The organism is Salinisphaera sp. G21_0 (assembly GCF_017744115.1).
Taxonomy (GTDB): Bacteria; Pseudomonadota; Gammaproteobacteria; order Pseudomonadales; family Endozoicomonadaceae; genus Endozoicomonas.
Genome location: NZ_JAGHQW010000010.1, coordinates 57,672 through 115,342, shown reverse-complemented (window position 1 = coordinate 115,342; position 57,671 = coordinate 57,672). Strand labels below are relative to the sequence as shown.

Genomic DNA, 57,671 nt, shown 5'->3' with positions numbered 1-57,671 from the left:
ATTACGGATTCAGACGGTGATACCACGGAAAAACAGATTCCGGTTCAGATCAATGATGTCAGTAGCAATCTTGAACTGAAGCTGGCGATAAATGACCTGGAAATGACCGAGCCCCTGTATCAAAGGACACCGGCCAGCGAGCGGATCAACGTCGACATCCGTGCCGATACCGATGCCGTGATCAAAGTCTGGTTTCTGCCCCCTGACGTCGACAGCAGCGGCTTTGCCCTTGATGACCTGGGCAACCGGTTGACAGCCGATGGCCTGCCCATTCGGTACTTCGGACCCTCGGCAGGAGTCCGCTACCCTGAAACCTGGGAAGCCTGGTCCATTCAGGATGGCAAACAAAAGGATCATATTTTCAGTCTGACCACGATACAGCATGATGGAACGGTGATTTATGTGCCCCCGGGCACCTCAGTAACCGCCACCATTGGCATCACCTGGTATCATTACCTTGATCACCTGACGGCGACCAGACTGAACACCCCGATGCTGCCCGTCAGCTATACCCTGCAGGCCATAGATGCCGATGGCACTAAAACCAGTGACATCCTGACCCTGTCACTGCTGGACGGTGAATATCCGACACCGGGCAAAATCACCCAGCCACCGGCGACCACGGACATTAACAAAAGCAACGATACTTCCGTAACCGGTACCCTCGACTATACCCCGGGTTCTGACCGCCCCATCCCCGTGTTTGATCGATTCACCATTGCACAGGAGGTGGCCGGGTTAAGTTCCGATGGTAAGCCACTGACCGGTATTACTGTGTCTGGTCCGGACCAGTCAGTGCTGACCATCAGCCGGGCCAATGATAACCTGCCGGTTTTCCGTTTTTCAGTGAATGATCCACAACCGACCGCTGCCACCATTCAGTTTGAACAGCTGGACAACCTTGATCACCCACCGTCGCTTGCCAGCCAGAGCAACTCGATTATCCTGACCATACCTGTATTGATGAGCGACAGTGACAATAGCCTCAACAGCACACCGGCAAATTTTCTCTACACCGTCGTGGATACCGTACCGGTGGCCAACGGCAACTATTACCGGAAAAATAACCAGCCCATTGGGGAAGAAGGCAAGACTTTCAGTGGTAATCTGCTAACAAACGACACCCTGAATGCCGATGCCGATAATGCCAGGCTCACCGCCATCACCTACCAGAATATGGTCTATCCAGTCAGCCCAACCGATACAACCACCATCACCACGGATGTAGGCATACTGATCGTCCAGAGCAATGGCAGATGGTGGTTCCTTTCCTATCCGCATATTAATCACAGTGCGGGACAGAACTTCACCCTGAAGATGTTCCACACCATTGTCGATGGCGATGGTGATAACAGTTCGGCACCTTTCCAGATCACTATTGCTGACCGGGCTGCAACGTTCACCAGCGTCATCAATACCGAAGGCCCTGAAGACACGCAAACGCCTATTGCTCTCTCCTTTTCCATTGATCTTGGGGACCCGGACCGGCAGGAAACCCTGACCAACCTATCGGTCAGCACCCGCGATCTTCAGGGAGGAACGCTTATCTGGAATGGCAAACTTCTCAGCGCCACGGGTGATACCGTACATATCCCCCTTGCCGCCATGAGCCGGAGCATGGTTTCCGGCAGCATCATCCTGAGCGCTGTCAATCTTGGTTATCTGCCCGCAGCCGATGCGTCGGACTTTACCCTCCACAACCACCAGGTCACGCTCAACCTGAATGCCACCATCAGCAACAACCCGGGGTCGGTTCAAAGCCTTAGCACTCCGGTGGTTATTCATGTTAAAGGCGTAGCGGATCCCCCCACCTGGCCCGAACAGATACCTGTGGTCACCGGCGAGGAGGATCAAAGCATTCCCCTTGGCAACAGCATAAAAGCCAGTCTTAAGGATAAGGATGGATCAGAAGTCCTCTCATACCAGATAATGCAATTACCAGACAGCATGAAACTGTTGTGTCATGGGCAGGAAATTAACGCCGGGACCACGCTTACGCCAGAGCAGTTTGGGCAGCTGATTGTTCAGTCTGATGAACATTGGAGCGGCAGACTGGCAATAAAGGTGGATGCCATCGCAACCGAACAAGGTTATTTTGCGGTTGAAACCGCACGATCACCGGCAACAATTACTGTCAATGTTCAACCTGTGGCAGACCCGCCCACACTGGTGGTTATGCCTGCGGGTGCGGACCCTGACACCGTTAAGATAACGGGACATGAAGATGAGCGCATTGCCATTGGCAACCACATCAAGGCAGCACTGGTGGATACGGACGGGTCTGAAAGCCTCTTCCTGACAGTCACACCATTGGTTAAGCCCGGAGAAGCTACAGGCCGTCTGTGGATTCGGCAGGGAAGCGCCTGGACAGAAATAAAGCTCGGCTCAACGAATCATTTTGAAGTCACTGGTCCGGATATTGACCACCTCTATTATCAACCGGGAAAAGATCGAAGTTCGGCAAACTTTGACGATGTTCGTTTGCAAATAAACGCCATCAGTCGTGAGTCTACTCAGGATGGGCTCACACCGGTGGCTGGCAAAGAAGAAGCCATATCACCGGACCGGTTTATGCAAATAAGCATCAAAGGGGTTCCAGATTCGCCGGAAGTGACCCCGAATGATACCTGGACCGTGAATCCGGATAAAGTCAATGAGTTGACAGGCCGTGGCCAGGAAGACCAAAGACTGCCCCTGGTGTTTGATCTGCACTCAACAGATATGGATGGCTCCGAAAGCCTGAACTCAGTCGTTACCCTGAAAGACAGCCAGTTTCGTCTGGAAGATAATCACGGACGGCAGCCGCCCATCGCTTTTCTCGTTAATGACAAACCGTTTTTCCAAATAACGGCAGCTGATCTTATCTCCGGCAAATACCGGTTAACACCACCCCCGGACTATGCCGGTGAGACACTGGTACCCATGAAGGTTCTGGTGACAGAACTGGACGGAGCCCATACTATTTTTGACTACCAGCTGCGAGCTGTCTTTGCCCCGGTGGTGGATACCCGGGATCAGGCCATCGCCCCCATCCGGGGTAATGAAGTTGAACTGGACATAGCCGGCAAATTTCTCTCGGGCGGAGCGCCACTGGCCCTTACCGGGTTCACCCCGGGCGACAGTGATGGCAGCGAAGCCATGACCGATATTACCGGATTCAATTTGCCCGATGGTTTCCAACTGATGGTAAATGGCGCATTGCTGGCCAACCAGTGCGGGTCCCTGGTTGATCACACGGGCGGTCTGGATGCACTGAAAAGGGCGCTTGCTGCAGGTGATATCCGCATAGTACCGATCCATTCAGATGGAACGATTGATCATGATTACCCGACACCCACCCATCAGCGCAACGACTTCAGTTTTACCGTGGAAATCTCGGATCAGCAAAATGGTTTAACTGCGAAAAAAGAGGTAATCATCAGTGGGCATATTGACTGGCAGGGCGAAGTTGATGGTGAACAGCCTCCAGCCACACCGTTCAATCCTGATGAAAACACCCGGGTCGTTATCGATAACCCCGGGCCTTTTACAGGAAATGATTTTCCACTTAGGGCATTACAACTTGTTGCCACCGATAAAGATGGCAGTGAGCGGATAAAAGACGACAAGCGACCTCAATATGAAATCGAGGTTTATGACCCTGCCGGAAACAAGGTGACAGGAGGCTGGCATCTGCAAACCTCCGGAGGGCAGGAGCTGATCTTTGATAACGATAAATGGCTGATTCAAAGTGGTAAACTTGATGGCGTCTCAGTCCATTTTACCGAGAAAGGCACGTACTTTATCCATACGAAAGTCATTGTTGAAGACGCTGGGGATGAGGAAGCACGCTATGCCCGGATGCAGGTCATTGTCGAAGAGAATACCGGTGGCCCGGATCAACCGATACCACCGGAGAGCCTGTTTGTCTGCTCAGAACCGGTAGAGGGTAAAGAGGATTACTACTTCACCATTCCAGACCATTGCATCGACCTCGACCAGACCCACACCTCTTCAGAGGAAGAAACCACATTCCGTATGACGGTGACTGATCTTCACGGGTGGAGCCTTAAAGGTTTCACAACGGTGTACTGGAATAACGATGGTGAGGTCACCGAGTACATCACCAGGCCGGAAGACGTCGGAAACCTTCAATTTCGCCCCCCCAGGGACTTTTCCGGAGAGGACAGTATTACCTATCACATATTGAAGAGAAATACCGATTCCGACCAGACCAGCAAAACAGACTTCAAGATCCCGTTCAAGGTACTGCCGGTGGTGGAAAACTCACCGGATGAACCACCGGAAGATTCGGTATATGACTTGAGAGCCTGGACAAAACCGGCAGCGGAGGCCGATGAGTGGAAGGATGCGGATCAACCCGAACCCATGCACCTGCAGTTAAGAACCACGGATATTGATGGTTCGGAAACCATCGAAAAAGTTGTCTTTAAACCACCGGACAATATCGTTATCCGTGGTGATGGGCTGCAACCGGACAACTCAGTAGTTCGACAAACATCCGAAACAGAAGCGCAGTTTGAGCAACGGATAGCAAGCTTCACCTTCACGCCCGGACCGGGACTACCGGCGGGAACCTATACCATGCCGCTTGCTGTAGAAGTACTGGATACCGCTCCAGGAACCGGAGATACCGACAGCAAAGTATTTAGCAAAGCGATTGATCTGATGGTTAAACCGGTCAATCACTGCGCCACCCTTACTGCACCCAATCAGGAAGGCCATGAAGACTCAGATATCCCTATTAAAGGGCTGATTGCTGCCCTGAACGATAGTGATGGCTCTGAAGTCATCTCTGTTGCGCTCTCTGGCCTACCTGATGGCAAGGTGGTCAAGGACAGCTCCGGCAAGCCCCTGCCCTTTAACGGGAGCGGGAAGTGGCAGATTCCAGCACACTTAATGGATAACAACGGCCATGTACAGCCACTGTTCCTAAGGCCGGTGAAAGACTTCAGCGGTGTGGTGCAACTGACGCTGAACAGTCACAGCCACGAACAGAGCCTGAGTACGGTTTGCAGTGACGAGCAGGCATTTCAGATTACGGTACAGCCTGTGGGTGACCCCATCACACTGGATCAGATTCCCGGGGCAATGACTGGGGATGAAAACACTCCCATCGTCTTTCGTCTGAATGCCAAAACCACAGACACCCATTCAGACAAACATGACCATCCGGAAGAACTTCAGGCAACATTGACGATTTTACCGGGCAACGCCCCCACATTGATGCCTCCTGAGCCAGAGGCCATCAAACCCAGCCTGACCATTCCTGGCCAAACGACAACCATATTCTCGGCAAATGCCTCAGGCGGTTACACCGCAACCATAGCAACAGCGGATACCACATTACCCGAGCTGGAATTTAATCCGGGCGATGGTCATGGAACACTACTGATGTCGTTAGCCGTCCGGTCTGTGGATAAAACCGATGGACTGACAACAGCCTATGGCCCTGAAGTTGTGATGGATAGCACCATTACCATTGCGCCAAAGTCTGATAAGCCCTCACTGCAGATTGATCGCAAAAGCATCATTACCACCGTAGAAACACCCGTACCTGTTTTTCTCCGGGCTTCAGTGATCAACCCTGCTTTGACTGTCAGCAATCTGGTGGGCACTGAGCTCTACACCCTTGTTCAGGGACTACCAGGCAGTGCATCGCTGGTTAACCATGCCGGAACACCAACAGGTACCCCTTCCTCCAGCCCCGCAGGTATTGCACTGGTCAGCAATGAGCTGCAAAACCTGTACCTTAAAGATCATCAAACCGGAAGTTATACCCTGAATGTTGAGGCCATCTCCGATGTTGGTGATGGGAATAACCAGAGCAGTGATGTCATTGAACTGAACATTGTGGTGTTTGAAAAAAGTAAAGACATCAGCGGCACCCCAAACAGCGATATTATCGTTTCCGATGGCACAACGCCGAAGATCTCCGCTGGTAATGGAGATGATCTTATTGCCGGGGGTAACGGTGAAAACCAGATACTTCCCGGGTCAGGAAACAATACAGTTTGGGGGGGAGCGTACTCAGGCTCAGGTGATGGTCGCCGTGATACGTTCCTCTTTGAAGCTGGCGATACAGGCACAACCGCTATCCAGGACTTCGAGCCCGGCGTGGATGTTATTGATTTGAGCCAGCTGCTGAACCTTGACGATGTGTGGTCCGGTAGTGATCTGGCAAACCAGGTCACTATTGATGAAGTGGATGGTAAAGCGCGGATCACTGCACTATCCGAGGTGATTACCCTGGATACCATACCGCTGGAAACGCTACTGCCAGGAGGAAACACCATGGATACCGCAGAACGTTTAAGTTCGCTGGTTGAACAGGGTCACCTGATTGTCTCCCATCAGTTTGGTCACCAGGGAAAAGATACCCTGTATGCACCACCAGCCGCTGAATTAAAGGGCGATGGCATTGTAAATGCCGGTGCCGGAGATGATCACCTGTATGCCAACAATGAAGGCAGCAAACTGAGAGGCGGATCTGGCAACGATATTCTGGAGCTGAGCCCAACCAGCCATGCAATAGACAGGCTCTACTGGCGGAAAGAAGACGCTGGCAGTGAAGCTGCACCCGCTTATGACCGGGTATTCAATTTTCACAGTGCAGAAGATGTTATCGATATCTCAGGCTTCCTGCCTGCAGAAGCCAGAGCCCAGCCTTATGATTACATGGCGCTGAACACCAACGGCAGCAGCACCCACCTGAACCTTGCCAGTACCAGCGCCCACCAATGGACCAATACCATTGAACTCGCAGATGTTGACTGGTTACAGGGCAGCAGTTCGGAAGATGCGCTGAAATACCAGCTGGAACAAGGTTACCTGATTGCCACTATATAAGCGTTCCGATAGGGATAGTTACGGTTATTCTTTCATCTATTCAGACTTGCCAAAACACGGTTCAGGGCACGAAACCATGCAGTTTTGATCAGCCACAGCAGCCCTCAATGACCACATCCATAAATCAAGAAAGAGCCAACACCAAAGAGAAAACGTCTATGCCGATATCCGGAGAGACCGCAAGATACGGGAAAAATTGCAGGATTCACTCAGCAAACAGGCCGACAAGAGTATGTTAGAAGTATGTCGCGACGGGGCATCGCCGTCTTGTAGAAGGAATCCCACAACTTTAGTTGTGGGAGGATGTCAAAGCGCCGTTTCCCCAGTGCCCGGCATTAAGGAGACAGCCTCTTCCATCACCATTATTTCTGGTCGTTTGACGGCCATCCTTCTTTCTTGAAGGATGCATTCCAGGCGGCGTTTCGTCACTAAATGGCCGCTCTTGCCTGCAGCTTCCAAAGGCGACCTGGTGAAGAACCATTGAAAGACCCGGTATTTCCCGAGAAAGCAAATAGTCCATTTCTGTTCCGGGTCCGCGCCTTGTTCAAGCAAAAAATTCAGAACCGCGCCGTGCCCGTTCTGGGCAGCGATGAAAGGCGCGGTCGCTCCGTCCTTGCAAGCGGCCGACAGGAACTGCCTGACGGCCGTGGACTTATCCGCCTCCGGCAGGGTTTTCACGACCTCGCTGAAAGCTCCGACCAGGTACTTCACCACGCCGAGATGCCCGTTCTGGGCAGCGATGTAGAGGGCGGTCTCTCCGCCTTTGCAAGCGGCCGACAGGAACGACCTGACGGCCGTGGACTTGTCCGCCTCCGGCAGGTTTTTCACGACCTCGCTGAAAGCTCCGATCAGGTATTTCACGACCTCGAGATGCCCTTTCTGGGCAGCGATGAAGAAGGCGGTCTCTTCGACCCCGTAAGTGGTCGACAGGAACGCACTGAGGGCCGTGGGCTTGTCCGCCTCCGGCAGGGTTTTCACGGCCTCGTTGAGAGCCTCGACCAGGCATTTCACCACGCCGAGATGCCCTTTCTGGGCGGCGATGAAGAGGGGGAGCGCTCCATCCCTGCAAGCGGTCGACAGGAACGTGCTGACGGCCGTGAACTTGTCCTCCTCCGGCAGGGTTTTCACGGCCTCGTTGAGAGCCTCGATCAGGTATTTCGCCACGCCGGGATGCCCGTTCTGGGCGGCGATGTAGAGGGCGGTTGCCCCGTTTTTGCAAGCAGTCAACAGGAACGCCCTGACCGCCGTGACCTTGTCCGCCTCCGGCAGGGTTTTCACGGCCTCGTTGAGAGCCTCGATCAGGTATTTCACCACACCGAGATGCCCTTTCTGGGCGGCGATGAAGAGGGGGGTCGCTCCGTCCTTGCAAGCGGTCAACAGAAACGCCCTGACGGCCGTGGACTTGTCCTCCTCCGGCAGGGTTTTCACGGCCTCGTTGAGAGCCTCGATCAGGCATTTCACCACGCCGAGATGCCCGTACCGGGCAGCGATGAAGAGGGGGGTCGCTCCGCCTTTGCAAGCAGCCGACAGGAACGCCCTGACCGCCGTAACCTTGTCCGCCTCCGGCAGGTTTTCCACGGCCTCGTTGAGAGCCTCGATCAGGCATTTCGCGAAATCAGGATGCCCGTTCTGGGCAGCGATAAAGAGGGCAGTTGATCCATCCTTGCAAGCGGCCGACAGGAACCGCCCGGCGGCCGCAGACTTGTCCGCCTCTGGCAGAGTTTCCAGGGCCACGCTGATAGCCTTAATCAGGCATTTCGCGACGTCGAGATGCCCGTACTGGGCAGCGATGAAGAGCGGATACACATGCCAGGCAGGACCAGCAACTTTCGACAGGAATGATCTGTTCACCAGAGCCGGATCGTTCTCCAGCAACTCTTGTACCCAGGGAAGATTTTTGCCGCGACAGGCAGCCAGTATCGGAGCCTCACCATTTGGATTTGATCTATCGTCATCATCAGCACTGGAAATGGAAAGCGCAGTGCCCGATCCCGATAAGGAGGCATTTTGAGCGGTTATCCGACAGGTAGAAAAACAACTTCTGATAGAATCCATCAACTGGCAACTCGATAAGATACAAAAAGGAAATTATAGATGTTCAACCGTTTTTGTCTCTTTTTTCCCCGACTGGGCCGGATATTATGAGATTGGCATTATTGATGGGCAGTAGGGGTAGTTACGGTTACTCCTGCACCTATTCAGACTTGCCAAATCACTGCTACGGATACGAAACTATGCAGCTTTGATCAGCCACAGCAGCCCTCAATGACCACATCCAAAAATCAAGAAAGAGCCAACACTGAAGACTTCCTGTCTATTTTTCTTCAGGACATTCCGTTGATGGATGTTCGTGCCCCGGTGGAGTTCGCCAAGGGCAGTTTCCCTCTGGCGATCAATATCCCCATTCTGGATGATCACCAACGGGAACTGATTGGTACCTGTTACAAAGAAGAAGGACCTGAGGCGGCTGTTACCCTGGGCTACAGACTGGCTACTGATGATATTCGGGCTCAGCGACTCGAAGCCTGGCAATCACTTATCAGGCAACAGCCAAAAGGGTACCTGTTCTGCTTTCGTGGCGGACAACGCTCTCATATTACCCAGCAGTGGCTGAAGGAATCTGGCTACCCTTATCCATTAATCAAAGGTGGCTATAAAGCCCTGAGACGTTTTCTGATCGATGAACTGGAACGCTCCATTGATGAAATCCCATTCATTATCCTCAGTGGCAAAACCGGTACCGGCAAAACCTGGCTTATTCAACAACTGCCTTACAGCATTGACCTGGAAGGCCTCGCCAACCACAGAGGCTCCAGCTTTGGCCGCCGATATGGTGGACAGCCAGGCCAGATCGATTTCGAAAATCGCCTGTCCATCGCGCTGCTGAAACACCGTCACAGGCACCCCGGAATGCCGGTACTGCTGGAAGATGAAAGTAAACTGATTGGCCGTTGCAGCCTGCCCCAGACGATGCGGGACAAAATGCAGCAATCCCCGTTAATTCTGCTCGAAGAGACCATGGAAGAGCGGGTCAGGATTGGTCTTAAGGAGTATGTAACCGACAATCTTGCCGAGTTTATTGCCGCTTATGGTGAACCACAGGGTTTTGAGCAATTCGCCGAAGGCCTCTCTGGTAGCCTTTACCGTATTCGCCGCCGACTGGGTGGAGAACGCTATCAGCAGTTAACCAATATTCTGGAAAACGCCATCGCGCAACATAAATCTGGCGGGGGAATAGAAGGCTACAGCCCTCTGATCAGTGATCTGCTCAGCAATTATTACGACCCCATGTATGACTATCAGCTGGGGCAGAAGGAAGGTAAAGTGATTTTTCGGGGAGATCGTAAGGCTATTGAAAGTTACTACAACACATCATTGATAAACTGATTCAGGGCGTCATTGGCAGCGGCAAGGCTCTTTTAAATACAGTGCCTTGCCTGAAATGTCCTTATCCATATGCAGGGCATCTGAAAAACCACTATTGCTGAGATGTCTCTTTAAGACGCTGATAACTATCGATAGGCTGTTGTAATGTTTCCATAATGAGCCGGGTTCGAAATAGCTTCGTGCCAAGATGAATAAAACCGTCACCATCCTCATAGCCCTGTTCTTGTTCTTCATCACAGCCCTGAATTTGCAGACTCTGATCGTACCAGGGCTGTTGCTTGACAAATGTTTCCCTTTTGTAGGTATTGAGATTAAGTCCCTCAGTCCTGACCCTGTTCGGAACTATCTTGATCAGGTTAAGGTCTTTGTTGATTGTGGAAAAATAGGAACCAAACGGGGCACGTTCAATCAGGTATTTCAATACATACTGCTCGTGCAAGGTATCTTTTTGTGGTTTATAGCCAGTAGTCAAATCATTACTGTATAACGACCACATATGCAAAAATGACCGTGCTTTCTCGGTCTTTTTCACCAATATTATCCCGGTATTCAACAAGACCCAGCGGTTATCTCCGGCAACTAGTAAATCAGCGTTCCCAAAATCTTCGATATACCGGTCGAGCATTCCGGAAATACCGGCAAAGTCGTTGATGACAATATCATCATCAAGCCATACGACCCATTGACCGGCAGGTACCTCTTCACACTCCAGGGCGTTTTTAAGAGCGAATACTTTCATCCAGTACAACTGTTTTGTGCCCAGCTCTTCCCGGAATTCAAATGGATATACAAACCGGTAATTGATACCGCGAAGCCTGGCGTAAGCGGCGTGATTTTCTTTGGTCAGCTGGGCGGTCGCCCGGGTTCCACCGGATAGAATAAGGGCAACGTTTGAGCCCTGCCGGTTGTTACGATCAAAGCTCATTGACCGGTAGGATCGAATGATCTTCTCCTGACGGGTTAAGTTGATAGTTGGTGAGAGCTGATCACGAAAGGATTCATTGATCCGTTCAAATTCATGGATCATTGGGTGTCGATTGGTAATGGCCTGACAGACTGAATGGGTAGATTTAACCGTAAATGATGCATCAGGATAACGCCTCACGGGACAATCATCGGCATATGAACAGGTAATGTCTTCCGGTTTCTCTCTTTCAAACCTTGCTTGCTGACAGAAGGCTATTTCCCGGGGGTCGTCAGTCAACCTGCAGTTATCGACCCCTCTTTGAATAGGCAATGCTGCTGTGCCCGTACCGGAAAGAATATACACAAGCCCAACCAACATTGAGGTAAGGCCATTCAGCCTGAAAGGCTTCACGCTTCTTTCAGCGATTGTGGCGTGTTTGCAAGCACTCACGCCGGTCATGGAATCCACCAGAGAGTTGAACTCTCTCTCTTCCAACCGCTCCTGATCCGACATCGGAGTCCCATCAGCATGCTGGCCAGGTGGGTGGATATAGGTATGGATAAACTCAGTCATATTGGCGCATTGCCGGGAGCCAATCTGAGAATGACCTGACCAGAATCCAATCCGATCCTGCGACAATGCTGATAAACGCTGCTGAGCAAAATTGTTTGGTACAGCTATTCCACTGGTGGCTTGTTTTTCACAAAATGGCATCACTGGCGGAAAATGGCTGGAAATAAAGCTTGATATCATCCTGACTCTACTATGTTATTTTTTATATGACTAAGTAGTAGACAAAAGTTATAGGCGTTTGTTCCAAATTTATTCCAAAAGCCAATTAAAAAACTGAATATTGATAAAATACCCAGAAAATAAACACTGGAAAACAAACACTGGATAGCGCAATGAACATCGATTTCGATAAAGTGGTGGATCGAACCAACACCTCCAGCCTTAAATGGGAACGCTTCGGCCCTGACGTTCTCCCTATGTGGGTAGCGGATATGGATTTCCAGTCAGCGCCTGAAATCATTGAAGCACTGCACCAGCGTATCGACCATGGGGTTTTTGGTTACACCGAGCCAGACAGTGAACTGGAACAACTTGTCGTTGAGCGCTGTCGCCATCTCTACCACTGGGATATTGAGCCAGAATGGATTGTCTGGATGCCGGGCCTGGTTTCTGCCCTTAATGTCTGTGTTCGTGCCTATGCCGACAAAAACGAAGGCGTAATTTCCCCCGTTCCTGTCTATTATCCCTTTCTTATGGCACCTAAACTGGCCGGACGTGAGCTAATCGGTGTGGAATGGATTAAGCAAAACGGCCAATGGCTGCTGGATCTCGACAGCCTGGAGCAGAAAATCACACCCGCCTGCAAATTACTGATGCTCTGCAACCCGCAAAACCCGAATGGTCGGGTATTTACCCGGGCAGAACTGGAGAAGCTTGAGCAACTCTGTAAAAAACATGGCCTTGTGGTCTGCTCCGATGAAGTGCATTGCGACCTGATTCTTGATCGCCATGCTGAACATATTCCTTATGCTGCCATCAGCGAATTTGCCAGAGACAACTCAGTGACTCTTATGTCACCGTCGAAAACCTTCAATCTGGCCGGTTTCGGCTGTGCATTCGCGATTATTCCCAATCATCAGTTACGCCATCAGTTCAACCAGGTTCGCACCGGTATTGTGCCGTCAGTGGACAGCGCCCTGATTGGCTACACTGCTGCAAAAGCGGCCTACCGTCATGGTGAACCCTGGCGTCAGTCATTGCTGGATTATCTTCGTGGTAACCACGACTACCTGCTGGAAGCCATCAATAACATTCCCGGCCTTGCCATGGAACCACTGCAGGCAACCTATCTGGCCTGGATTGATGTCAGCGGACTGGGACTGGAAGATCCTCATCAGTTCTTTGCACAGGCCGGTGTTGGCCTGTCCCCCGGAAAGCAATTTGGCAATGAAAATTACCTGAGGCTTAACTTTGGTTGCAGCCGGTCTGTTCTGGAAGAAGGCGTGGCACGAATAGCCAGGGCCGTTGCACAAATGCAGTCAATAGCTTAAAGACTTTCACCACAGAGACACAAAGAAATGATTTATTCCCGAACTCTGTGCCTCTGTGGTCACAAAACCTAATTGCTTATAACAGCACCTGCGGCCATTATATCCTGCCCAACAACTTGTCAGACTCACCGTGAAAGAGATCACCAACCACTCATTTCAGTTTGCACAGATAGGTGTTATCCATTCCTGCTACCGCCAGAAATTTGGAATCCCCCGTCAGCCCGGCATTGTCACCGCCGCTGAAGCCACACTGGAGCTTTTCCCCCCTTACAACCAGGAAAACCTGGTACGAGGTCTGGATGGGTTTTCACATATCTGGGTACATTTTATCTTCCACAAAACCATGGATGAGGGCTGGCGTCCAACCATTCGCCCACCAAGACTGGGAGGTCGACAGCGTATGGGGGTATTTGCTACCCGTTCCACACACCGGCCAAACCCTGTGGGTATGTCGGTGGTTGAGCTGCACAGCATTGAGTCCGGCAATGGCAAGCTGACCTTGAAGCTGGGGGCGGTGGACCTTCTTGATGGTACTCCCGTTATTGATATCAAACCCTACCTGCCCTATGCCGACGCCCTGCCTGATGCCAAGGGTGGCTTTGCTCCCCTGCCAATGGCTATGGCGGAAGTGAAGTTCACCGATCAGGCCATGAACCAATGCCTGCGTTATCAACAGCGAACCGGCAGGCAGCTGATTCTACTGATCGAACAGGTACTTGGCCAGGACCCGAGACCCGCCTACCTGAGGGAATCCTCCGGACGACGCCATGGCACCGCACTATGGGACCTGAATGTGGTCTGGGAGTACACCAACCAGCACTTTCTGGTTAAAGAGCTGGAACCTCTTGACGTGAAAACAGTGGAAGGTAATGGGTAATGATTATTCCCTACGAAATGATTGAGCCCGAGACGCTTAAAAGCCTGGTCGAAGAGTTTGTCAGCCGTGAAGGGACGGATAATGGCTATGACGACGCCCTTGCAAAGCGAGTGGCGCAGGTATTATCCCGGTTGAAATCCGGCGACATGGTGATCGTATTTGATCAGGAAAGCCAGACACCGAATATTCTGCACAAGGACGTTGCCAGGCAAATCCTCAGCGAGCAGGACGTCTGATCATCCTTTTTCCAGAAGGCTTTCCAGAAAAACCGAACCACTCTTCTGGACAGGATTCCCCAGACAAAGTTACCCGGGCGGGCAATATGTGAAACGTTGTCGTTTACTTGATACAGCGTGTGTTCTACCCTTTGTCAACGACGCCTATCTGTCTGCAAAACCTCATGGCTGGCTATGTCAGCCGTGCTAATTTGTATGAAAGCTTCGAGTAGCAATGTCAAATGTAACTGAGACGGGGCCTTTTTCAGTTCTGACGACATTAGCTGGATCAACATTAAAAAAATTCTGCGCCAACTCATCAGCAACAGGACCACATAAATAGGTGGTTCCAGGATATTTCTGCACTTCGTTCTTCCAATAGTCAGTATGAGCTTCAGCAGCACGAATTACTTCTGGAAAAAACTTCATAGCCATAGCCATGGCTTGCGGATTGGGGCTCGCTAAAAAGGTCAAATCTCCGGGTTCCATATGCCAGGCTATATAAATCTTGGCATTATCAGGAACATGAATAAGGCATAAACTACCATTCATGTCTACAGCTTGAACATTCTTGTTTATGGTAACCCGTTCATAATCACCAGCTTCCAGCTTTAGAATACCATTACCATCACCTTCAGACTCATCATCAGAAGACTCAATGGAATATGCTACTAACGGTTTAGCCGCAGCACCATGATTCTCTGGATTATCAAGGCCAACGGTTTTAGCGGTGCCAACATTTTCAGGGGTACCAGCATTGGTCTCTTGGGGAATTTCCGGTAGATCCGGTGTCGAAGAGGTTGGTAAGGAAGAAGGAATCATAAGTACTGCCTTTATTGAATACCTGTTCTCTTGAACAGACACAATAAAGCTTGAAAGGTTCCAAAGCTTTAATTCAATATATCAATCAACCCACGGTGAGCGGACAATTCAATACCCTGACCAATGATCAGTTAACGTCAGCCGGGATATTTCATAAACTACCCCGAATCTCGCGCACGACCACATGCATGTGGAAGATAGGGTGACGCAGGATGCCAAAGCCTGGCACACCATTTCATTGAGTTTGAGGTGTATAATCTCCGCTCAGGACGAACGGAGTTTGGGCTTCATTGATAGAGAGAACCCCTCTATATCCACTACAGGTTACAGCGACGCAACTGCTCACCATAGTTACTGGCCCTGCGTTTTACTGTGCTGGCAGTGCTCAACAACCATTTCTTTTTCTTATGGTTTCCCTTGCGGTAACCGTTCCAGCCTTCATGGTAATTCAGGTACTGCTGATCGGCGGCCCACAGTGAAGTACCATTCAGCTTGCGTGACTTGTGGGTATACCAGCCAATAAAGTCAATAGCATCACCGAAGTCTTCGCGGCTGGGGAAGAAACCTCCGGCTTCGCTGACATATTGCTCCCAGGTGCCATCCTGTGCCTGCGGGTAGCCATAAGCAGAAGAGTTACGGGGTAATGGAATGAAAAGGAACCATGGCCGTGGCGGCTGGGCATCGTGCCGGTAAGATGATTCCTGATACATAATGGCCATCATGATCTGGATGGGGGTACCCCAGCGCTGGTTGGCTTTTTTTGCGTCTTTGTACCAGCCGCGTTTTTCCTTGAAGACACTGCAAAGGTTGTGGGGTTTCTCGGGTGGTGCCTTACTGGCACAGCCTGCCAGCACGGCAGACAGGATCAAAATAAACAGCTTTCGACTCAGGTTTGACATTCAGTCGCCATCCTCCAATGTTTAACCACAGAGATCACCAGGAGCACTGAGAAAAGATAACCTTTAGCTTGCTTCATCCGTCCAGATTTCCCGGAGTGTTTACAACCTCTGTGGTTCAGCTCGAATCAATTTGCCGCAGACACTACACGCCCCAGGCCTGCCTCATCTGCATAAAGTCATCCTCAGTGACGACACGCACTCCCAGCTTCTCTGCCTTGGCCAGTTTTGAGCCGGCCTTGTCACCGGCCAGTAAGGCTGATGTTTTTGCCGAGACAGATCCGGTCACCTTGGCACCCAGTTTTTGCAGGATGGCCTTACCTTCGTCACGGGTCATTGTGTTTAACGTCCCGGTTAACACCCAGGTTTCGCCAACAAGCGGTTGATCTCCCTGTTCGATAACAGCGGATTCCGTTTCCCATGCAACACCTTTCGCCAGAAGTGCATCAATCACTTCGCGGTTGTGTTCCTGACGGAAAAACTTCTCAATATGACCAGCTACCACAGGGCCAACATCATCCACGGTTTGCAAGTCTTCCACCGAAGCGGCCATCAATTTATGCAAATCACGGTAGTGACCTGCCAGCCCCTGTGCGGTTGCCTCACCCACTTCGCGAATGCCCAGTGAGTAGATAAAACGGGGAAGCGTCGTTTTTCTGGACTGATCAAGCGCATTAATCAAGTTCTCGGCTGACTTTTTCCCCATACGTTCAAGGCCGGAAACCTCCCGGGCATTGAGACTGAACAGGTCTGCCACCGTTGCGATCAATTGACGATCGACCAGCTGCTCAACCAGTTTATCCCCAAGACCATCAATATCCATTGCCTTGCGAGAAGCAAAGTGCTTGATAGCCTCTTTGCGCTGGGCTGAGCAGAACAGTCCGCCAGAGCAGCGCAAGATGGCTTCTTCACGTTCCAGTTCAGAGTCACATACCGGACAGCGATCCGGAAAGGTAATATCCCGAACATCATCAGGACGCATGGAGTGGATAACCCGGTTCACCTTGGGAATAACATCGCCCGCCCGGAGGATAACGACACTGTCGCCTATTTTGATATCCAGCCGTGCAATTTCATCCATATTGTGCAGGGTCGCATTACTGACTGTTACCCCACCAACAAACACCGGCTGCAAACGGGCAACTGGAGTGATAGCACCGGTTCTGCCAACCTGAAACTCCACATCCTTAAGAGTCGTGATCGCTTCCTGTGCCGGAAATTTGCGGGCGACGGCCCAGCGCGGTGCCCGGGCAACAAACCCCAGAGCCTGTTGCCGGGCAATGGCATTCACTTTATAAACAATACCGTCAATTTCGTAAGGCAGCCCCTGACGTTTCTCAGCCATGGCTTGATAGTAGTCTTCACAGGCCTGGACACCTTTGACGACCTGCAATTCGGGGCTGACCCGCAAACCCCATTGTTTCAGACAGGCAAGTATCTCACCGTGGGTGTCAGGCAGTACTCCGCCATCGACAACGCCAACACTGTAGCAATAGATCGTCAATGGTCGTTTAGCCGTTATCCGTGAATCCAGCTGGCGTAAACTGCCAGCCGCCGCATTTCTCGGGTTAACAAAGGTCTTCTCACCTTTGGCACTGGCTCGCCGGTTTAACTGTTCAAAGCCAGCCTTTGGCATATACACTTCGCCCCGGACTTCAAGGCGTCGAGGCCAGCCATCGCCCATCAACTTGAGTGGGATTGATTCAATAGTACGAATGTTCTGGGTAATATCTTCCCCGGTAGTGCCATCGCCACGGGTAGCCGCCCTGACCAGAAGACCATCTTCGTATAACAGGCTGACAGCGATACCATCCAGCTTGGGTTCACAGGCGTATTCAATGTCTTCAGTGGTGCCCAGCCGCTCTTTAACCCGGCGATTAAAGTCTGCCTGATCTTCTGCATCAAAAGCGTTATCCAGGGAGAGCATGGCCAGTTCATGGCGAACCTGACCAAACGCTTTCAAAGGAGCACCGCCAACTCGCCGGGTGGGAGAATCTTCGGTTATCAGCTGTGGGTATTTAGCTTCAAGAGATTTCAGGCGGATAAACAGCTTATCGTATTCACTGTCGGGAATTTCAGGCTCATCCAGGACATAGTAACGATGGTTGTGCTCGCCGATCTGCTGACGCAGCTGAAGTATCTCTTGTTCTGCAAGCTCAGGGGAAGGAACCGGTGGAGTATCTGAAGAAGTCATGCTCATGGAATTATCAAAGGCCAGCGGGTTCTCTGCCTGAGAACCCGCTGAAGAAAACATTAGATAGCAATGGCTAGGAGGCTGTCCGAGAATAGCGCCCGTAGCGAGGATGGCAGAAAATTGAGGATAAAAATTCCGTTTTGTGAGGTGAATAGCGGGGCTATTTGCCGAACAAAACGGAATTTTTAGACCAATTTGCTGCCACCGCAGTAGGGCAGTCTATTCCCGGACAGCCTCCTAGGCCAGCAGGAATATCAATGCACCGGCTGTTTCGCCAGCTGCTTGCGCTCATATTCACGAATACGCTGACGACAGTGTTCAAGGGTCTGCTGAGTCATCACGCTGAACTGTTCATCTTTCAGCTCACCGCCCAGATCAAGGGCAAGACGACGGGCCGTCTCTTCCATCAGGGCAAAGGCCTGCATGGGTTTTTCCGGCCCCGGCAGACTCATAAACAGACTCAAAGCCGGTGTCTCGGTGGCTTCCAGATTATCAATGGTAAAGGTACCCGGCTTTACGCCGTTGGCCATGCTGAACAGAATTTTTCCGGTATCATCGGCATTGGTATATCGATGGAAGATCGACATATCACCAAAGCGCATGCCGGATGCCAGCATGGACTGCATCAGCTGGTCACCGGCAAAAACACCACCGCCTTTGGCCAGCACATTGATCACAATCACTTCACTGGCGGGCGGGCGCTCTTGTAACTTCTCTGCCTTCTCACGCCCCCCCAGGTTGAGTTCTTTCTGTGGGTTGGAGCTCTCTCTGGCCGAAACGTCACGTTCCTGAATCGGTGCCTTGCCCTGACTGGTTGCCGCTCGTGGCTGACCAACAAACTCTTCCGGCCCAGCATCCAATCTGGACGTTTCACGGGAGCGAACGGATCGGTCAGCGCCTGCTGCCCTTGAAAAGCCGCCAGACTGCAAATGATCCTCAGAAGACGACAGACGTTTACTTCTTGAGGGTTGCTGTGACTCATCCAGATTCATCAGCACCGGAACAGGCTCATCCAGATCAAGCGCTCTTTGAACTCTCGCTTTTTCCCCTGCGTCGCTTTGCTCTGCATGTCGTTCAGCCTCTTCAGGGTGACGATGGCGCTGTCTCAAGGATTCAGGGTACACGGGCGGTTCTTCGATACCCTCTTCTGGATAGTCATCGAAATAGTCCCCCCCCGAAAACCCGGGTTCAACACGGGGTCTGGCAGACTCTTTTTTGGTAAACCCTTCTTTCAGAAAGCTCTCTTTCAGAGTGCTTTCTTTATGCGCACTGGGCCGGGCACCGCCATTGGGCAGTTCACTGGAAAAATCATCGTCATAGCCTTTGACTTCCTCCAGACCAAAGCTGATTTCCGATGACCTTTTTCTGGCCAATCGCATCCTGCGATAACCGTCGGCCAACACGCCGATGATTACCAGTATTCCTATGAGTATCAGCCAATCTCGCAAACTCATGTCCTTGCTGCCCTGTAGACCTTGAAACAACGCCCGAATTGCAGTCTGCTTCCCTGTGATAACACTTGATGACAATGAAAAATAGACCACCGTCATTTATCACATCTGCATTAATTACTTCTGCAATCGACCAACGTTGCAATATTACAATAAAAAAATAACAAATTAAGCCATGAACGTTTACTTTACGTGCTTTATAAACTGCGTATTGTCAATGTCATAGCTTATTTATCCAACTCTTAAGCATACCGGATAGTTACAACTCAGCCATCGCCGCCGCCTGCTCAATATCCACCGACACCGGTCTGGATACACCCGGCTCGTGCATGGTGACACCCACCAGCTGACTGGCGGCCTGCATGGCGATTTTGTTGTGAGTGATGTACACAAACTGCACTTTATCACTCATCTCAGAGACCATTTTGGCATACCGCCCAACGTTGGCATCGTCCAGAGGGGCGTCCACCTCATCCAGCATACAGAAGGGTGACGGATTCAACTGGAAGATGGCAAATACCAGGGCAATAGCCGTCAGCGCCTTTTCACCACCGGAAAGCAGGTGGATCGTACTGTTTTTCTTGCCCGGCGGCTGAGCCATTATAGCCACTCCGGTATCCAGCAGGTCTTCTCCGGTTAAGGCCAGATAGGCCTGACCACCGCCGAATACCCGGGGGAACAACTCCTGGAGACCGGCATTGACCTTATCGAACGTCATCTTGAACCGTTGACGGGTCTCCTTGTCGATCTTGCGAATAGCATTCTCCAGGGTATTCAGGGCTGACACCAGGTCATCGTTCTGGGCATCCAGATACTGCTTGCGCTCTGACTGGGTTTCGTACTCCTCAATAGCCGCCAGGTTAATGGCCCCCAGACGCTCAATGCGTGCGGCGATCCGTTCCAGTTCCTGCTCCCACTGCTGTTCAGATGCATCATCCGGAAGGTTCTCAAGTACCGTTGCCAGATCAAACTGATCTTCTTTCAGCTGTTCAGCCAGTGTCGTTCGACGAACCTGCATCCCTTGCCAGTCCATCCTCAGCTTTTCCAACTGTTCGCGTATTTTCTGTGCCTGCTGCTCAGCACTGTGGCGAACCTTCTCGCCAGCACGAATCCGCTGCTCCACTTCTTCAAGCGCCATCCGGGCCTGCTGCATCGTCTCTTCCTGCTCAAGACGTCTGGCCAGCATTTCTTCCAGTTGCTCCCGCAGATCCCCCTCTGGTGAGTTGGATTCAGACATGGACTCCCGGAGAAACTCCCGTCGCTCCCGGAGCTTGGTAGACTGCTGACTCAAACGCTCAATGGCTGCTTTCAGAGAGCCTATCTGGGTATTGATGGATTGCTGGCGAAGGGCCAGTTGATGGGCCCGCTCTTGATCAAAACGGGCCTGATGACGTACTTCTTCGAGACGGGCCTGAAGTTTCTCCCGTTGCTCCTGCATCGCTTCCCGGCGACCAATGTCTTCTTCCATATGATCCAGTGCTTCCTGCAGGCGCATGCGGGACTCGCCAATCACTTCCTGCTCCAACCCATACTGCTCCCTGACTTCCTGCAGCTCCTGTTCAAGCCGTCGACGGCGCTCGGAAAACTGTTCTAACCGGACCTTTCGGGCACCAAGATCTGCCCGCACCTCACCCTGGTTCCGGTTGAGTTCGGACAGTTGCTTTTGCAGCTGTTCTCTTTGAGTCTCATGCTGTTCGAGCTTTGCCCTTGCGCCTTCCAGCTGTTCTTTCAATAGCAGGCTGCTTTCTTCCAGAGTCGTGAGCTTGTCACCCAGAGCGTCCATTTCTTTCTGGCGCTCCAGAACACCGGCATTATTATCAACACCCCGGTTAACCCGCAACCAGCCGGAAGAGAGCCAAATACCATCTGGTGTAATGATCGATTCGCCAGCCTGGAGTTTTGCGCGCAGGGAAAGCGCCGTTTCCAGTGAATCTGCGGCATAGATTCCAGCCAATAGGGGCAGAGCTTCCTGACCGCTGATCACTTTGTCTGCCAGCAGTGGCAACTCACTTAACGAAGGCGCGTGTTGCTGGCCTGAACCAGCCTCCAGCAGTACCAGGGATCCCTGCTCTAACGCACCCAGTGCGTCAGCCACCGGATCAAGGCTATCCAGGCACACGGCCTGGAGGCTATCGCCCAGTACGGTTTCAACCGAACGTTCCCAGCCCGCATCGACCTGAAGCTTATCCATCAGACGAGTGTGGTTATTGAGCTGGTATTGCTCAAGCCACTCAATGGTGCCCGTATCCTGATGCAGTGATGCCTGGTGCAAAGCCTCCAGAGAGGCATGACGCCCTCGCACCATGCTGAGTTCATCCCGGTTGCTTTCCAGCTCAGCCGTCAGGTTCTGCACCTGATCACGCTGTTGCTCAACCGCTTCAACACACTCTTCAATACGCAGTTCAACGGTTTCTGCGGTCAACTCCAGCTCGGTCAGCTTTTCCGAAAGGAGTGTCATCTCTTCCTGGTCTTCAGCCCCCCCAAGCGCGGCGGACTCTTCTTTCAGGCGACCTTCCCGCTCCTGCAAACGCCCCATCACCTGCTCGGCATGATTGATGCGGGACTGCTCAACTTCAGCGGTTCGCTTTGGTTCATGGGATCGCTGATTGAAATTATCCCACTCCTGCTGCCAGCGCTGCATGGCTTCTTCTGCCCGGGTCAGGACATCACCAGAGTCCGCCTCCTGATCCTGCAGCATGGCCAGCTCCGGCTCCAGCTCGCTCAGTTCTTCCTGGAAAGACTCCAGCTGTTGCTGATCATCCGCCAGCTGTTCACGGGCCTCTTCCCAGCTGTGCTCCACCTGTTCAAGGTCGCGACTCAATTCTCTGGCGCGCTCTTCCCGGTGCTGCAGAGTCTGCTCAATACGGGTGACTTCATTACCTGTGCCGTAATAGCTGGATTGCGCTTCATGAAAACGATCGCTCACCTCCATCTGCTGGACGCGATCATCTTCCATGGCGGCATCCGCTGAACGCTGTTGGCTGATTGCCGCTTCCAGCTGAACCTCGAACTCACGGATGGCCTGTTCCTGGGACTGGGCTCCGGTATTAATGGTCTGCCATTTCAATGCCTGCAGCTGGGCCTTTTTCAGCCGTTCCTCGGCTTTGTACTCTTTGTACTTTTCCGCCGCCTGAGCCTGTCGTTGCAGGTGGCCAAGCTGACGCCCCAGCTCTTCTCGCAGATCGGTCAGCCGTTCCAGGTTTTCATTGGTTCGGCGGATACGGTTTTCCGTCTCGCGACGGCGCTCCTTGTAGCGGGAGATACCGGCCGCTTCTTCAATAAATACCCGAAGCTCTTCCGGTTTGGATTCAATCAGATTGGAGATAATGCCCTGACTGATAATGGCATAACTTCTGGGTCCAAGACCGGTGCCCAGGAAGATATCCATAATATCTTTACGGCGACACTTACTGCCGTTGAGAAAATAGGTGTTCTTGGCATCGGAGTTAACCGTTCGCTTGACCGAGATTTCCCGGTAAGCGGCAAACTCTCCGGTAACCCGCCCTTCGTTATTATCAAAGATCAGCTCCACAGACGCCTGATTGGCAGGCTTGCGGCTGTTGGAGCCTTTAAAGATAACGTCGGTCATGGACTCGCCACGCAAATGCTTGGCGGACGATTCCCCCATTACCCAGCGAACCGCATCAATAATATTCGACTTGCCACAACCGTTGGGGCCTACCACCCCACACATATTGGAGGGAAAGTGAACCGTTGTGGGATCCACAAACGATTTGAATCCGGCCAGTTTGATGGATTTTAAACGCATCGTTTCCTTTAGCTCTTCACTGTCGGGGCCCGGCTCGGTATAGGATGTATGAGCCTGAATACTGACCAATAGTTCACGCTATGGGGCTTTATGCTCCGGTAAAACCACCATTCATAGCATGTTGCATGGGCTCCGGTTCCTTGTCATAGCGAATCGTTTGTTTGAAAGATTATTTCTTTCAAAGCAGATCTTACACATTACCACAGTAAATAGAAAAGTCGCCTTTTCCGAAATGAAAAAGGCGACTTCCAGTATTTCTGATAGTTTCAGACTGTTTTGCGGTTCTTTAGTTCAAACGCTTAACCCGCTGGCGTAAATGTCAACCTGACTGGCTCAGTTGCCGTGGTTTTCACTCCTTTTGCCTGCACCTGATAATCAGGAGACATTACATTGCCGGTGAGGCTGATCCGTGCGGTGATATCAAGACTCTCAATGGATGACAGTAGCTGTCCGCCCATCATCATGGCACTGTTATCATCAAGCAAAACTTCCCTGGGAAGATCTCCAACACTCAGTGGCACAGCCACCAGCGGAGGCTGTTTGGCATCACCGGCTGGCCGGGCAAAGACCACTACCCGCGCATCATCTGGCAGCTCACCCAGCTCAGGGGCCAGATCGATCATGACCCGAAGGGCAACCACGGTATCACCGAGCATTGAACGAGCCTGATTAATACCCGCACTCAATGACTGTCGGGCTGCGGGATCCACTTCATGGGTCAACGCCAGCTGCCAGGCGGCAATGGCGTCCTGATAGTTACCCCTGGTAAAGGCATCAATCCCCTTCAATCCCAATGCCGTGGTATTCTGGCTATCTTTCAGCAGTGTCTGCAGATAGAGTTCGCGAATTTCAGGTGTGACCACATTGTTACTGCTTAAAAACAGCACCTGCGCCAGTTCCGCAGTTACCTGGGGATGGCCATTACTGATACTGGCAAGGTGCCGGTAGGTTTTAACTGCTTCATCCAGCTTGCCTGTTCTCAGGTAATGGCTGCCCAGCATGAACAGCGCCTGATTATTCTCCGGCCGCTTGGCCACCCACTCTTTAAGTACCGTTTCCACCTGCTCGCCATTGAGGTTGCCATTGTTCATGGCGTTGACCACAGCAATCTCAGTGGTGGCACCCAGCTTAAAATAGAGGAGTACGGTGGACACAGGTACAATCAGTGCGATCAGCAGGGCAAACCCCGGCTTCTTCAACAGAGAGTATGGGCTTGCTGGCTGCCCATCACCCAACTCATCAGCCAGTTTCTGCCTTAACTCCAGTTTCAACCTTTCCGCTTCTCCCGCTGACACCAGCCCCTGTTGCAGCTGCCAGTCCAGATCTGCCATCTGGTCACGGAAACTGGCAACGTTTGCAGACTCTTCAGACTCATCCTCACCGGGTGCTGAAACGACTGGCTTTATCAATGGCCAGACCGAAACCAGCACGGCAATGGCAATCAGCAATGCGGCTATCAACCAGAACTCCATCATTACTCTTTACCATCCGTTTTATTATCTTTTGATGAGTGTGTGCTCAAATAGTCTGTCAGAAATCTGTTCAGCTTTTTGTCCAGTAACTCTTTATCTGCGTTATGTTGATCGGGAGCCGCTGGTGCCGATTCCGAAGCAGTTGCCTTATGCTTGCGAACTACCACAATAAGCACTGTCAAACCTGCCAACAGCAGGAGCAAAGGCCCAAGCCAGAGCACAAGATTCACACCGGCAATACGGGGTTTGTAAAGTACAAAGTCTCCGTAGCGGGCCAGCATAAAATCGATAACTGTCTGGTTATCTGCGCCTTCATTTAACAGCCGGTGCACTTCCCGCCGAAGATCCTGGGCAATGGGCGCATTAGAATCGCCTATGGACTGGTTTTGACACTTTGGGCAACGCAGCTCGTTGGTCAGCTCGAAAAAACGCTGCTCCTGTTCCGGTGTCGAAAACTCATAGGAGTCGATCACACCATAAGCCGTGCCCATAAACAGTACGGTCGACAGCACAATGATCAATCGGGAGGTTATGCGCTTTATCATTTGGCCTCCCCTTCACGGTTATTTGCGTGGGCCTGGAGCACTTGTTTTTGCAAGTGCCTGAATCTGGGTTCAAGATCATTCTTCCAGACATTGGCATCAACAATGCCGACATGCTTATAACGGATAACGCCCTGATGATCGATCAAATAGGTTTCCGGTGCCCCGTAAACTCCCAGATCAATGCCCAGCGAACCACTGTTATCATTGATGCTGAAACGATAAGGGTCGTGCAGCGTCTTCAACCACTTTCTGGCTTCAGGCTGGTCATCCTTGTAGTTCACACCGTAAATGGGTACGCCTTTATTGGCCAGGTCCACCAGATAGGGATGCTCGACACGACAGGCAGGACACCAGGTAGCCCAGACATTGATCAGGGCGACTTCACCCAGCAGGTTCTCTCTGGTCACTTTTCTGTCTGGATTTTTCACCGTTGGCAGCTCGAATGTTGGCAAAGGCTGATCCAGCAGGGCAGATGGCAGCTCGCCCGGGTTTTCCCGGAACAGCGCCACATAAAACATCAGGCAAAGCCCGAGAAAGATTGCCAGTGGTAAAAACAGTTGCAATCGTCGCTTCATGCGCTGGCTACTCCCTCATTACCCAGTGGTCTCAATGCATTCACTTTCTGACGAACTTTCATTCTGTAGCGCCGGTCTGAGATCGCCAGCACACCACCCAGTCCCATAAACAGGGAACCCAGCCAGATCCAGCGGACAAAGGGCTTGATATGCAGTCGCAGTGCCCAGCTGCCGTCATCACCCAATGGTTCACCCAGGGCAACGTAAATATCACGGGTTAACCCCGGGTCAATAGAAGCCTCGGTCATAGGCATTTGCTGTGCGGTATAGACTCGCTTCTCGGGATGCAATACCGCTATTTGACGACCATTTTTGTAGACAGTGACAAACCCATAGTTGGATGTGTAGTTAGGGCCGGGCTGCAAACTGACACCATCAAAACGGAACTGATACGCACCAAGGGTTACCCGTTCACCGGGAGCCATGCGCAAATCACGCTGGCTGCTGTAGCCACTGGTGATGGCGACACCAACAATGGTGACTGCCAGCCCCAGATGCGCCAGATGCATTCCGTAATACGCTGGTTTCAACCGTTTTAGCGCATCAACCAGCCCGGCTTTTGCCCGGGTATTTCGGGTTTTATTCAGAATATCCCGGACCATGGTGAGTACGATCCACAGCACCAGGGCCATGGCCAGCACTTCACTGATCAGAAAATTCTTTGCCAAAGCGTCACCGTAGAACAGGCTGAACCCTAAACCACCCAGAATGGATATCAGAAAAATCCATCGAGTCTGGCTGACCAACCATTTGACCGAACCGTTCTTCCAGTTGAGCAGAACCCCGAACCCCAGGGCAAACGCCAGCAACATGGCCATTGGCACAAAGACAAAATTGAAGTAAGGAGGCCCTACCGAAATCATGCCCATATCGAGGGATTCCAGCAGCAGCGGGAATAATGTTCCAAGCAGCACGGTCGCGGCACTGGCGGTCAGCAAAATATTATTGACCAGCAGCAGCGTTTCCCTGGATGCCATGGAAAAACTGATACGACTGCGTACCTCAGGTGCCCTGAGGGCAAACAGCGTCAGTGATGCACCGACGACAATCATCAGATAAAAGAGGATAAAAACGCCTCGCTCCGGATCATTGGCAAAGGCGTGGACCGAGGTGAGCACGCCGGAGCGAACCAGGAACGTGCCCAGCAGACTTAATGAGAAGGTAAAAATGGCCAGCAGTAACGTCCAGCTCTTGAACAGACCGCGTTTTTCTGTCACTGCCAGGGAGTGCATCAATGCCGTTCCCACCAGCCAGGGCATCAGAGAGGCATTTTCCACCGGATCCCAGAACCACCAGCCACCCCAGCCAAGCTCGTAGTAGGCCCACCAGCTTCCCAGTGAAATCCCCAGGGTCAGGAACACCCAGGCTACGGTTGTCCATGGCCTTGCCCATCGGGCCCAGGCGGTGTCAAGCTGGCCACCCAGCAGAGCAGCAATGGCAAAGGCAAAGGCAACGGCAAAACCCACGTAACCCATGTACAGCATGGGAGGGTGAACGATAAGGCCAAAGTCCTGCAAAAGAGGGTTAAGATCGGCCCCATCTTCTGGTGGGAAAGGCAGAATCCGGTTAAACGGGTTGGATGTCAGAAGAGTAAACAGCAAAAAGCCAACGGTAATCATCCCCATGACCGAGAGCACCCGGGCGGACAACTCAGGGGGCAGGCGGTCACTCTTGACAGCCACCATCGCCATCCAGCCAACCAGAATCAACACCCACATCAGCAGCGACCCTTCGTGTCCTCCCCAGGTGGCACTGACCTTATACTGTACAGGCAACAGGCTGTTTGAATGTCTGGCGACGTAATCCACCGAAAAGTCGTCGGTAATAAATGCCCAGACCAGACACAAGAACGAAAAGCCAACAAACGCAAACAGTCCCCAGGACAGGGAGCGAGCCTGATTCATCAACCGGAGATTACCGGTGTAACTACCCACCAGCGGAAAAATGCTGAGTAAAAGACTCAGGCACAAGGCAATAATCAGAGCCAGCAGCCCAGCTTCAGCTACCATCTTGCAGACTCCTCAGCTCACTTTGAGCAGTGGTTTGAACCGTCGGCTTCGTGTAACCCGGATGAGCCTCATCAATGGCTTTCTGCACTTCCGGCGGCATATAGTTTTCATCATGCTTGGCCAGGACCTCCGTGGCGGCAAAAATACCGTCATCACCGAGCGTTCCCAGGGCAACAACTCCAGAGCCTTCAACAAACAGGTCGGGCAGAATACCTTCGTAGTGCACCGTCACTTCTCCGCCGCCATCCGTGATGCGAAAACTGACCTTCAGGCTTTTGGTATCACGCTCAACGGAACCCGGAACAACCAGGCCACCACCGCGCATCCGCTGACCTACCGGAGCTTCACCGGCAGCCATCTGAGCGGGTGAAAAGTAGTGATTAATGTTCTCGCGCAGCGCAAACAACATCAGAGCCACTGCCACCCCAACGCCTGCCAGCAGCAGTAATACGAGTATTAATCTCTGTTTGCGAACTGCATTCATTGAGCACTCCTCTCTACAGACTCAGAGCCTTCTTCCTGTCGCCTGGGGCGATGTTTTAGTTGTGTGTTTTCAGGGTTGGCAGAGCGATTCTCGTTGTTATCACCTCTGACCTCATTCACGATCACGTTTCTTTGAACCAATCGCTCCTGTCTTCTCACTTGTGCAGTTATCTGTGCGAGTATCCGCCGCCTTGCCATAAACGGTGCAATCAGATTGTAAGCAATCACGGCCAAAGCCATCGTGTAGGCACTCCAGACATAGAGACCGTGCCCCTCCATGACCAGAAAACCGCTCCAACTGTCAAAATACATAGACATCAACTCACCAGCTCTTTAACCCAGCGGGTCTTTCTTTCACGACTGATAATTTCTATACGTAGACGAAGCACCATGACCATCGTAAAAAACAGATAAAATCCGAGAATGGCCAATAACAGGGGCCATAGCATTTCCGGGGCCATGGAAGGTTTTTCAGTCAGTTTCAATGTGGCACCCTGATGAAGGGTATTCCACCAGTCCACCGAAAACTTGATGATCGGGATGTTGACCACCCCCACCAGGCTGAGAATGGCGCAGGCTTTTGCGGCAGCCTCTGTGGTGTGGATGGCACCGCGCAGGGCAATAATACCGATATAGAGAAAGAGCAGAATAAGCATGGAGGTCAGACGTGCATCCCATACCCACCAGGTCCCCCAGGTCGGTTGCCCCCAGATGGCTCCGGTAACCAGAGAGAGTATGCAGAAGGAAGCCCCGACAGGTGCCATGACTTTCAGCGCCATATCCGCCAGTTTGATTCGCCAGATCAGGGTCACAGCAGCGGCTGTTGCCATCATCATATATATCGACTGGGCAAGGAACGAAGCAGGTACATGAATAAAGATGATGCGGTAACTGTTGCCCTGCAGGTAATCCGGAGGGGTAAACGCCAGCCCCCAGACAAGCGCCACCAATATCAGCACCAGGGAGGACACCTGAAGCCAGGGCAACCACTTACCACTGATATCATAAAACCACTTGGGAGAACCCAACTTATGAAAAAACGTCCAGTTCATACTCTTGTTCTACTTACTGAGGCCGCCACCAATGCGACCTAATTTTGCAGGGATTCTCTGCAGGCAGAGAGTGCTGGAAATCTCTTCACTTTTCAAGAAATTGCCTGAATAAAGACAAGTCTCTTTACCGTATCAAACATATTCATTACTCATTAATCACCCTTAATGCCCCGGCAATCGCCAGCGGTGCCAGACATACCCCAAGTATCAGGAACACAGACAACCAGAGAATATGGCCGGTATACGGCATGTTTTGCATTGCAGCATTAACGGCCCCTGTGGCAAAAATCAGTACCGGTATGTAAAGCGGTAACGAAAGCAGGGTCAGCAACACGCCGCCGCGTTGGACTTTTACCGTTAATGCAGCACCGATGGATCCTGCCAGACTGAGTACTGGTGTTCCCAGTAACAGCGTCATCATAAGAGGGGAAAAAGCTTCTGATGGCAGATGTAACATAATGGCCAGTAATGGTGCCATTAGTGTTAAACAAAAACCACTGGTTAACCAGTGACTGAACACCTTGGCCAATACCAGTAAGGGCAGGGGGTGTGGCGACATCAGTAATTGGTCCAAAGCCCCATCGTCCTGGTCGCTTTTAAACAATGAGTCCAGCGACAGCAAAACAGCTAATAGAGCACCAATCCAGATAACACCAGCCGCCAGTTCTGACAACACCTCCCGATCCGGTGCAATCCCAAGGGGAAATAAAGTAGCCACCATCAGAAAGAACGCCATGGGATTAATCGCCTGACCAGGTGACCGGAACGTGAGCGTCAGGTCCCGGCGAATAAGGGCCAGGCAGGCAGAGAAACCCCGCATGGATGGCTGGTCAACCCTGGACATCTTGCCCCCTCTCACCATCAACACTCCTTTCTTCGCCAAAGTGCTCCACATTCAACTTGCGCAGTTTTCCCTGGCGATCATTTAATGGTTGATGGCTGGTAACCAGCACCATACCTCCCTGATGAGTGTGCTCATCAAAGAGTCTCTCCAGCCAGGAGACGCCTTCAATATCAATCGCAGTGAATGGCTCATCGAGAATCCAGAGCCGTGCCGGGCTGGCAATCAACCCGGCAAACGCCACCCGCCTTAACTGCCCGGCGGATAGATGGCTACAGGGAATATCTTCATAACCGGCAAGCTGGACCCGATCAAGGGCAGCGAGCAATACTTCCCTATTGATGATGGTATTGGACAGCCTGGCTCGCCAGACAAGGTTTTCAAGAGGTGTCAAATCCAGTTTCAGCCCTGGTTTATGGCCAAGAAAAAAACAGTCAAGACGAAAATCAGCATACACTGTCGATAACGGCTGGTCGTTCCAGAAAATATCGCCACTCAAACTGGATGAAAAGCCAGCAATGATGCGAAGCAGCGATGTTTTACCAGCACCGTTTCGCCCCTCAATCTGGAGTATTTCTCCACTACCAAGCTGAAAGGACAAGTTGCTGAACAGCAGCCTGTCGTCCCGCTCACAGCTCAACTGAACCACATTAAGCAAAGCGAACTCCTGAATCCAAAAGCGTGTATCGCCGAGACCCTGATTCGCAAAGCAGCACAGCCATGAGCAATGAAAGGCCCTGCTTTCCAAGATGTCCCTAAATAGCGTCGGTTGGCGATTATATCAGGAAATTTTACTGACTGCGGGGGTAAATACTGTTCAATGCAAGCATTGAAGAAGCCCGGGAGGGTCTCAGGGCATACCGATCCTCACTCCCATTAGAGAAAGTGAAGATAGAAGGCATTTGAAAACGGGTACAGAAGGAAAGTATTTGAAAGGATCAAGGCGTGGTTACTGCGCCATAACCCCTGTGGTGTAGGACTCACCCACGACATCAGACTTCAATGTCACCGGATAATCCAGGGCTAACCAGGAATAATAACCGTCCCTGAGGAAGAACACGCGCTCATAACCCCATAATGCGGCCAGATAACTGCCAATAGCCCCTCTCATATGGTATGTGCTGTTTCCATAGATCACGATAGGAGTCTCTTTTTCCAGAACCCCCGGAACCAGCAGCTGACGAAACCCACCCCTTAGATCAAGGCTATGAGATCCGTCTACGTGTCCATATTGCCACTGTTGATAGGGACGCACATCGATAAAGAGTGCGCCAATATCATGAAGGCGTTTTGCCTGGTGGGTATTGATGGTAATCACACCATTAATTTCTTCTGGTGCTTCTTCCTGAGCCGGAAGAATAAAGGAGAGTGCCGACAACAGAATGGCGGTCGAGATAGAAGTCCATTTCATATTATGCAGGTCCGTTATTAAACAACTTAATAAAAGAAGTATATGGAGCTAAGACCCACTCACTTGGAACAATAAGAAACTAAAAATAAAATGTTCAAAGCTATGCAGCATATAACCGGCATATATTTCTGAAAATAGATCAACTCAACTGAACGTTGTCAAAATCAAAAAAGAAAACGATCCGTTTCCCGACGCTTGACCATATTTTGTCACTGCCCTGTAAAAAAGGTGTGGCTGAGACGTTAACTCAGCCAGTTTTGCAGCCGTGACCTTAAACGCAGTGCAGCCTGAGAATGAATTTGGCTGACTCTTGATTCACTGACCCCTAACACTTTACCGATCTCTTTCAGATTCATCTCTTCATCGTAATAAAGCATCAATACCAGCTTTTCTCTTTCAGGCAGTTTATCGATGGCTTCAATCAGTGCTGTTTTAAATTTTTCTTCCTGAATATCTGCTGAGGGGCCCCTGTCTCCTGAGCGAGCCTGCATTCTTGATTCTTCACTATCAAATAACTCTTCATAACTAAAAAGACGACACCCTCTTAAATCACTCAGAATGGTGTAATACTCATCGATTTTCACATCAAGCTCTTTGGCGACTTCAGAATCCCGGGCATCTCTTCCCAGTTTCGCCTCAACAACCTGAACCGCTTCAGTAATACGACGACTGTTGCGATATACTGATCTTGGCCCCCAGTCCCCTTTTCGAATTTCGTCCAGCATTGCGCCACGAATTCGAATACCGGCAAACGTTTCAAAACTGGCACCTTTGGATGCATCATATTTTGAAGCTGCTTCAAGCAACCCAATCATTCCTGACTGAACCAGATCATCAATCTGAACACTGGCGGGCATTCTTGCGGCGAGATGATTAGCAATTCTTTTTACCAATGAGCGATGTTTTACCACCATCTCTTCCATGTTCAGTGTCGTTTTTTGTGCCGACTTGGTTTGCACGTCCTGTGCTGTCTCTGTCATGTTTAGATCCTCTCCTTGATCCTACCAGGCAAAAAGAATTCTATACGACCTTTTGGCTCAGGCACCGGTAATTTTGCTAGCTGATGTCCAATTCTGTGAAACGCTCTTGCAGCCCGACAATCGTTACTGACAGTCAACAGTGCCGACTGCTGTAATATCGCTTCACTTACAGTCTTATCATGTGGAATTGCCCCCAGATAGCTTAAAACTATCTGTTTGTCGTCTTTCAGATACTCCTGCAGTTTCTCAAACTGTTTAGCACCGCCTCTTCTACTGCTCACCAGATTAACGACAATATAAAACTGGTGAACATTGAAAACCCGATACAGAAGCCTTATCTGTCGAACAGCATCAATAACAGACACGTCTTCCTGACTGACGACAACGACTACCTCTGTTGCCGCCTGAATGAGAGTTACATTATCCGGGGCCAGGCCCGGAGCCGTATCAATAATCAAAGTATCCAGATCTGACGCAAGATCATCCATGTCCTGAATCAACTCTACTGCCTGAATAATTTGGATACTGTCTTTCCAATCGCCCTGAGCAGCCGGTGTAAATACCCTTACACCCGAAGGACCATCCAACAGTCCTTTCTGCTGATGGCCCGAGCTCGAAGTAGCGAACTCACCTTCAGCAGAAGATGAAAAAATAAAATCAGACGACAATTGTTCTTTTAAACCTTCTTCATTCATCCCGAGGGTGAACTCAACATCTGGTACAGAAAGATTACCATCCATCAAAACGACACGCTGACCCAGCTTTGCCATCGCCAGGGCAAGGTTTACTGCAACTACGGTTTTACCAACACCTCCTTTACATCCTGAAACCGCAATCACTCTTTTCTTTGCTTGCGCCATCGTTCTCACTTTAATTTTTCAATTGCTCAGAAAATGCATATAGAAAAACGACAAAATATACATATCAATGAACATGCCAACTTTGATTTGAAAAATAAAAACAGCTACCAAACCCCAAAAGAATGCATAAAGAAAAATAAAAAAACACAACCACCTGTTTTTTAACGACTTTCTAAAACAACATCAATTTCATTTCGCTATTTTTTTGACATAGATTAATTTTCGGTTGCTTTGGAAATATCTTGAACACTTTTTTGAACTATCTAAAAAGATAGTTATTTGACAGTGTCACTTTATAGTGACGCAAAAATGGCAGCATTTGATCGACAAAACAGGGAAGAAAAAAACCAGATCGTGACATGATGCTGATTAGCGCATTCATTAAATATGCAAATAAAGGATTACCTGCAAACCAATCAGCGACAATTGTCGAACAGCGGAGCTGCAAGAAGCAGAAGGGAGTCAAAGTACAACAGAACAATACAGAAACAAAAACCGGAAAGTATTTGCTAACCCAGTAAATCTGAGAATAAATCTGTTATCAAAAAAAATGGCTACAAAAATATGTAGCCATTTTTTTTCATCACTGAATATCAGGTTTTCACAGAATCCTCATATCTCTGCAGACCATACTTGCGCATTTTTTCCACCAGGGTCGTTCGCCGAATCTGCAACTTGTCTGCTGCCCTGGCAACAACGCTATTACAGTCACTCAGCGCCTGCTGAATCAAACTCTTTTCCAGTCGGGTCAGATACTCCTTCAGGTTCAACCCTCCTACCGGCAGTACTGCAAGGTCTTCCGAAGTAGCAGCACCGGCTGGCTGAATACTGTCCGGAAATAAATCAGCCACACCATCATCTTCCTGGCTGATCAAATCGAGATGACAGAAACTTTCTGGCAGATCCTGAACACCAATAACCCCATAGGGATACATAATCGCCAAACGCTCCAGAAGATTGGCCATTTCCCGGACATTTCCCGGCCAGTCATGCCGACAAAGCGATAATATTGCTGCGGAACTGAGTCGAATTGATCCCCTGGCCTGCTTCTCCATATTATGGGTCAGCTCATTAATCATCAGTGGAATATCTTCAGGCCGCTCTTTAAGCGAAGGCATCTCAATGGGAAATACATTCAAACGGTAATAAAGATCTTCCCTGAAGCTTCCCTCAGTGATCATACCTTCAAGATTTTTATGGGTTGCCGCAATAATTCGAACATCCACCTCAATGGGCTCTGTTCCACCAACCCGTTCGAACGTCCTCTCCTGCAAAACCCTGAGCAACTTGACCTGCATATGCAGAGGCATATCGCCTATTTCGTCAAGAAAAAGTGTTCCGCCCTGGGCTAGTTCAAACCGTCCCTTGCGACTGGTCACAGCACCGGTGAAAGCACCCTTTTCATGGCCAAAGAGCTCACTTTCCAACAGATCTGTGGGGATAGCACCGCAATTGACCGGAACAAATGGCGCACTTCTGCGATAGGAATGCTCATGAAGATTGCGGGCAACCACTTCTTTGCCCGTGCCGGACTCACCGGTGATCAAAACATTGACGTCCCGATCCGCCACCTGGGCCATGGCGGCCCTAACTTTCCGGATACGCTCACTCTTGCCAACCAGTCCACGGAACAGTTGTACCTGCTGGTTGTAGCCAGTCTGGTGTGCCTGACGCCACTGCTCACGATAGACCTGACCATAATGCAAACTGGATAAAAGTTGCGGCTTGCTGCATGGCCAGTCAACCCGTGCAATGATTTGCCTGGCAAGCGCTAACGACAGATTGTCTGGCAGTGACTCCGCAATCCGGATGACCGGAACGCCACCACACCAGCCCTGAACTCTGGAGAGCATTCCCTGCAGGGAGCTTTCTGCCTGTAAAAAATCACCTAGAAATAAGGCACTGAAGGTTTCCGGGGAATAAGCACTAACGGCATCTTCCCAGTAGGCTGCACCGATAGCCACTGTGTGATAGCCCATAAACTGCAAAATAGTGCTGAAGTCATGCCGACGCTGCTCCGCGTCTTCAATGATGAGTACCTGCTCAGCTGTTTCCATAAGACGACGATCCTTGTCATCCGATTAATTTTTACAGCGTAGATACAAATTTTCGAAATTAAATTACTTCTTATTATTTCAGTAAATAACCAAAAAGTGGTTTCGTCAAACTTTTGTTTGTTTTTTATTTCAAAAAAACATAAAAGAAAATTATTTAAACCCATATTCTTTATTCATGGGAGCCTCTCCTATAGATAGTTAGAAGCTCCCGAACCACCTTAAATCCCACTGACTTTCAGATACGCCTCCACATTCTGTCGCATATGAACAGGATTGATGGTGCCAACAATAGCTGAAGAAACCGCCGGGTGTGAAAACACCAGTTTCATACTTTCCAGAACGGGGTCCTGTCCTGACAGGCAGGCATGACCACTGGCCAGGGCCTTCTTGATAAAGATGCCTTTGCCATGTTCCAGCGCGTAGTCCAACACCGGCTTTTCACCCTGTTCGTTCAGGTTATAGGTCACCATGGCAACGTCGGAATGTTTCAGCGCCAGGATGCCACCGGCAACCGTTTTGGTGGACATACCCGAAGCGAGGATTTTCCCCTCCTTTTTCAGATCAGCCAGCACTTCCAGACAGCCCGTCTGCTCAATGATATTGACATCATCACCATTGGAATGCACCAGCAGCAATTCAATCACATCGGTATTCAGGCGCTTCAGGCTTCGCTCCACACTGAAGCGGATATGCTGCTCCGAAAAATCAAAATAAGACTCTCCCCGACCATTTTCAACAGTGACAAACTCTTCACCAACCTTACTGCAGATGACCCACTGTTCACGCAGCCCTTTATGTTTGGCAAACAACTGACCAAGGCGTTCCTCGCTGGTGCCATAGGCCGGAGCCGTATCCAGCAGGTTCATGCCCAGGGCATGGGCCAGGGTAAGCAGATCCAACATTTCACGGTCATCAGGAATCGTAAAATGTTCCGGGTACTTTACGCCCTGATCCCGGCCAAACTTAACGGTGCCGAAACCCAGTGGCGACACTTCAAGATCAGTACCGGCAATCTGCTTTTTAACAAGGCACTGGCTCATAATGTCTTCCCTTGTGCAAAATGCCCCTGCCAGAAGTTTGGGCAGATATCAGGCCGGGAAAATCCTTCCGGCATAACGAAACTGTCATCCGTCGCTGGACGAATATTATCCTCCTGCAGCAAACGAACCACTTCATCAGAGAGATTGGGAGCCAGTGCCAGTTTGGTCGGCCAGGTGACAATACCGTTGGCCACCGGCTGACAAAAAGCCGCATCCGGACGAAGCAGGCGGCTCTGTTTTGGCTCGGCACGATTGACCCGCAGGGTGTCCCACTCAGCCTGGCTCAGGTCTACCCAAGGCAACAGCGCTTTCAGCTCTTTTTTCGCCGTGGCAATCAATTCCTCTGCAGACTGTTTGACACCATCTTCCGCAATGCCTCCGCCGAGATACCAGACCCACTTGCCATCGGTATCCGGATGACTGGTAATAGTCATTCTCGGCAATGGTGTTGTGCCGAGACAATGGGCATAAATAGGCTCAGGATGGGTATGGCGAACCATCACCATCTGCAAGGGACGTACCTGCATTTTGGGATGACTGACACCCCAGGTATTCAATAGCGCCTCAGCGCCTTCACCCGCAGCCAGCACAAACCGTTTGGCTTGCAACAGGGTGGTCTGACCATTGTTATCCGCCAGGGCAACAGCATCAATCTCACCGTTGGCATTGGTTAACAACCGGGCATTACCCTGCTCGCTCCAGTCCACTTTCAGCGTTTTATCTTCAAGGCCACTGACCAGAGCACGGGTAACGGTGGCAATATCCAGAACAATTTCATTGAGCTGATATACCTTTCCGCGGAAACCATCATGTTTGAAAATGGCCGGAAACTGCTCACTGGTTAATGCATCAACCCGTCCACGAAGCGCTTTACTGGCAAAGAAAGAGGTCATTCGTGAGCCAATATCACCTGGCGACCAGAGATAGTGGTATTCAGACAGTATGCGGGCCGAACGGAGATCCGGATCCACCTCCCCCCCCTTGCCAGCCAGGGCATTACGCCAGCGCTCCGGCATACCGGCAATGGCCTGGGAAGCATTGGTTAACTGACCTGTTAACGTGTATTTTGTACCACCATGAACAATGCCCTGGGATTTAATGGTCTGACCACCGCCCAGAGCGTTCTGCTCCAGCAACAAGGTTCGATAGCCCAGAGTATTCAGGGTGCGAAATAACCAGAGACCAGCGATGCCACCGCCAATCACCACCACATCGGCTTCTACAGTTTGAGACATAAGAGAGTTCAACTATCTGAGATGACCTTAAATGGACGATTATAACATAGCTCACAGTATGAATAGTCAGGCAGGAAAATACTGTGATCGAACGTTCTGACTCATGACCAGTAACTGATGAACGGAATCGTACTCAAGAACTTTCTATCAATTCCAGGGTCAATAGATTTAGTTTCTATGTTTATCAGGATGTATCCATGCCCCATATTCATTCAACTCATACAACGCCCCTTATCGCCACACCGCCTCAAATTACATCCGCGGCAGGGGCGCAACAATCATTATCGTCCTCCCATACTGATCAACCATTGGCAGTAGCCATGGATATACCACAGCCTCCCTGTGAGACAACCCCTGATATTGATTATGGTCATATTATTCAGCAAATTATCAGCACATCAAACCTGTCAGGAACCTGGTCACATCAAAGCATTGAACATCTCACTCAATGTTTTGATTTAAAGATCCGGGTCAAAGTCATTACCCTTCTTGAAGACGCATCAGCATTCAGGCAGCTTCTACCATTGCGACAGCAAATTGCCGGGCATCTGGAGTACCTTCGGAATTTTTTCCATGAACATGGCGGGGATGCCAATACTATTGAAACAGCCATTGCCAACCATGCTGATCAACAGGCGGAGAAAAAAGCTGCCATTGAGAAAAGAAAGCTGATCAGTCAATGGCTTCATTGGGACCAACACGAAGTCGATCAATTAGCCGCAAGCACTCTGGCAGACACCTATCGGGAGTGCAAAAGTGATAAGCACCTGGGCGATAGCGTCAGGGCCAGGCTCTCTCATCTAATAGAACTCGCTGAAGTACAACCGGAGTTCAGAGAGATGTATACGGTAGACATTGGCTACCAACAAGCTCCCTATGAAACCGAGGGGCGTTTCCTGATCAAAATCCCCGATGGCAATCATGCGCTTGGCTATAGCTTTTTCGACCTGCTATTCAGCCAGAACCTACTGCATGATGTGGAAGCAAATTATGATGGAGAAACCGGATTTTCATTAAGTAAAGATCAAATGATCAAACTAAGTGAGCATCTGGAAGAATTAAACAAATGGTATGACGACTTTTTATGTATAGTGGGTGACCTGCTGGGAGTGGATGACAGGATTTCAGAGGATAGCGCTGATCATTTTGTCAGCATCGGAAAAAAATCAATGGCCGAAATTCTCAGAAATCCAATACGTATGACAACAGCGTGTCAACGTTTGATCAGCCCTTTACCCCAGGCGCAACCCTGTCTGCTGTTCAATACCCTTTCCATCAATCTTGAGAATCATGATGACAGGGACTTCCTTAAGGACAAGTTTGAATCAATTTACGCAGAACTTGCGATGTATGGTGCTAACGGAGAACCCAAGCAGTTTCTGCGCGGAACCTACAGCACCAATCTGAATGTTGCACAGTTACGTCTCATTTGTCCGCACCTCAACAAGTTATTAAAGCTTCAACAATTGCTTAAAGAGCTGACAAGTACCAGAAGCCTGCGCACTGCCATTGACGTATTGAAGGAAATGGGAATAAGCGAGCTGGATTCCATTAAAAGTTATAAATCAGCTTTACTCTATGAGATTTACCAACAAATAAAAGGTACCAACAGCCCTCCGGCATTACTTTCCATTCAAAACGCCTTGACGAACATCCAACACATTTCAGGGATTGAGGCGAAATCGCTGGAACGTTGCCATGACCTTTTACGGTATCACGCAGTATGCTACTTCAGGAAGCCGGCGGATCAACCGGTCATTGACGAAGAACAACTCTACGCGATCTATGGTGATAGCGAGAGGGATATCATGTACGCGGGGAGGCAGCTGCACAGGAATATCAAGGCTCTGTGCCAGACACTCCGGGATTGCCATGCGTATCAGCAATACAAAGCCAGCAACCCCGGTATTGATGGGGCGTTAGCCGCACTGGAAAGAAACTTTATCCAGCGACTTAATCGCTATTCAGGCATGAGGGACCATGGCTACAGCGGTCGCGGGATGGTTGACGAGTCTGTTGAGTATTTTGAAATGTTTGTCAGCCAGTTATTCTATGCCGAAGTTTACAACCTGACAGACAACTCAATCAGCCATGCTCTGAATAATCTTGTCGCTATTGTTGGCAATGATTTAGAAGGATGCAACGAAGGTTTCTCAGGCCGAATACAATCGCTGTTACTTCCGTTGATTTCTGGCAGTAACAGCCACATAAAAGATTGTATTCGGCAATTTTTGCAAGACAGCGTTACAGCATCTCTTGCCAGTGCCATCGGACACAGCAGTGAATCTTCCATGGCGGCTCGCTGTCAGGAGCAAGTTAATCACTTTACAGGGCTGTCCATCGTCTCCGGCCGGGCTCAAGCTGATGCCTACGAGAACCTCACGCCTGAAAGCCAGCAAACCATTAGCCATCTTTTGCATTCCCACTACACCCCCGTTTCGCTTTATCAACATGTTTATCGTTTTGTATCCGATGAGTTCTGGCGTCTTAATCACGAGAGAAATGATGATGACATTTATCAACTGATGCACCTGCTCGGTTTTGGGACTGATCAATCATCAGGTGCTGATAATGAGACATATCGAGAACAGATTGATCGACAATACCGGGTAAGGGGTAATGCACTTAATCGCTGGCAATACGCACTCTTTCAGCAGGATCTGCCCAAGCACCTGGTTGGCTATCTGGTTAAAGAGCAATTCATAGACGCCAGAGGTCCGAATGAGAACGACGGCTTATATATCCATCGGGAAGCTTCACAAAGCAGTGATAAAATCATGCTGCCACGTCGCCTGCCTGTAACCGTCGGCACGCAGGAGACCAGTCAATTGGAAGCTGACCGTCGATTTGGTTTTCAGCCAGAAAGCAGGATGGCTCAGACTGGATACAGAGTGGAAACATCATAGGATAGGAAGATGATTGCGGCCACAACAGGTATCCCCCATGTTTACACTGCGCTGACAGAGACGAAAAATCGTTCACTCCCCCCCGGCAATAGTCAGTTATCCGAACGGAACTGCTTATCTCTTGTTGATCAGTTTTTTCAGACTGAAATCCAATCCTGCAGGGAAAAAATGGATAGAAGTCCACTATGGGATACTTTCAAAGCTCTGCCAGATACCTTCCTGGCGTATATATACGCCGAAAAAACCCGGTTGGCGATGGCAGAAGAGAGCCGGCACGTTGTTAATGAAAATCAACAGATCGTTGCCGGGTTTCATCATGGGTATGAGGCCAGCGATGATCAATACCATCCCGGCACTTTCCAGCCGTTTATGATGAAAGGCTACTGGATTCCCTGTTCTGAAGGAAAACTGTTTCAGCTCCGCAAAGGGCATTGCTCAATCACGCGCACGGTCGAAGGTCAGGATCAAATCCTGTATCTGGTACACCCGAAATCCACAACGCTGTTTTCCCCCCTGATATCAAAATATCAGCATGCACAGGTTGATGTTCCCGCTTTAGCGTTAAGCTCATTCAGAACCTTGTTGATTGCCTTGCCCACTGGCAGCACAACAGAATTCGCCATGGTCAAAGTCAGCCTGAATGAGGAAATAGGGGGTGTTCGCAGGTTGCTTTATCAAAAAGAGTGTGCAGCCAGCGTAGCGAATTCGTCGGTATTAAAAAATAAACAAACAGAGAAGTTTACGTGTCTGGAAGAAAATTTGTCTTTCGTTCCTGATGCCCACCTGATTGACCCGAAAGAAGAAGCCATACAGCTATCCGGTGCCGGCATAATCCATAGACCTGTTCCGGAATTATTCACGACTCAAGGCCACTACATTATCCCACTATATGCACTGTTTGGCGTAAACAACTGGCCTTTACTCAACACCCTGGTTGAACAAAGCCAAAAGACGCCTACCCAGTTTATTACCGACGCATTACTCAAGCCCATTGCGGAAGAAATGGTCGATCACATTTACAGGCAGCGCTTTTATCTTGAGTTTCATGGTCAAAACGTATTGCTGAAGCTGACAATGGATCACAACGATTTACCCGCTATTGATTTTATCTACCGTGATATGGGCGGCGTGAACTGCCGCCTGAGTGACGTCCAGCTACACCAGCTGCCGGAGCATCTCCGTGATCATGCCCAGTACTGGGAACCAAACTTTATTCCTGATGCCGCCGTCATAATGGAGGGAATCGCCAAAAAAGTACTGTTTAACCTGACGAAAGTCTTTTTTAAATCAGAACCCACCACCAGGGACCCGGAATTTTGTTGCTGGCGTGCAAAAATGACCGTCCATGGCTACCAGGATAACTGGACACTGCCAGGAGCCGATGGGTGCACAGATCAACATCGAACGCGCCATACCCCAGGGACTTTTTACCGCTATGGGTATTTTGAAAAATTATTTGCCCGGGAATTGCTTGAAGTGATGACCCGCCAGGGTATTTTCCTGAACATCAAAAGAAAATGCCCTGACTATGACTACTCATTTTTTATGGATAAAATAGGCAACATTGATTCCTGCAACACACCCTGCGTAGAGTTTGAATGGTTTTCTGAACTGGTGAAAATGACACTTCCTCACTATTTCCAGCATCAGGATGCATACTCCCGAAGAAAGAATATCAGTGTGGTCAGACCGTAAGAGGCTCCTGATACTGTGCCTGTAATACCTTTTATCAACGCCTTGAAATTACCACCGGAGAAATTGTCGAAGATGAATTGGGGTACAGCCAGTTAACAATATCTGTCGCCTGATTTGAAGTCAGCGCAGTAAAGCCTGGTACAACTTTTTCGCGGTGACAATCCGGGTCTGTTCTACCGTCTCTCCCAAAAGCAGGATAATGGACGCCCTGGCCTCCTGAAGCGCTGTCATTGCCTCATGCAATGAGGTTTCCGGTGCCAGATTAATGGTTTTTCTCATAAGCTCTCCCACTGAGATATCAGCCTTTTCATTAACCAGACAACGGGCGATATGCCGATAGAGAACAATTCCTGTAGGCTTGCCATCGGTCAGAACCACATAACGCTTACAGGGATATGAGCGAATCGTCGTTTCAACAGAAGCGACGGTTGCCTCGGATAAGAGACAGACGGCGGGTATTGAGCGCTCAACCAGCTCAGTCAGCTGGCGCTGATGGGAAGTCAGTACAGCGTCGGCCAGTTTTCGCTGACGTTTACCAATCACCCCACGCTTATTGTAATGCTTGATAATACTCCGGAGTTCATCACTGCTTCTGTCTTCTTCAATGGGCTTGGGTAAAAGACGGGTCCAGACCAAGGCTAACAGCAGCACAGGTCTGGTCACTGAATACATAAGATGGATAAAAGGTGAATATCTGGCAACGACCCTATCAGCAATCTGCACTGCCAGCAGCTTGGGCAGAACCTTGGCGAATACCAGCATAAAATAAGCGAGCAGTGCCGTAAAAACAACCATCCAGAGATCGTTAAATTCTCTGGCAGCCAGCGCTCCAAGGAAAGTGCTGCCAGAAATACTGATCAGTGTGCTCAACAAAACAATCGCTGACAGGTGCTCCCGCTTTTTCTGAAAGACTTGCTGGATAGCCTTTTTATTGTCGGGCCTTTTGTACAGGATCGTGACCAGCCTTAACTCATCAACCGCCACCAACGATGATTCAAGAAGGGATAAAAAAGCAGTAACAGCGACAATCAGGCATGCAAAAAGAACGACCAGGAGCATCCATACCTCCAGAAAAACAGCAATTAGACAGCAAGCAGTTTAAGTGGGGGACCATTAGCCGAGCAAGCCCGCCAGCATGTAAAAAGCCTGTAATATATTGTTTTCGACCACTTTTCTTCTTTATTAACGTTAACTACTTTTGTACACCTGAATAATTACCTTTATTTAAAACAAAATTCGAATATAATTCGATTTTTATTCAAACAGTCCTGCTACTTAATTTTCCTGCTCTCCACCACGGTTATTTGCCATGTCAGCATCCGACAAACGGGCACAGAGAGAAACGACCATTATTCAGTCCGCCCTGACCATTCTTGAGGAAAAGGGCTTTATGGACCTGAAAATGTCTGAAGTTGCCAAACAAGCCCAGTTCTCAATGGGAACCGTATATTCGCACTTCTCCAGCAAGGAAGATCTGTTGCTGGGTTGCGCCATTACTATCTCCAGCACGATTGCGACTGTATTCCATAAAGTGCTCAGCAGCCCGGTACCCGCCATGGAACGTCTTCTGACGCTTAATATTGCCATCTGGTTGTCTTATGCCAGACAGCCCAATCACTACTTTCTACGACAACTGGCAATGACCCCGGATATCTGGCAACGAGCATCAACAGGACGGGCACAGACACTGGACGACATCTACCATAAGATGAGCCAGATGGTTAAAGCACTGATTATTGAGTTAATGGCGGACAACCCTGAAATAACCGACCAGAATCGCGAGGATGCACTGACTGATTTTGTGATGGGCATCTGGAGTCTGGGCGAAGGTCTGTTCCAGATCAGCATGTCCGGGTTTGGCCTTAAACAATCCTCCCTGCAGAAAGACAATGGCTTCAGCCTGCTCACTTCCAACCTGGCCAAATACCTGCAGGGCTGGGGATGGAGATCGCCGTTTCCACCACCCATGATTGACAACTGCAAGCTTCAGGCTGAGCAGGTTGTTGCTACATATATAAGCAGTTAACCAGCCAGAATTTATTGATTCCAGGAACGCGGTACACATCAAGCATGTCTACCAGATACTTCTACCCAACTGTTTTGGAGCTACCTCAGAATGCATCTCACCCCTTCATCCCGATCATCCATCGCCGTGATGGTGTTAATGACGTTCACCCTGCTGACCGGTTGCGATCAGGAGCAAACCGGGCATAAAGAAGTCATCCGGCCAGTAAAACTCTTTACGGTAAAAGATCCCCAGCAGCAGCAGTTACGTTATTTTCCAGGCAAAGTAACGGCGACCGAAGAAGCTGAAATATCCTTCCGTATACCCGGACAGATCGACAAGATCGAGGTCAAACAGGGCGATGATGTGACTGAAGGACAGGTGCTGGCTTATCTTGATGACCGGGATATCCGCAATGAGCTTCAGGATCGTCAGGCGAATTATGAATTGGCCAAGGCAGAGTTTGAACGCGCCAGCTCCCTGTTAGAAAAGAGAGTTATTTCGCAATCCAGCTACGATACTGCCAGTGCCAGACTGAAATCTGCGGAAGCGGCGCTGAAATTAAGCCGGGACAAACTGGCGTATACGACACTGACAGCACCCTTCAGTGGCCGGGTTGCCCAGACTCTGGCCGAAGCGCACCAGCAGGTTCAGGCCCAGCAGCCGGTCCTTATTCTGCAAAGCAGCGACCGGCTCGATATCAGCATCCAGGTACCTGAAAGTATCGTTTCCCATGTCAACGCCAAGGCGGTCAACAATGGCTATCAGCCCATTGCCACCTTCCCGGGTGCACCTGGCAAGGAGTTTCCGGTCAACTATAAAGAACATGCTACACGGGTAACTCCGGGCACCCAGAGTTATGAAGTCATTTTCACCCGGATGGCACCAACCAATATGAACATTCTTCCCGGTATGACCGCCACAGTCATTATTGACCTGGCCCGGGTCATCGATACCCGGGGGCAACCAGGATACGTTCTGGTCCCCATTTCAGCCGTTTCCAAAACTGACACTGACAATAAGACGGTGGTCTGGCGTTTTGATCAGGATACCAGTCAGGTTACCCCTGTCGAAGTGACCACAGGACGGATTACCGAAGCGGGAATTCAGGTTCTGTCAGGCCTCAATACCGGTGACCAGATCGTTACCGCAGGTCTCAGTCAGCTATACGATGGCATGCCAGTCAAACCGCTGCGCAAGGAACGGGGACTATAAGCCATGAATATTGCCGAATATTCCATATCCCACCGGGTGATCAGCTGGATGTTTGTGGTTATCCTGCTGGTTGGTGGTGCAATGTCGTTTTTTGGACTGGGCCAGCTGGAGTTCCCTGAGTTCACCATCAAACAGGCCATGGTGATTACCCACTATCCGGGAGCTTCCCCGGAACAGGTGGAAGAAGAAGTGACCCTGCCGCTGGAAGAAGCCATTCAGCAGATGGAGTATGTCAAACACATCGATTCCATCAGCAGCAATGGCCGTTCCCAGATTATGGTGGAGATGAAAGAACAATACGACAAAGATCAACTGCCCCAGATCTGGGATGAAATGCGCCGTAAGGTCAATGACACCCAGAGTGGTCTGCCGCCCGGCGTCTACGCCTCGGTTGTGGTGGACGACTACAGCGATGTCTATGGCATGCTGTTCAACATTACCGGGGAAGGCTACACCTCCAGGGACCTGGAAAACTACGCCGATTACCTGAAACGTGAGCTGGTGCTGGTTGAAGGGGTCAAGAAAGTCTCCATCGCCGGTGCCCGTCAGGAGCAGGTGGTGGTTGAGATGTCCCAGGCCAAGCTGGCTAACCTGGGTATCGATCCAGCCTGGATATTCTCCCTGATCCAGAATCAGAATGTGGTCTCCAATGCCGGTAATATGCTGGTTGAAGGGCGTTCCATTCGCATTCATCCCACTGGTGAGTTCAATGACATTCGTGAACTGGAACAGCTGATCATCAGCCCGCCGGGGAGCACACAGCTGGTTCGACTCGGCGATATCGCCACTGTTCGTCGAGACTTCGATGAAACACCGGACACGCTCTATTCCTCCAATGGCCGCCAGGCTCTGTCACTGGGCATTTCCTTCGCTTCCGGTGTTAACGTGGTGGATATAGGCGACGCTATTCGTCAGCGCATTGATGAGCTTCAGTCCGGGCAACCGGTTGGCATTGAACTCACCAAAGTATACGACCAACCGGCAACGGTTTCGGAATCCGTCAATGGTTTCCTGATCAACCTGCTGGAATCCATTGCCATTGTTATTGTCGTACTGCTGCTGGCCATGGGCGTACGTGCAGGCCTGTTGATGGGCGCCGTTCTGCTGTTGACCATTCTCGGCACGTTCATTGTTATGAAGGTGATCGGCATTGAACTCCAGCTGATTTCCCTGGGCGCCCTGATCATTGCCCTGGGAATGCTGGTGGATAACGCCATTGTCGTCACAGAAGGGATTCAGGTCGGTATTCAACGGGGACTTACCCGGTTGCAGGCCGCCAAACAGGTTGTCAGCCAGAACCAGTGGCCATTGCTGGGTGCCACCGTCATTGCCATTATGGCATTCGCCCCTATTGGCCTTTCTGATGATGCCACCGGTGAATTCTGTCTGTCGCTGTTCCAGGTGCTGTTGATCTCCCTGTTCCTGAGCTGGATCACAGCCATCACCCTGACCCCTTTCTTCTGCAACATTCTGTTCAAGAAGGACGAGCTGGCTGCCCGACAGGCGGCGGGTGAATCCATAGATCCTTACCAGGGTGCACTGTTCACCCTGTATAAACAGCTGCTCGGGTTCTCTCTGGTCCACCGCCCCATCACCATCAGCCTGACGGTTCTGGCACTGGTACTGGCGATTATGGGGTTTGGTTCGGTGAAAAATGTCTTTTTCCCACCATCCAATACGCCAATGTTCTTTGTGGATTTCTGGATGCCTGAGGGCAGTGATGTCCGTGCTACCGAAACAAGGGTGGCAGAGTTTGAGCAACTACTGCTGACTCTCCCCGGCGTAAAAAATGTAACAACGGTGATTGGCCAGGGCGCACAGCGTTTTATTCTTCCTTATATGCCGGAAAAGCAATACAGCAGTTTCGGCCAGCTGATTATCGAGACGGATAACCTGGAAGCCATCACACCGCTGATCCCGACCTTGGAAATCCGTCTGACCGAAGACTTCGGTGATGTGGAATATCGGATCAAATATTTACAAAATGGCCCTTCACCCGCCGCAGAAATTGAAGCCCGTTTCTATGGCGAGGACCCGGAAGTATTACGTTCTCTGGCAGTACAGGCCATCAATGTACTGCGTAACGAACCGATGGCCACACATATACGACATGGGTGGCGTAATCAGGTCAGCCTGATTCGCCCTCACCTGGATGAAGCCAGTGCCCGCCGCAGCGGTATCTCCAAACAGGCGTTGGACGACGCTCTGCTGGTGAACTTCAGCGGCCGTCAGGTTGGCGTCTATCGTGAAGGCAGCCAGTTAATGCCATTGATTGTCCGCGCTCCGGAATCCGAACGTCTGAATGCCGATAGCATTACTGACCTGCAGGTTTGGAGTGCTGACTATAACAGTTACGTGCCCATCACCCAGGCCATTTCCAGTTTCGATACCGAATGGGAAAACCCGCTGATTATCCGCCGGGACCGTAAGCGCATGATGTCCGTGATGGCTGACCCGGAGTTGCTGGGTGATGAAACCGCCGACAGCGTGTTGCGCAAGGTCCGTGCAAACATCGAAGCCATTCCACTGCCCGATGGTTACCAGCTGGAATGGGGTGGCGCTCATGAACTGTCTTCTAATGCACAGAGTGCGGTCTTTGCCTCAATACCGCTGGGCTATCTGGGGATGTTTTTGATTACCGTATTCCTGTTTAACACCATACGACAGCCTATAGCTATCTGGTGTACAGTTCCCCTGGCACTGATTGGCGTTGTGGCCGGGCTGCTGGCGCTGAATGCACCGTTCAGTTTTATGGCACTGCTGGGCCTGCTGAGTCTGTCGGGGATGATCATCAAGAACGGTATTGTTCTGGTGGAACAGATCAAACTGGAGCTGGAAGAAGGCCGGGAAGAACATGAGGCCATATTCCACGCCTCGGTCAGCCGCCTGCGGCCCGTCTGTATGGCCGCCCTGACCACCATGCTGGGGATGATTCCACTGTTGTTTGATGCCTTTTTCAAATCCATGGCCGTGACCATTATCTTCGGCCTGGGCTTTGCTACGGTACTGACACTGATCGTGCTGCCGGTGATCTACTCCCTGCTGTACAAGGTTAGCTTTAAAGGGTTCAATTACCGGAATATTGCCTACTGATCCATAGTGATGTCGGCTTCTGACAGAAGCCGACTCAGATCATTAGCAGTGAAAAATCTACCGGCCCACTCCGCTGTCATCCTGTAGAGGGAATGTACAGGGCCCATCTCACAGGGAAGTGAATGCCCGGCAAGATGGCTCTCCCTGCATGGTGGGTTCCGTACAATCCCCGTACGGAATGACAGCGGAGTATGGTAAGGAGTTGTCTGGAAATAACTTCCCTGTTTTCATTGCCTGACTCCGTTCGGACTGAGCTTGTCGAAGTTCGGTGGCACGACCCTTCGACAAGCTCAGGGTGAACGGAAATCGGGAACTTATTAAAAGACAATTCCTAACTGGCTTTCTGCAATGCGGTTTCACTTACCGTTATCCAGCCTTTTGGCTGGTGGCTTCAGGTTATAGCTCAAACTCTGGTATTCAGGTTCCACAATGCCGAGTCGGCGATTGATCACCACCGTTAAACGGAAGAACAGATTACAGAGAATATTGCCAAACCGATGCAACTCATCCGGCACCTCAATACCATGGGCGTCTACCTTGACCAGCGCCCTGACTGCCTTTTTGGAAAGTGAACGACAGCTGTGCAGTAATTGCACGGGACGACCGCCCCTGGGAAGTACAAAGCCGTGCAGCTGGCCTTCTATCTCTTGCTGGTAGTGGTCAAAGTAACCTGCCAGCCACTGTATCTGCTGTTCAAAAATCGCCTGCTTGCCACGGACTGAACCATTCATGTGGAAAATTCTGGGTTGCAGTTGATCCAGGAAATCATAGATATCAACAAACCGCTGATCACCTTCCAGCTCGCTGATAACGCCGCCGAGGGTTGCACACAGTTCGTCGGTGATAATTTCATAATCACATAGGGGGGAATCTTCGTAGATAAATGGGTAGCAGAGTTCGCGGATATCGCCGGAGTATTTTAGGGGCATGGCAAAACCTGTTTATTGAAGAGGCAGCCTTGTTGCCACGGTTCCGACGCTGTCACGAAACCCGAAGCAGAGTCTATCAATGCAGGTCTTCTCTAAAAGGAGGCAACCTGCATCAAGACCTTTTCTCCGGGTTTCGCGACAAACTTAGAGCATGGAAACAAGGAGAAGCTTATAGCTCAGGAGACCAAATTACGGAGGCAAACACCCCTCGAGGTTCAGGGTTATAACCCAGTGTAGTCTGGTAATCCTTGTCAAAAGCATTCACCAGCTTAACTTCAGTTTTGATCTCTGGTGCTACTTGCATTGATGCTCGCAAGTCGAAAACTCCATATCCCGGAGCTGGAACTGCTGGTGTACCATAATGCATCGTTTTGCTTCTGGCTCTTAACTCTCCTCCTAAAGAAAACTGACCAATCTGTCTGTCCAATCCAATGTTGAGTTCTTGCCGGGCACGCTTAAGAAGAATATCTCCTGTGGACAAATCTTTTGGATCAAGAAATGTTAAATTAGATGCTATATCCCAACCACTAAAGTTGCCACCCATTACCAATTCCAATCCTCTGATACGAGCTTTAGCAACATTTTTTTGCATTGATACATTGCCAATCTGTTCACCGGTAATCAGATCATCTATGTTGTTCTCAAATATGGATACTGACCAGTAAAAGTTTCTCATATTTCCTTTAAGCTCTAACTCATAGCTCTCGGACTTCTCAGGTCTGAGATTTGGATTACTTTTGTATGTTACCCCATCATACACACTCTCTGGTGCGTAAAGCTGATACATTGTTGGCGCACGATAAGCAGTTCCGTAAGAAGCAATGACTTTCATAGCATTAGGTAAAGGAATACCCCAAGCGATATTCCCGGTTGTATGTGCACCATAGGCATCATTATCATCGGTTCGAAGACCGACAACCAGGTCGCTCCACCCCAGATCAGACTGATTTTGTACAAAAACTGCCTTGTTGCTGCGAGTAGTAATGTTCTTACCGGAGTCAGGCTTGATATAAGCCTTTCCATCGTCAACATCATCCTTGTAATAATCTGCACCAATCGTCAGCAACTGTGTATCATTCCAGGCAACATCATTGACCCATGCAAGTGTTTTACGGTTTGTTTTAAACTTGCTTGTATTGGAAATGATCCCTGTATTTACTTTCTTTGCCAGGTTGGCATTGTCATCAACAGAGTAACCAGCCTCTAACCGCGCATCCCACACATCATTGACCGGGAAACGGTAGTTTAACTGATAAATCGTATTGCTAAATTCGGTAAATGCTTCTGAATCATTACTTGTATCATATTCAGACTTTCCTTGATTATGCACAATAGAAAACCCAGCTTCAGAATTATTCTTAAAACTGTGACGTACATTGACAGAGGCAGATTTATTTCTATAGGCATCATCATCTGCGTCCGCACTAACAGATCGATCAAAGCCCTGAGTTTCAAAAAAACTGGTGTTAACATTAAAACTGGTATTCTCAACCTTACCACCATAATTCAGGTCAGCATTGCTGGTTTTTCGACTTCCTCCTCCAACTTTGACAGTCAACCTCGGATCACCGCTGCCTCTGCGGGTAAAAATCTGAATAACACCACCAATAGCATCAGCGCCATAAAGGCTGGATTTGGGGCCACGAACAATTTCAATTCTTTCAATCTGATCAGGGTTCAGGTAAGGAATAGATGGCATCCCCCCGGTTGCATCATTGATTCGCACGCCGTCTACAAGCACCAGAGTATGGTTTGAGTTGGTGCCTCTCAAGAAAATTGAAGTAAGAGACCCTTGACCACCACTCTCCGTCACCTGAAGTCCAGGAGTTGTACGCAGAACCTCAGTAACACTTTTTGCCTGACTCCGCTCAATCTGCTCCCGACTAATCACCGTCACAGGAGCCAACGTCTCATCAACTGTTTGAGCGGTCCTTGCCGCAGTAACAACAACCTCTACAAGCTTATAAAGCTCTTCTGCAGCCGCAGCAGAGCTCATTACCGACATTACCACAGCAACCGAAAGCCCGGTGCGTGCAAAAATAGAACGATGATTAAACGACATCTTATTTACATCCTTAAAGTAAGCGAATTGTCTTAAAAATAGGCAGAACCCCGCCTTTTCAGAGCGGGCTCTGCTGATGAGGTGGTGGTGTCTGGCCAGCCACATATTCGGAGTGGCTTGCCTTTGAGCGCACCGCTTGTAACTGCTGGCAGATCATCTCTGCCCCATCCAGAATCCTGGGCGTTGGTCTGGCAATCAGATCACTGGGTACCGAAAACAGTTGTTGCTGCTGTACCGCCTGCAGGTTTTGCCACTGGCTCCAGTAGTCGAGCAACTCTTTGCGGGTTTGTGGGGTATCGCCTTGCGGGTCAGAACCAATAATGACCTGTGGATCACGAGTAATCAGGGATTCGATACCGATTTTGGGAATACGTTCGGAGACATCACCATAGATATTCCGGCCACCACACAACGAAATAACATCATCAATCACCAGGCCATTACCCACCGTCATCAGTGGGGATCGCCAGATTTCAAAGAACACCGATACCGGTTCACGCCGGGCATATTGACTCTGCAGTGTGTGCAAACGCGCGGTAAAGTCACCAACAACCTGTTCGGCTGTTTTTTCGGTCCCGGCCACCTGCCCGAGACTTCGGAGGGCCTGCTTAATACCGGCAAAATCCACCACATTGATATGAAAGGTGCTGACGCCCAGGGACTCCAGCTGATCAATCACCTTTTGGGAATTACCGGCGGTCCAGACCACCACCAGATCAGGCTTCATGGCCACAATGGCTTCAACACTCACATTGGGGTAGCCACCCACATTGGGCAGCTGTTTGACCGCTTCAGGGAAATCGCTGTGCTGATCAACCGCAATAACGCGATCACCGGCACCGGCAGCAAATAACAATTCAGTAGAACCCGGAGACAGGCTGATGATTCTGGGCGAACGGGTATCCAGACAGACAGCACGGCCGCTCATATCGGTCACACAATGCTGGCTGTCAGACTCGCTGGCCCGGGCAGTACTGAAAGGCAACGAAACGGCATTGGCCAATGCCATCGCCATAACCAGTATTAACCGGGGCAGCCTGTTCTTCAGCGTCTTGCAGGTTACGGAATGTGTTTTCATGGTCTCCCTGAGTCACAATCAATACTCAGGGCGGCACACGCGGCCACCGGGCTTATCAAAAAAGCCCAGTGTATAAGGAGATGTGTTCCCAGCCGCCAGGTTACCCGCCCGGTTTGCGCCTGCATGTGCAGACTTCTTGGGCTTTGCAAAGGCAGGTCTCCTGACTCTGGCGTCATCGTTCCCGGCAGCCTTCCCGGTTGAACCAGTGGCATAAATCGCAGAGAACTCGTCCATTACAGTTGCGGGTACAGTCGGGGTTTTTCACCCCGTTCCCTCTTTTGACCGGTTCAGCAACAGCCGAAATGTGCGGTCAAAAGCGTCGTGATTCATACTAATCACTGACGAAACCCTTACAAAGTTGCGCAATACTAACTAAACCTTTGACTTAAATCACTAGGGGTTTGTCGATTTTTTTGCTGTTATTCTTGCTAACAGGAGGCTGTTTTGCTTTTCTCGGATGCCTGCCAGAGGACCTCTCCCTCATCCTGGCGGGCACAATGACGGCCAAGGACGTACATAAGATCGGACAAACGGTTCACAAATTTCAGTAATGGTTCGTTGATCTTTTCACCACTTTCCTGAAGCGCTTCGTTTAACTCGATAATATGCCGCTCCGCCCGGCGGGATACGGTTCGGGCCATGTGGCAATGGCAGGCAGACTGACCACCACCGGGCAGGGTGAAGTTTGTCAGAGGCGGCAATGGTGCATTGAGTTCGTCAATCAGAGCCTCAATGGCTGTGGTATGGGCTTCCTGAATCAGCTGATAGCCCGGCATGGCCAGCTCACCACCCACATCAAACATCCGGTGCTGGATATCCTGAATCTGTTGCAACTGGTTTTCAGTGACTTCATTGCCCTGCTTCAGGGAGTGGATCAACAGGCCAAGCCAGCTGTTGGCTTCATCCACGGAACCTATGGCATGGAGCCGGGGGTGTGACTTTGGCAGCTGCTGACCATCGCCAATGCGGGTCATGCCCTGGTCGCCAGTTCGAGTGTAGATACGGGTTAGCCGGTAGCCTTTTTTTTCAGTCATAACTCAGGTTCTTCCAGTCAATGCTTGTACCACAAAGCGTTGTTAGCGTTTTTCTGCACTCAGTGGCTTTGTGGTTCAATATCACACAGTGCAAAGATTTTACCCATATCGAGATGCTCTTCGATAGCATCCGCCATTCGGTTAATGCCCTCTTCCCTTAACAGGTGATAATCAATCCTTGAGGCTTCCTGCAAACCGGCCCAGGTCAAAATGGCCGTGCAGGCATCAGGCTGTTCAAAGACGCCATGGAGATAGGTGGCAAATATCTGACCATCGTCAGACATCACCCCATCCACCTGCTGATCCAGCTGGATTAACGGTTTTTCCAGGGCCGCGCCGGTGGTCACCCCGGCATGAATTTCATAGCCGGTGACGGGTACAGGCTCCTGGCCCGGCAACTGCATAGTGCCACTGACCCGGGTGAGTGTCTTCTGACGAACCATGGTGGTTTCCAGATCCAGAAGACCCAACGCCTGTGAGCTGCCGGCGGCACCTTCAATGCCCTGTGGATCATGCACTGCCTTACCGAGCATCTGGTAACCGCCGCAGATCCCCATCAATTTGCCACCGTAGCGCAGATGCCTGAGGATATCCTGATCCCAGCCGTTGTCTTTGAGAAACGCAAGATCGGTTCGGGTATTTTTGGTCCCAGGAATAATGACCAGATCACACGCCGTAATGGGCTGCCCTTTTCCGACAAAGTGAATGTCCACTTCAGGGTGCAGGCGCAGAGGGTCAAAGTCGGTGTGATTGCTGGTGCGGGTCAGAATCGGTACAGCTACCTTCAACAGGGTTTTCCGGTCTGCAAGATGTTGCTGGGCAATCACCGCATCTTCTGCTTCCAGATGTAACCCATGAAGGTAAGGCAAAACGCCCAGCACTGGCTTGCCGGTTTTCTCTTCAAGCCAGTGGAGTCCGGGTTCAAGCAGTTTTACGTCACCCCGGAAACGGTTGATCACAAATCCTTTTACCCGTGCCTGTTCGGACTCCGAGAGCAGCGCCAGGGTACCGTAAAGATGGGCAAAAACCCCGCCCTTATCGATATCCGCAATGATAATCACCGGACAGTCTGCTTGTTCTGCAAAACCCATATTGGCGACATCGCCTTCGCGCAGATTAATCTCTGCCGGGCTACCAGCCCCCTCCACCAGCACGGTTTGATATTGGCTCTGCAAACGATGCCAGGAGCGCAAAATGGCGGCCATGACCTCCGGTTTACAGGCATGATACTCAGCCGCATTCATTTCCCCCACGGCTTTGCCATTGACGATCACCTGGGCACCGATATCACTGTTTGGTTTCAGCAAGACCGGGTTCATGTCCGTATGAGGTTCAAGCCCTGCTGCTGCAGCCTGAAGCGCCTGGGCCCGGCCAATCTCACCACCATCCCCGGTGACGGCGCTGTTCAGTGCCATATTCTGGGGCTTGAAAGGCGCTACCGAAATACCATGACGCCGGAATACCCGGCAAAGTCCTGCGACAAGAGCACTTTTCCCAGCGTCACTGGTTGTACCCTGTACCATCAAAGTGTGTGTTGGGTTGCTGCCCATAGCGGGAATTCCAGCCTGTCAGAAAGGCATGGATTATAAGGGCAGAAAAACTCAAGGGTAAAAAATATTCAATGTAAGAACTTTTAATAGAATAAAGAGTCAAATAAAGAGTCAAATTGAACGTACATGACGCAACCCCGGGTTAGTGATTGTATGGAGACCAGTGCAGCGGCCAAATTTTCAGCTCCACAACAATGCACAGGTTCCGCCATAGATTCCGAACCAGCCAGCACTGGAAAAGATCAGGTTCAGCTACGCAGGTCCGCCACATCAAGATCTGGCAACTTCATAAGGAGAGTGTCCCGTACTCTTTCCATGTTATTGCCCAATATAGACAGGCCTGAAGCAGATACCAGACGGCACAGAGGTCGTTTTTCGTCGGAGTTTAACAGAGCGGTGACCCGAAACAGTCCCGTCCAAACCCGGATGAGTCCCGATAGCCAGCAGGGAAATAATTCTGGCAACGAAACAACCGCAACAATTGACACAAACTCCAACTTCATTCAGATATGGTCTCCGGTGAAAAAAACCATGATAACTATTCCATCTTATGATTCTGATCAGAAAGCCTACTCTCTGGCAATGAAAGCGTACATTCTGGATAACAAACAGCTGTATGATCTTTCCAAAGGTAAACCTGTCGAGGGAATTGATACCTCCAGAATTGATCTCAGTGATCTTAAAGGTAAAAAGTCATCGGATCTTCAAAATACTCAGAGGTTAAGAGAAGCATGGATATTTGAATTAGAAGTGCATATTTCCTCCAAGCGTGCGTCATGACTTAAATGCTGTCTTTACCCGGTTTCCCGTCCGTTTCTTCACTCAACGGAAGACAGGCAGGAATTTTGTTAACATTCAGCTCCTAAAACTTTCAACCTGTGGTATCTCATGAGTCGTATTTTTTATTCTCTGCTGTTATATCTGATATCCCCCTTGGCAATGGTCCGCCTCTACTTGCGTTCCAAAAAAGCACCAGAGTACTGGCAGAGAAAGAGGGAACGATTTGGCTTCTTCAGTCTCCCCGCCTCAGATAAACCCATTATCTGGGTACACTCGGTATCCATGGGAGAAACCATTGCCAGCGGCCCGCTGGTTAAGCAACTGCAAAAGAATTACCCAACCCATCGAGTGTTAATTACCACCATGACTCCCACTGGCTCGGCCCAGGTTGGCAAAATTCATGGCGACAGCGTGGACCATGTCTACGCGAGCTATGATCTTCCCTGTGCTGTCAGGCGATTTCTGGACAAGGTAAAGCCAGTCATGGCCATCGTCATTGATACCGAGCTATGGCCCAACACCATTGCCGCCTGCCACAAACGTTCGATTCCCGTGCTGGTTACCAATGCCCGACTCTCTGAACGCTCGGCCAGAGGGTATGGGCGCTTCGGTTTTCTCACCCACCCCATGCTAAAACAGATCGATATGGTTGCCGCCCAGAACCAGGAGACGGGACGGAGATTTCTGGAGCTTGGCCTGCCCGAGCAACAGCTCAACGTTACCGGCAGTATCAAGTTTGATCTGGATGTCGCTCCGGACATCATCACCACAGGTCAGGCACTTCGGCAGAAGTGGCAGCAGGGTATGGGCAGCGACATTCGTATTCTGGTGGCCGCCAGTACTCATGACGGCGAGGATCAGCAGGTACTTGATGCGTTTAAAATCATTCTGGCAGCGTCACCGGAAGTACGATTACTGTTGGTTCCCAGACACCCTGAGCGGTTTGACCGTGTCCACCAGCTGATCCTGGACAACCAGCTCCCTGTGGTCCGCCATAGCCAGGGAACCCAGCCTTCTGATCAGACCAGGGTTATTCTCGGGGACACCATGGGCGAAATGATGAAGCTGTTCTCCGCCTCTGATATAGCCTTTGTGGGTGGCAGTCTGGTACCAACGGGCGGGCATAATATGCTGGAACCAGCGGCATTAAACCTGCCGGTGCTGTCCGGGCCTCATGTGTTTAATTTTGAAGAGATCAGCGAATCTCTGATTCAGGCGGGAGGTTTGAACATTGTTAACGATAGCGAAGCGCTCGCCCGGAGCGCCATCAGCCTGGTGCAGGATAAAGAGGAGTATAAAAGTATGAGCCTGCATGCCGGAGAGTTTGTCCGTAA

The 57,671-nt window shown here is 50.4% G+C and carries 40 protein-coding genes and 1 riboswitch (2 of these 41 cut by a window edge); of the genes, 12 read left to right on the top strand and 28 right to left on the bottom strand.

The features are described from left to right. Positions 1-6,849: the 3' portion of an Ig-like domain-containing protein gene (locus J7439_RS07000; protein ID WP_209201114.1), read on the top strand. The gene continues 3,852 nt to the left of window position 1, outside the view; the window shows 6,849 of its 10,701 coding nt (coding positions 3,853-10,701); its start codon lies beyond the left edge, outside the window; the stop codon is at positions 6,847-6,849. 306 nt (positions 6,850-7,155) lie between these two features. Here J7439_RS07000 and J7439_RS06995 read toward each other — a convergent pair whose 3' ends face one another. Then, positions 7,156-8,904, bottom strand: a complete 1,749-nt coding sequence (locus J7439_RS06995; protein ID WP_353623012.1) for an ankyrin repeat domain-containing protein — start codon at positions 8,902-8,904, stop codon at positions 7,156-7,158. A gap of 210 nt (positions 8,905-9,114) precedes the next feature. Between J7439_RS06995 and mnmH the strand changes: the two genes are divergently transcribed. Then, positions 9,115-10,236 carry a tRNA 2-selenouridine(34) synthase MnmH gene (gene mnmH, locus J7439_RS06990; RefSeq protein ID WP_209201112.1) on the top strand — a complete coding sequence of 374 codons (1,122 nt, stop codon included), beginning with the start codon at positions 9,115-9,117 and terminating at the stop codon, positions 10,234-10,236. A 91-nt stretch (positions 10,237-10,327) separates the two neighbouring features. Here the strand turns inward: mnmH and J7439_RS06985 are convergent, their stop codons facing one another. Then, positions 10,328-11,716 (bottom strand): glycosyltransferase family protein, encoded by a 1,389-nt coding sequence (locus J7439_RS06985; RefSeq protein ID WP_209201111.1) that lies wholly within the window; start codon positions 11,714-11,716, stop codon positions 10,328-10,330. A 332-nt stretch (positions 11,717-12,048) separates the two neighbouring features. On the opposite strand from J7439_RS06985, the gene J7439_RS06980 reads away from it, so the two are divergent. The 3 genes from J7439_RS06980 (at position 12,049) to J7439_RS06970 (ending at position 14,319) form a co-directional block, all read left to right on the top strand. Continuing rightward, entirely contained in the window at positions 12,049-13,206 is a 1,158-nt protein-coding gene (locus J7439_RS06980) for a MalY/PatB family protein (protein ID WP_209201110.1), read from the top strand. Positions 13,207-13,336: 130 nt separating this feature from the next. After that, positions 13,337-14,083, top strand: a complete 747-nt coding sequence (gene tsaA / locus J7439_RS06975; RefSeq protein ID WP_209201109.1) for a tRNA (N6-threonylcarbamoyladenosine(37)-N6)-methyltransferase TrmO — start codon at positions 13,337-13,339, stop codon at positions 14,081-14,083. Beyond that, positions 14,083-14,319 (top strand): YheU family protein, encoded by a 237-nt coding sequence (locus tag J7439_RS06970; protein WP_209201108.1) that lies wholly within the window; start codon positions 14,083-14,085, stop codon positions 14,317-14,319. Before tsaA ends, J7439_RS06970 begins: the two co-directional genes overlap by 1 nt. A gap of 186 nt (positions 14,320-14,505) precedes the next feature. Here the strand turns inward: J7439_RS06970 and J7439_RS06965 are convergent, their stop codons facing one another. The 20 genes from J7439_RS06965 to J7439_RS06870 all read right to left on the bottom strand — a co-directional run bounded on the left by J7439_RS06965 (position 14,506) and on the right by J7439_RS06870 (position 37,990). Continuing rightward, positions 14,506-15,120, bottom strand: coding sequence for a hypothetical protein (locus tag J7439_RS06965; protein ID WP_209201107.1), 615 nt, complete (start codon positions 15,118-15,120; stop codon positions 14,506-14,508). A gap of 317 nt (positions 15,121-15,437) precedes the next feature. Further along, entirely contained in the window at positions 15,438-16,019 is a 582-nt protein-coding gene (locus J7439_RS06960; protein WP_209201106.1) for a transglycosylase SLT domain-containing protein, read from the bottom strand. A 142-nt stretch (positions 16,020-16,161) separates the two neighbouring features. Continuing rightward, complete coding sequence (ligA, locus tag J7439_RS06955; RefSeq protein ID WP_353623014.1) at positions 16,162-18,216, bottom strand: NAD-dependent DNA ligase LigA; 2,055 nt, start codon at positions 18,214-18,216, stop codon at positions 16,162-16,164. Between the two features lie 248 nt (positions 18,217-18,464). Next, entirely contained in the window at positions 18,465-19,664 is a 1,200-nt protein-coding gene (gene zipA, locus J7439_RS06950) for a cell division protein ZipA (protein WP_209201105.1), read from the bottom strand. 256 nt (positions 19,665-19,920) lie between these two features. Beyond that, the gene (gene smc / locus J7439_RS06945; RefSeq protein ID WP_209201104.1) at positions 19,921-23,430 is read right to left on the bottom strand and encodes a chromosome segregation protein SMC; all 3,510 of its coding nucleotides are present in this window, start codon (positions 23,428-23,430) and stop codon (positions 19,921-19,923) included. A gap of 299 nt (positions 23,431-23,729) precedes the next feature. After that, a complete protein-coding gene (gene ccmI, locus J7439_RS06940) occupies positions 23,730-24,905 on the bottom strand; it encodes a c-type cytochrome biogenesis protein CcmI (RefSeq protein WP_209201103.1) in 1,176 nt (391 codons plus the stop codon). After that, positions 24,905-25,447, bottom strand: coding sequence for a cytochrome c-type biogenesis protein (locus J7439_RS06935; protein ID WP_286198241.1), 543 nt, complete (start codon positions 25,445-25,447; stop codon positions 24,905-24,907). Before J7439_RS06935 ends, ccmI begins: the two co-directional genes overlap by 1 nt. Continuing rightward, complete coding sequence (locus J7439_RS06930; protein ID WP_209201102.1) at positions 25,444-26,022, bottom strand: DsbE family thiol:disulfide interchange protein; 579 nt, start codon at positions 26,020-26,022, stop codon at positions 25,444-25,446. The genes J7439_RS06935 and J7439_RS06930 overlap by 4 nt, the downstream gene beginning before the upstream one ends. Then, positions 26,019-28,031 (bottom strand): heme lyase CcmF/NrfE family subunit, encoded by a 2,013-nt coding sequence (locus J7439_RS06925; RefSeq protein WP_209201101.1) that lies wholly within the window; start codon positions 28,029-28,031, stop codon positions 26,019-26,021. Before J7439_RS06925 ends, J7439_RS06930 begins: the two co-directional genes overlap by 4 nt. Further along, on the bottom strand, positions 28,021-28,515 hold the full coding sequence (ccmE, locus tag J7439_RS06920; RefSeq protein ID WP_209201100.1) for a cytochrome c maturation protein CcmE: 495 nt from the start codon (positions 28,513-28,515) through the stop codon (positions 28,021-28,023). The genes J7439_RS06925 and ccmE overlap by 11 nt, the downstream gene beginning before the upstream one ends. Continuing rightward, entirely contained in the window at positions 28,512-28,832 is a 321-nt protein-coding gene (ccmD, locus tag J7439_RS06915) for a heme exporter protein CcmD (RefSeq protein ID WP_286196511.1), read from the bottom strand. The genes ccmE and ccmD overlap by 4 nt, the downstream gene beginning before the upstream one ends. Then, positions 28,832-29,566: a heme ABC transporter permease gene (locus tag J7439_RS06910; RefSeq protein ID WP_209201099.1), complete on the bottom strand. Its 735-nt coding sequence runs from the start codon at positions 29,564-29,566 to the stop codon at positions 28,832-28,834. Before J7439_RS06910 ends, ccmD begins: the two co-directional genes overlap by 1 nt. A gap of 145 nt (positions 29,567-29,711) precedes the next feature. Then, the gene (gene ccmB, locus J7439_RS06905; protein WP_209201125.1) at positions 29,712-30,386 is read right to left on the bottom strand and encodes a heme exporter protein CcmB; all 675 of its coding nucleotides are present in this window, start codon (positions 30,384-30,386) and stop codon (positions 29,712-29,714) included. A gap of 10 nt (positions 30,387-30,396) precedes the next feature. Next, positions 30,397-31,065: a cytochrome c biogenesis heme-transporting ATPase CcmA gene (gene ccmA / locus J7439_RS06900; protein ID WP_209201098.1), complete on the bottom strand. Its 669-nt coding sequence runs from the start codon at positions 31,063-31,065 to the stop codon at positions 30,397-30,399. A gap of 291 nt (positions 31,066-31,356) precedes the next feature. After that, positions 31,357-31,818 (bottom strand): rhodanese-like domain-containing protein, encoded by a 462-nt coding sequence (locus tag J7439_RS06895; protein ID WP_209201097.1) that lies wholly within the window; start codon positions 31,816-31,818, stop codon positions 31,357-31,359. A gap of 242 nt (positions 31,819-32,060) precedes the next feature. Next, the gene (locus tag J7439_RS06890; RefSeq protein WP_502950407.1) at positions 32,061-32,741 is read right to left on the bottom strand and encodes an RNA polymerase sigma factor FliA; all 681 of its coding nucleotides are present in this window, start codon (positions 32,739-32,741) and stop codon (positions 32,061-32,063) included. A 59-nt stretch (positions 32,742-32,800) separates the two neighbouring features. Next, a complete protein-coding gene (locus tag J7439_RS06885; RefSeq protein ID WP_209201095.1) occupies positions 32,801-33,658 on the bottom strand; it encodes a MinD/ParA family ATP-binding protein in 858 nt (285 codons plus the stop codon). Between the two features lie 593 nt (positions 33,659-34,251). Then, positions 34,252-35,715 carry a sigma-54 dependent transcriptional regulator gene (locus J7439_RS06880; RefSeq protein WP_209201094.1) on the bottom strand — a complete coding sequence of 488 codons (1,464 nt, stop codon included), beginning with the start codon at positions 35,713-35,715 and terminating at the stop codon, positions 34,252-34,254. A 218-nt stretch (positions 35,716-35,933) separates the two neighbouring features. Beyond that, positions 35,934-36,755: an aldo/keto reductase gene (locus J7439_RS06875; RefSeq protein WP_209201093.1), complete on the bottom strand. Its 822-nt coding sequence runs from the start codon at positions 36,753-36,755 to the stop codon at positions 35,934-35,936. Next, positions 36,752-37,990, bottom strand: coding sequence for an NAD(P)/FAD-dependent oxidoreductase (locus J7439_RS06870; RefSeq protein WP_209201092.1), 1,239 nt, complete (start codon positions 37,988-37,990; stop codon positions 36,752-36,754). The genes J7439_RS06875 and J7439_RS06870 overlap by 4 nt, the downstream gene beginning before the upstream one ends. A gap of 197 nt (positions 37,991-38,187) precedes the next feature. On the opposite strand from J7439_RS06870, the gene J7439_RS06865 reads away from it, so the two are divergent. Next, the gene (locus J7439_RS06865) at positions 38,188-40,896 is read left to right on the top strand and encodes a hypothetical protein (protein WP_209201091.1); all 2,709 of its coding nucleotides are present in this window, start codon (positions 38,188-38,190) and stop codon (positions 40,894-40,896) included. A 168-nt stretch (positions 40,897-41,064) separates the two neighbouring features. Continuing rightward, positions 41,065-42,591 (top strand): IucA/IucC family protein, encoded by a 1,527-nt coding sequence (locus tag J7439_RS06860; RefSeq protein ID WP_209201090.1) that lies wholly within the window; start codon positions 41,065-41,067, stop codon positions 42,589-42,591. 120 nt (positions 42,592-42,711) lie between these two features. On the opposite strand, the gene J7439_RS06855 is transcribed toward J7439_RS06860, so the two are convergent. Next, a complete protein-coding gene (locus J7439_RS06855; RefSeq protein ID WP_209201089.1) occupies positions 42,712-43,650 on the bottom strand; it encodes a CNNM domain-containing protein in 939 nt (312 codons plus the stop codon). Positions 43,651-43,900: 250 nt separating this feature from the next. Between J7439_RS06855 and J7439_RS06850 the strand changes: the two genes are divergently transcribed. From J7439_RS06850 to J7439_RS06840, 3 genes are all read left to right on the top strand, one after another. Further along, entirely contained in the window at positions 43,901-44,617 is a 717-nt protein-coding gene (locus J7439_RS06850; protein ID WP_209201088.1) for a TetR/AcrR family transcriptional regulator, read from the top strand. Positions 44,618-44,707: 90 nt separating this feature from the next. Beyond that, the gene (locus J7439_RS06845) at positions 44,708-45,811 is read left to right on the top strand and encodes an efflux RND transporter periplasmic adaptor subunit (protein ID WP_209201087.1); all 1,104 of its coding nucleotides are present in this window, start codon (positions 44,708-44,710) and stop codon (positions 45,809-45,811) included. Positions 45,812-45,814: 3 nt separating this feature from the next. Continuing rightward, positions 45,815-48,904 carry an efflux RND transporter permease subunit gene (locus tag J7439_RS06840; protein ID WP_209201086.1) on the top strand — a complete coding sequence of 1,030 codons (3,090 nt, stop codon included), beginning with the start codon at positions 45,815-45,817 and terminating at the stop codon, positions 48,902-48,904. A 356-nt stretch (positions 48,905-49,260) separates the two neighbouring features. Here the strand turns inward: J7439_RS06840 and J7439_RS06835 are convergent, their stop codons facing one another. From J7439_RS06835 to J7439_RS06815, 5 genes are all read right to left on the bottom strand, one after another. Next, the gene (locus tag J7439_RS06835; RefSeq protein ID WP_209201085.1) at positions 49,261-49,833 is read right to left on the bottom strand and encodes an ATP:cob(I)alamin adenosyltransferase; all 573 of its coding nucleotides are present in this window, start codon (positions 49,831-49,833) and stop codon (positions 49,261-49,263) included. 169 nt (positions 49,834-50,002) lie between these two features. Next, positions 50,003-51,895 (bottom strand): TonB-dependent receptor domain-containing protein, encoded by a 1,893-nt coding sequence (locus tag J7439_RS06830; protein WP_209201084.1) that lies wholly within the window; start codon positions 51,893-51,895, stop codon positions 50,003-50,005. 58 nt (positions 51,896-51,953) lie between these two features. Further along, the gene (locus J7439_RS06825; RefSeq protein WP_209201083.1) at positions 51,954-52,973 is read right to left on the bottom strand and encodes a cobalamin-binding protein; all 1,020 of its coding nucleotides are present in this window, start codon (positions 52,971-52,973) and stop codon (positions 51,954-51,956) included. Positions 52,974-53,106: 133 nt separating this feature from the next. Next, positions 53,107-53,299: riboswitch (cobalamin riboswitch) on the bottom strand. A 102-nt stretch (positions 53,300-53,401) separates the two neighbouring features. Next, on the bottom strand, positions 53,402-54,007 hold the full coding sequence (locus tag J7439_RS06820) for a cob(I)yrinic acid a,c-diamide adenosyltransferase (protein WP_209201082.1): 606 nt from the start codon (positions 54,005-54,007) through the stop codon (positions 53,402-53,404). A 59-nt stretch (positions 54,008-54,066) separates the two neighbouring features. After that, positions 54,067-55,557 carry a cobyric acid synthase gene (locus J7439_RS06815; protein WP_286198239.1) on the bottom strand — a complete coding sequence of 497 codons (1,491 nt, stop codon included), beginning with the start codon at positions 55,555-55,557 and terminating at the stop codon, positions 54,067-54,069. Between the two features lie 531 nt (positions 55,558-56,088). On the opposite strand from J7439_RS06815, the gene J7439_RS06810 reads away from it, so the two are divergent. Continuing rightward, positions 56,089-56,337: a hypothetical protein gene (locus J7439_RS06810; RefSeq protein ID WP_209201081.1), complete on the top strand. Its 249-nt coding sequence runs from the start codon at positions 56,089-56,091 to the stop codon at positions 56,335-56,337. A gap of 108 nt (positions 56,338-56,445) precedes the next feature. Continuing rightward, a protein-coding gene (gene waaA, locus J7439_RS06805) for a lipid IV(A) 3-deoxy-D-manno-octulosonic acid transferase (RefSeq protein ID WP_209201080.1) crosses the window boundary here: on the top strand, positions 56,446-57,671 show its 5' portion. 64 nt of this gene lie beyond the right edge of the window; the window shows 1,226 of its 1,290 coding nt (coding positions 1-1,226); it begins with the start codon at positions 56,446-56,448; its stop codon lies off the right edge, out of view.

Coding starts and splice junctions, on each gene's coding strand:
- J7439_RS06995 (WP_353623012.1), bottom strand. CDS start 8,904: ATGGATTCTATCAGAAGTTGTTTTTCTACCTGTCGGATAACCGCTCAA.
- mnmH (WP_209201112.1), top strand. CDS start 9,115: ATGACCACATCCAAAAATCAAGAAAGAGCCAACACTGAAGACTTCCTG.
- J7439_RS06985 (WP_209201111.1), bottom strand. CDS start 11,716: ATGACTGAGTTTATCCATACCTATATCCACCCACCTGGCCAGCATGCT.
- J7439_RS06980 (WP_209201110.1), top strand. CDS start 12,049: ATGAACATCGATTTCGATAAAGTGGTGGATCGAACCAACACCTCCAGC.
- J7439_RS06970 (WP_209201108.1), top strand. CDS start 14,083: ATGATTATTCCCTACGAAATGATTGAGCCCGAGACGCTTAAAAGCCTG.
- J7439_RS06965 (WP_209201107.1), bottom strand. CDS start 15,120: ATGATTCCTTCTTCCTTACCAACCTCTTCGACACCGGATCTACCGGAA.
- J7439_RS06960 (WP_209201106.1), bottom strand. CDS start 16,019: ATGTCAAACCTGAGTCGAAAGCTGTTTATTTTGATCCTGTCTGCCGTG.
- ligA (WP_353623014.1), bottom strand. CDS start 18,216: ATGAGCATGACTTCTTCAGATACTCCACCGGTTCCTTCCCCTGAGCTT.
- zipA (WP_209201105.1), bottom strand. CDS start 19,664: ATGAGTTTGCGAGATTGGCTGATACTCATAGGAATACTGGTAATCATC.
- smc (WP_209201104.1), bottom strand. CDS start 23,430: ATGCGTTTAAAATCCATCAAACTGGCCGGATTCAAATCGTTTGTGGAT.
- ccmI (WP_209201103.1), bottom strand. CDS start 24,905: ATGATGGAGTTCTGGTTGATAGCCGCATTGCTGATTGCCATTGCCGTG.
- J7439_RS06935 (WP_286198241.1), bottom strand. CDS start 25,447: ATGATAAAGCGCATAACCTCCCGATTGATCATTGTGCTGTCGACCGTA.
- J7439_RS06930 (WP_209201102.1), bottom strand. CDS start 26,022: ATGAAGCGACGATTGCAACTGTTTTTACCACTGGCAATCTTTCTCGGG.
- J7439_RS06925 (WP_209201101.1), bottom strand. CDS start 28,031: ATGGTAGCTGAAGCTGGGCTGCTGGCTCTGATTATTGCCTTGTGCCTG.
- ccmE (WP_209201100.1), bottom strand. CDS start 28,515: ATGAATGCAGTTCGCAAACAGAGATTAATACTCGTATTACTGCTGCTG.
- ccmD (WP_286196511.1), bottom strand. CDS start 28,832: ATGTCTATGTATTTTGACAGTTGGAGCGGTTTTCTGGTCATGGAGGGG.
- J7439_RS06910 (WP_209201099.1), bottom strand. CDS start 29,566: ATGAACTGGACGTTTTTTCATAAGTTGGGTTCTCCCAAGTGGTTTTAT.
- ccmB (WP_209201125.1), bottom strand. CDS start 30,386: ATGCGGGGTTTCTCTGCCTGCCTGGCCCTTATTCGCCGGGACCTGACG.
- J7439_RS06895 (WP_209201097.1), bottom strand. CDS start 31,818: ATGAAATGGACTTCTATCTCGACCGCCATTCTGTTGTCGGCACTCTCC.
- J7439_RS06890 (WP_502950407.1), bottom strand. CDS start 32,741: ATGGAAGAGATGGTGGTAAAACATCGCTCATTGGTAAAAAGAATTGCT.
- J7439_RS06885 (WP_209201095.1), bottom strand. CDS start 33,658: ATGGCGCAAGCAAAGAAAAGAGTGATTGCGGTTTCAGGATGTAAAGGA.
- J7439_RS06880 (WP_209201094.1), bottom strand. CDS start 35,715: ATGGAAACAGCTGAGCAGGTACTCATCATTGAAGACGCGGAGCAGCGT.
- J7439_RS06875 (WP_209201093.1), bottom strand. CDS start 36,755: ATGAGCCAGTGCCTTGTTAAAAAGCAGATTGCCGGTACTGATCTTGAA.
- J7439_RS06870 (WP_209201092.1), bottom strand. CDS start 37,990: ATGTCTCAAACTGTAGAAGCCGATGTGGTGGTGATTGGCGGTGGCATC.
- J7439_RS06865 (WP_209201091.1), top strand. CDS start 38,188: ATGCCCCATATTCATTCAACTCATACAACGCCCCTTATCGCCACACCG.
- J7439_RS06860 (WP_209201090.1), top strand. CDS start 41,065: ATGGATAGAAGTCCACTATGGGATACTTTCAAAGCTCTGCCAGATACC.
- J7439_RS06855 (WP_209201089.1), bottom strand. CDS start 43,650: ATGCTCCTGGTCGTTCTTTTTGCATGCCTGATTGTCGCTGTTACTGCT.
- J7439_RS06850 (WP_209201088.1), top strand. CDS start 43,901: ATGTCAGCATCCGACAAACGGGCACAGAGAGAAACGACCATTATTCAG.
- J7439_RS06845 (WP_209201087.1), top strand. CDS start 44,708: ATGCATCTCACCCCTTCATCCCGATCATCCATCGCCGTGATGGTGTTA.
- J7439_RS06840 (WP_209201086.1), top strand. CDS start 45,815: ATGAATATTGCCGAATATTCCATATCCCACCGGGTGATCAGCTGGATG.
- J7439_RS06835 (WP_209201085.1), bottom strand. CDS start 49,833: ATGCCCCTAAAATACTCCGGCGATATCCGCGAACTCTGCTACCCATTT.
- J7439_RS06830 (WP_209201084.1), bottom strand. CDS start 51,895: ATGTCGTTTAATCATCGTTCTATTTTTGCACGCACCGGGCTTTCGGTT.
- J7439_RS06825 (WP_209201083.1), bottom strand. CDS start 52,973: ATGAAAACACATTCCGTAACCTGCAAGACGCTGAAGAACAGGCTGCCC.
- J7439_RS06820 (WP_209201082.1), bottom strand. CDS start 54,007: ATGACTGAAAAAAAAGGCTACCGGCTAACCCGTATCTACACTCGAACT.
- J7439_RS06815 (WP_286198239.1), bottom strand. CDS start 55,557: ATGGGCAGCAACCCAACACACACTTTGATGGTACAGGGTACAACCAGT.
- J7439_RS06810 (WP_209201081.1), top strand. CDS start 56,089: ATGATAACTATTCCATCTTATGATTCTGATCAGAAAGCCTACTCTCTG.